61 protein-coding genes and 2 pseudogenes are annotated in these 57,671 nt (G+C 45.1%); 23 read left to right on the plus strand and 40 right to left on the minus strand.

Annotated features, from left to right (window positions below):
• Both tnpA and FN782_RS09675 read right to left on the minus strand, forming a co-directional pair.
• Window positions 1-242 (minus strand): annotated as a pseudogene (gene tnpA, locus FN782_RS09670) (IS200/IS605 family transposase); the annotation flags it as partial.
• A 249-nt stretch (window positions 243-491) separates the two neighbouring features.
• Entirely contained in the window at window positions 492-1,373 is an 882-nt protein-coding gene (locus FN782_RS09675; RefSeq protein ID WP_142505600.1) for a glycine betaine ABC transporter substrate-binding protein, read from the minus strand.
• A gap of 270 nt (window positions 1,374-1,643) precedes the next feature.
• Between FN782_RS09675 and dapD the strand changes: the two genes are divergently transcribed.
• Complete coding sequence (gene dapD, locus FN782_RS09680; RefSeq protein WP_142505601.1) at window positions 1,644-2,354, plus strand: 2,3,4,5-tetrahydropyridine-2,6-dicarboxylate N-acetyltransferase; 711 nt, start codon at window positions 1,644-1,646, stop codon at window positions 2,352-2,354.
• Here dapD and FN782_RS09685 read toward each other — a convergent pair.
• A complete protein-coding gene (locus FN782_RS09685; RefSeq protein WP_142505602.1) occupies window positions 2,351-2,584 on the minus strand; it encodes a hypothetical protein in 234 nt (77 codons plus the stop codon). The two genes, dapD and FN782_RS09685, sit on opposite strands and share 4 nt — an antisense overlap.
• A 100-nt stretch (window positions 2,585-2,684) precedes the next feature.
• On the opposite strand from FN782_RS09685, the gene FN782_RS09690 reads away from it, so the two are divergent.
• Complete coding sequence (locus FN782_RS09690; RefSeq protein ID WP_142505603.1) at window positions 2,685-3,884, plus strand: aspartate aminotransferase family protein; 1,200 nt, start codon at window positions 2,685-2,687, stop codon at window positions 3,882-3,884.
• Between the two features lie 17 nt (window positions 3,885-3,901).
• Entirely contained in the window at window positions 3,902-5,041 is a 1,140-nt protein-coding gene (locus tag FN782_RS09695; protein ID WP_142505604.1) for an N-acetyldiaminopimelate deacetylase, read from the plus strand.
• 33 nt (window positions 5,042-5,074) lie between these two features.
• Here FN782_RS09695 and FN782_RS09700 read toward each other — a convergent pair whose 3' ends face one another.
• The 7 genes and pseudogenes from FN782_RS09700 to FN782_RS09730 form a co-directional block, all read right to left on the minus strand.
• Complete coding sequence (locus tag FN782_RS09700) at window positions 5,075-5,833, minus strand: sporulation protein (protein ID WP_142505605.1); 759 nt, start codon at window positions 5,831-5,833, stop codon at window positions 5,075-5,077.
• A gap of 554 nt (window positions 5,834-6,387) precedes the next feature.
• The gene (locus FN782_RS17290; RefSeq protein WP_281285937.1) at window positions 6,388-6,522 is read right to left on the minus strand and encodes a hypothetical protein; all 135 of its coding nucleotides are present in this window, start codon (window positions 6,520-6,522) and stop codon (window positions 6,388-6,390) included.
• Entirely contained in the window at window positions 6,509-7,834 is a 1,326-nt protein-coding gene (locus FN782_RS09705; protein WP_142505606.1) for a helix-turn-helix domain-containing protein, read from the minus strand. The genes FN782_RS17290 and FN782_RS09705 overlap by 14 nt, the downstream gene beginning before the upstream one ends.
• Window positions 7,835-8,551: 717 nt before the next feature.
• Window positions 8,552-9,264, minus strand: a pseudogene (locus tag FN782_RS17505) (YhfC family intramembrane metalloprotease).
• A 51-nt stretch (window positions 9,265-9,315) separates the two neighbouring features.
• Entirely contained in the window at window positions 9,316-9,600 is a 285-nt protein-coding gene (locus FN782_RS09720; RefSeq protein ID WP_142505608.1) for a DUF3784 domain-containing protein, read from the minus strand.
• Window positions 9,600-10,190 (minus strand): HAAS signaling domain-containing protein, encoded by a 591-nt coding sequence (locus FN782_RS09725; protein WP_142505609.1) that lies wholly within the window; start codon window positions 10,188-10,190, stop codon window positions 9,600-9,602. Before FN782_RS09725 ends, FN782_RS09720 begins: the two co-directional genes overlap by 1 nt.
• Window positions 10,165-10,542, minus strand: a complete 378-nt coding sequence (locus tag FN782_RS09730) for a PadR family transcriptional regulator (protein ID WP_142505798.1) — start codon at window positions 10,540-10,542, stop codon at window positions 10,165-10,167. Before FN782_RS09730 ends, FN782_RS09725 begins: the two co-directional genes overlap by 26 nt.
• Window positions 10,543-10,760: 218 nt before the next feature.
• Here FN782_RS09730 and FN782_RS09735 point away from each other — a divergent pair, with 218 nt between their 5' ends.
• The 5 genes from FN782_RS09735 (at window position 10,761) to FN782_RS09755 (ending at window position 13,721) form a co-directional block, all read left to right on the plus strand.
• Complete coding sequence (locus FN782_RS09735; protein WP_246064912.1) at window positions 10,761-11,303, plus strand: SdpA family antimicrobial peptide system protein; 543 nt, start codon at window positions 10,761-10,763, stop codon at window positions 11,301-11,303.
• Window positions 11,288-12,235, plus strand: coding sequence for a sporulation-delaying protein SdpB family protein (locus tag FN782_RS09740; RefSeq protein ID WP_142505610.1), 948 nt, complete (start codon window positions 11,288-11,290; stop codon window positions 12,233-12,235). Before FN782_RS09735 ends, FN782_RS09740 begins: the two co-directional genes overlap by 16 nt.
• Complete coding sequence (locus tag FN782_RS09745) at window positions 12,235-12,417, plus strand: sporulation delaying protein family toxin (protein WP_142505611.1); 183 nt, start codon at window positions 12,235-12,237, stop codon at window positions 12,415-12,417. The genes FN782_RS09740 and FN782_RS09745 overlap by 1 nt, the downstream gene beginning before the upstream one ends.
• A 44-nt stretch (window positions 12,418-12,461) precedes the next feature.
• Window positions 12,462-12,803: a sporulation delaying protein family toxin gene (locus tag FN782_RS17600; RefSeq protein WP_484177359.1), complete on the plus strand. Its 342-nt coding sequence runs from the start codon at window positions 12,462-12,464 to the stop codon at window positions 12,801-12,803.
• Window positions 12,804-13,130: 327 nt separating this feature from the next.
• Entirely contained in the window at window positions 13,131-13,721 is a 591-nt protein-coding gene (locus tag FN782_RS09755) for a lysoplasmalogenase (protein ID WP_185956190.1), read from the plus strand.
• A 53-nt stretch (window positions 13,722-13,774) separates the two neighbouring features.
• Here the strand turns inward: FN782_RS09755 and FN782_RS09760 are convergent, their stop codons facing one another.
• Window positions 13,775-16,519 carry a penicillin acylase family protein gene (locus FN782_RS09760; protein ID WP_142505614.1) on the minus strand — a complete coding sequence of 915 codons (2,745 nt, stop codon included), beginning with the start codon at window positions 16,517-16,519 and terminating at the stop codon, window positions 13,775-13,777.
• A 294-nt stretch (window positions 16,520-16,813) separates the two neighbouring features.
• Between FN782_RS09760 and FN782_RS09765 the strand changes: the two genes are divergently transcribed.
• Window positions 16,814-17,287: a hypothetical protein gene (locus FN782_RS09765; RefSeq protein WP_246064913.1), complete on the plus strand. Its 474-nt coding sequence runs from the start codon at window positions 16,814-16,816 to the stop codon at window positions 17,285-17,287.
• 55 nt (window positions 17,288-17,342) lie between these two features.
• Here FN782_RS09765 and sufB read toward each other — a convergent pair whose 3' ends face one another.
• Genes sufB through sufC form a run of 5 tightly spaced genes read right to left on the minus strand, consistent with a single transcriptional unit; the run spans window position 17,343 to window position 22,550 of the window.
• The gene (gene sufB / locus FN782_RS09770; RefSeq protein WP_142505616.1) at window positions 17,343-18,770 is read right to left on the minus strand and encodes a Fe-S cluster assembly protein SufB; all 1,428 of its coding nucleotides are present in this window, start codon (window positions 18,768-18,770) and stop codon (window positions 17,343-17,345) included.
• A 29-nt stretch (window positions 18,771-18,799) separates the two neighbouring features.
• Complete coding sequence (gene sufU, locus FN782_RS09775; RefSeq protein WP_142505617.1) at window positions 18,800-19,246, minus strand: Fe-S cluster assembly sulfur transfer protein SufU; 447 nt, start codon at window positions 19,244-19,246, stop codon at window positions 18,800-18,802.
• Entirely contained in the window at window positions 19,224-20,444 is a 1,221-nt protein-coding gene (locus tag FN782_RS09780) for a cysteine desulfurase (RefSeq protein ID WP_142505618.1), read from the minus strand. The genes sufU and FN782_RS09780 overlap by 23 nt, the downstream gene beginning before the upstream one ends.
• A gap of 1 nt (window position 20,445) precedes the next feature.
• Window positions 20,446-21,747, minus strand: coding sequence for a Fe-S cluster assembly protein SufD (gene sufD, locus FN782_RS09785; protein ID WP_142505619.1), 1,302 nt, complete (start codon window positions 21,745-21,747; stop codon window positions 20,446-20,448).
• A gap of 17 nt (window positions 21,748-21,764) precedes the next feature.
• Entirely contained in the window at window positions 21,765-22,550 is a 786-nt protein-coding gene (gene sufC / locus FN782_RS09790; RefSeq protein WP_142505620.1) for a Fe-S cluster assembly ATPase SufC, read from the minus strand.
• Window positions 22,551-22,790: 240 nt separating this feature from the next.
• Between sufC and FN782_RS09795 the strand changes: the two genes are divergently transcribed.
• On the plus strand, window positions 22,791-23,315 hold the full coding sequence (locus FN782_RS09795; protein WP_142505621.1) for a type 1 glutamine amidotransferase domain-containing protein: 525 nt from the start codon (window positions 22,791-22,793) through the stop codon (window positions 23,313-23,315).
• A gap of 301 nt (window positions 23,316-23,616) precedes the next feature.
• Window positions 23,617-23,853, plus strand: coding sequence for a hypothetical protein (locus FN782_RS09800; RefSeq protein WP_185956191.1), 237 nt, complete (start codon window positions 23,617-23,619; stop codon window positions 23,851-23,853).
• Between the two features lie 34 nt (window positions 23,854-23,887).
• Here FN782_RS09800 and FN782_RS09805 read toward each other — a convergent pair whose 3' ends face one another.
• From FN782_RS09805 to FN782_RS09815, 3 genes are read right to left on the minus strand one after another with little or no spacing between them, the layout of a single operon-like run.
• A complete protein-coding gene (locus FN782_RS09805; RefSeq protein ID WP_185956192.1) occupies window positions 23,888-24,760 on the minus strand; it encodes a diacylglycerol/lipid kinase family protein in 873 nt (290 codons plus the stop codon).
• Window positions 24,760-25,542, minus strand: coding sequence for an SDR family NAD(P)-dependent oxidoreductase (locus tag FN782_RS09810; RefSeq protein WP_142505624.1), 783 nt, complete (start codon window positions 25,540-25,542; stop codon window positions 24,760-24,762). The genes FN782_RS09805 and FN782_RS09810 overlap by 1 nt, the downstream gene beginning before the upstream one ends.
• A gap of 18 nt (window positions 25,543-25,560) precedes the next feature.
• Window positions 25,561-26,643 carry a class II aldolase/adducin family protein gene (locus FN782_RS09815; RefSeq protein ID WP_142505625.1) on the minus strand — a complete coding sequence of 361 codons (1,083 nt, stop codon included), beginning with the start codon at window positions 26,641-26,643 and terminating at the stop codon, window positions 25,561-25,563.
• A gap of 164 nt (window positions 26,644-26,807) precedes the next feature.
• Here FN782_RS09815 and FN782_RS09820 point away from each other — a divergent pair, with 164 nt between their 5' ends.
• From FN782_RS09820 to FN782_RS09830, 3 genes are all read left to right on the plus strand, one after another.
• Window positions 26,808-28,355 carry a spore germination protein gene (locus FN782_RS09820; RefSeq protein ID WP_246064914.1) on the plus strand — a complete coding sequence of 516 codons (1,548 nt, stop codon included), beginning with the start codon at window positions 26,808-26,810 and terminating at the stop codon, window positions 28,353-28,355.
• Window positions 28,356-28,418: 63 nt separating this feature from the next.
• Window positions 28,419-28,748, plus strand: a complete 330-nt coding sequence (locus FN782_RS09825; protein ID WP_142505626.1) for a GerAB/ArcD/ProY family transporter — start codon at window positions 28,419-28,421, stop codon at window positions 28,746-28,748.
• A 169-nt stretch (window positions 28,749-28,917) separates the two neighbouring features.
• Window positions 28,918-30,069 (plus strand): Ger(x)C family spore germination protein, encoded by a 1,152-nt coding sequence (locus tag FN782_RS09830; protein WP_185956193.1) that lies wholly within the window; start codon window positions 28,918-28,920, stop codon window positions 30,067-30,069.
• Window positions 30,070-30,117: 48 nt separating this feature from the next.
• Here the strand turns inward: FN782_RS09830 and FN782_RS09835 are convergent, their stop codons facing one another.
• The 7 genes from FN782_RS09835 to FN782_RS09860 form a co-directional block, all read right to left on the minus strand.
• Window positions 30,118-30,585, minus strand: a complete 468-nt coding sequence (locus FN782_RS09835; RefSeq protein ID WP_246064916.1) for a GNAT family N-acetyltransferase — start codon at window positions 30,583-30,585, stop codon at window positions 30,118-30,120.
• Between the two features lie 287 nt (window positions 30,586-30,872).
• Window positions 30,873-31,058: a hypothetical protein gene (locus FN782_RS09840; protein ID WP_142505628.1), complete on the minus strand. Its 186-nt coding sequence runs from the start codon at window positions 31,056-31,058 to the stop codon at window positions 30,873-30,875.
• A gap of 54 nt (window positions 31,059-31,112) precedes the next feature.
• Entirely contained in the window at window positions 31,113-32,903 is a 1,791-nt protein-coding gene (locus FN782_RS09845; RefSeq protein WP_142505629.1) for a M3 family oligoendopeptidase, read from the minus strand.
• A 117-nt stretch (window positions 32,904-33,020) separates the two neighbouring features.
• Complete coding sequence (locus FN782_RS17295; protein WP_281285938.1) at window positions 33,021-33,149, minus strand: YuzK family famiily protein; 129 nt, start codon at window positions 33,147-33,149, stop codon at window positions 33,021-33,023.
• A gap of 413 nt (window positions 33,150-33,562) precedes the next feature.
• A complete protein-coding gene (locus tag FN782_RS09850) occupies window positions 33,563-33,928 on the minus strand; it encodes a carboxymuconolactone decarboxylase family protein (RefSeq protein WP_142505630.1) in 366 nt (121 codons plus the stop codon).
• Window positions 33,929-34,110: 182 nt separating this feature from the next.
• Window positions 34,111-34,803 carry a hypothetical protein gene (locus FN782_RS09855; RefSeq protein WP_142505631.1) on the minus strand — a complete coding sequence of 231 codons (693 nt, stop codon included), beginning with the start codon at window positions 34,801-34,803 and terminating at the stop codon, window positions 34,111-34,113.
• Window positions 34,804-34,909: 106 nt separating this feature from the next.
• Entirely contained in the window at window positions 34,910-35,089 is a 180-nt protein-coding gene (locus FN782_RS09860) for a hypothetical protein (protein WP_142505632.1), read from the minus strand.
• A gap of 252 nt (window positions 35,090-35,341) precedes the next feature.
• On the opposite strand from FN782_RS09860, the gene FN782_RS09865 reads away from it, so the two are divergent.
• Window positions 35,342-35,770 (plus strand): TlpA disulfide reductase family protein, encoded by a 429-nt coding sequence (locus tag FN782_RS09865; RefSeq protein WP_142505633.1) that lies wholly within the window; start codon window positions 35,342-35,344, stop codon window positions 35,768-35,770.
• A 126-nt stretch (window positions 35,771-35,896) separates the two neighbouring features.
• A complete protein-coding gene (locus FN782_RS09870) occupies window positions 35,897-36,679 on the plus strand; it encodes an undecaprenyl-diphosphate phosphatase (RefSeq protein WP_142505634.1) in 783 nt (260 codons plus the stop codon).
• A gap of 51 nt (window positions 36,680-36,730) precedes the next feature.
• On the opposite strand, the gene FN782_RS09875 is transcribed toward FN782_RS09870, so the two are convergent.
• Together FN782_RS09875 and FN782_RS09880 are read right to left on the minus strand one after the other, a co-directional pair.
• Window positions 36,731-37,048 (minus strand): cytochrome C oxidase subunit IV family protein, encoded by a 318-nt coding sequence (locus FN782_RS09875; RefSeq protein WP_142505635.1) that lies wholly within the window; start codon window positions 37,046-37,048, stop codon window positions 36,731-36,733.
• Between the two features lie 201 nt (window positions 37,049-37,249).
• Window positions 37,250-38,065 carry an MBL fold metallo-hydrolase gene (locus tag FN782_RS09880; RefSeq protein WP_185956194.1) on the minus strand — a complete coding sequence of 272 codons (816 nt, stop codon included), beginning with the start codon at window positions 38,063-38,065 and terminating at the stop codon, window positions 37,250-37,252.
• A 161-nt stretch (window positions 38,066-38,226) separates the two neighbouring features.
• Between FN782_RS09880 and FN782_RS09885 the strand changes: the two genes are divergently transcribed.
• Window positions 38,227-39,135 (plus strand): sporulation protein, encoded by a 909-nt coding sequence (locus tag FN782_RS09885; protein WP_142505637.1) that lies wholly within the window; start codon window positions 38,227-38,229, stop codon window positions 39,133-39,135.
• A gap of 530 nt (window positions 39,136-39,665) precedes the next feature.
• On the opposite strand, the gene proS is transcribed toward FN782_RS09885, so the two are convergent.
• The 9 genes from proS to FN782_RS09935 all read right to left on the minus strand — a co-directional run bounded on the left by proS (window position 39,666) and on the right by FN782_RS09935 (window position 49,911).
• On the minus strand, window positions 39,666-41,132 hold the full coding sequence (gene proS, locus FN782_RS09890; protein WP_142505638.1) for a proline--tRNA ligase: 1,467 nt from the start codon (window positions 41,130-41,132) through the stop codon (window positions 39,666-39,668).
• Between the two features lie 334 nt (window positions 41,133-41,466).
• Window positions 41,467-42,798 (minus strand): dihydrolipoamide acetyltransferase family protein, encoded by a 1,332-nt coding sequence (locus FN782_RS09900; protein WP_185956195.1) that lies wholly within the window; start codon window positions 42,796-42,798, stop codon window positions 41,467-41,469.
• Window positions 42,799-42,815: 17 nt separating this feature from the next.
• Window positions 42,816-43,793, minus strand: coding sequence for an alpha-ketoacid dehydrogenase subunit beta (locus FN782_RS09905; protein ID WP_142505641.1), 978 nt, complete (start codon window positions 43,791-43,793; stop codon window positions 42,816-42,818).
• Window positions 43,786-44,865, minus strand: a complete 1,080-nt coding sequence (gene pdhA / locus FN782_RS09910; protein WP_246064917.1) for a pyruvate dehydrogenase (acetyl-transferring) E1 component subunit alpha — start codon at window positions 44,863-44,865, stop codon at window positions 43,786-43,788. Before pdhA ends, FN782_RS09905 begins: the two co-directional genes overlap by 8 nt.
• A 12-nt stretch (window positions 44,866-44,877) precedes the next feature.
• A complete protein-coding gene (locus tag FN782_RS09915; protein ID WP_142505643.1) occupies window positions 44,878-46,011 on the minus strand; it encodes a Leu/Phe/Val dehydrogenase in 1,134 nt (377 codons plus the stop codon).
• Window positions 46,012-46,144: 133 nt separating this feature from the next.
• Entirely contained in the window at window positions 46,145-46,930 is a 786-nt protein-coding gene (locus FN782_RS09920; RefSeq protein WP_142505644.1) for an enoyl-CoA hydratase-related protein, read from the minus strand.
• Window positions 46,931-46,948: 18 nt separating this feature from the next.
• Window positions 46,949-47,722 (minus strand): enoyl-CoA hydratase-related protein, encoded by a 774-nt coding sequence (locus FN782_RS09925; RefSeq protein WP_142505645.1) that lies wholly within the window; start codon window positions 47,720-47,722, stop codon window positions 46,949-46,951.
• Window positions 47,723-47,936: 214 nt separating this feature from the next.
• Entirely contained in the window at window positions 47,937-49,142 is a 1,206-nt protein-coding gene (locus tag FN782_RS09930) for an anti-sigma-I factor RsgI family protein (protein WP_142505646.1), read from the minus strand.
• A complete protein-coding gene (locus tag FN782_RS09935) occupies window positions 49,135-49,911 on the minus strand; it encodes a sigma factor (RefSeq protein WP_142505647.1) in 777 nt (258 codons plus the stop codon). Before FN782_RS09935 ends, FN782_RS09930 begins: the two co-directional genes overlap by 8 nt.
• 205 nt (window positions 49,912-50,116) lie before the next feature.
• On the opposite strand from FN782_RS09935, the gene FN782_RS16835 reads away from it, so the two are divergent.
• Window positions 50,117-50,275 carry a hypothetical protein gene (locus tag FN782_RS16835; RefSeq protein ID WP_185956196.1) on the plus strand — a complete coding sequence of 53 codons (159 nt, stop codon included), beginning with the start codon at window positions 50,117-50,119 and terminating at the stop codon, window positions 50,273-50,275.
• A gap of 67 nt (window positions 50,276-50,342) precedes the next feature.
• On the opposite strand, the gene FN782_RS09940 is transcribed toward FN782_RS16835, so the two are convergent.
• On the minus strand, window positions 50,343-52,286 hold the full coding sequence (locus tag FN782_RS09940; protein ID WP_142505648.1) for an acetate--CoA ligase: 1,944 nt from the start codon (window positions 52,284-52,286) through the stop codon (window positions 50,343-50,345).
• A gap of 147 nt (window positions 52,287-52,433) precedes the next feature.
• On the opposite strand from FN782_RS09940, the gene FN782_RS09945 reads away from it, so the two are divergent.
• Window positions 52,434-53,162 carry an alpha/beta hydrolase gene (locus FN782_RS09945; protein WP_142505649.1) on the plus strand — a complete coding sequence of 243 codons (729 nt, stop codon included), beginning with the start codon at window positions 52,434-52,436 and terminating at the stop codon, window positions 53,160-53,162.
• 17 nt (window positions 53,163-53,179) lie between these two features.
• On the opposite strand, the gene FN782_RS16840 is transcribed toward FN782_RS09945, so the two are convergent.
• Complete coding sequence (locus FN782_RS16840) at window positions 53,180-53,326, minus strand: hypothetical protein (protein WP_185956197.1); 147 nt, start codon at window positions 53,324-53,326, stop codon at window positions 53,180-53,182.
• A gap of 146 nt (window positions 53,327-53,472) precedes the next feature.
• On the minus strand, window positions 53,473-53,889 hold the full coding sequence (locus FN782_RS09950) for a BrxA/BrxB family bacilliredoxin (RefSeq protein ID WP_142505801.1): 417 nt from the start codon (window positions 53,887-53,889) through the stop codon (window positions 53,473-53,475).
• Between the two features lie 149 nt (window positions 53,890-54,038).
• On the opposite strand from FN782_RS09950, the gene FN782_RS09955 reads away from it, so the two are divergent.
• The 4 genes from FN782_RS09955 (at window position 54,039) to FN782_RS09970 (ending at window position 57,464) form a co-directional block, all read left to right on the plus strand.
• The gene (locus FN782_RS09955) at window positions 54,039-54,914 is read left to right on the plus strand and encodes an arylamine N-acetyltransferase family protein (RefSeq protein ID WP_142505650.1); all 876 of its coding nucleotides are present in this window, start codon (window positions 54,039-54,041) and stop codon (window positions 54,912-54,914) included.
• Complete coding sequence (locus FN782_RS09960) at window positions 54,895-55,194, plus strand: cytochrome C oxidase subunit IV family protein (RefSeq protein ID WP_185956198.1); 300 nt, start codon at window positions 54,895-54,897, stop codon at window positions 55,192-55,194. The genes FN782_RS09955 and FN782_RS09960 overlap by 20 nt, the downstream gene beginning before the upstream one ends.
• Before the next feature lie 203 nt (window positions 55,195-55,397).
• Window positions 55,398-55,919 (plus strand): winged helix-turn-helix domain-containing protein, encoded by a 522-nt coding sequence (locus FN782_RS09965; protein ID WP_185956199.1) that lies wholly within the window; start codon window positions 55,398-55,400, stop codon window positions 55,917-55,919.
• A gap of 216 nt (window positions 55,920-56,135) precedes the next feature.
• The gene (locus tag FN782_RS09970; protein WP_142505653.1) at window positions 56,136-57,464 is read left to right on the plus strand and encodes a tetratricopeptide repeat protein; all 1,329 of its coding nucleotides are present in this window, start codon (window positions 56,136-56,138) and stop codon (window positions 57,462-57,464) included.
• Window positions 57,465-57,671 lie beyond the last annotated feature (207 nt).

Consider the following 57,671-nt stretch of genomic DNA (forward strand, 5'->3'; position numbering starts at 1 on the left):
CTTTGAGATGTTTAACTGCCCTGTGTATCCCAAACTGCGGATCACATTGTATGAGTAAATGCACATGATCGGGCATGATTTCCATACTGGAAATCGTAACTTCCAGCTCTCTTGCTTTTTCTGCGAACAGCTCTTTCAGCCGATCATTTACAGGCGAAACCAGCACTTTTCGTCGATACTTGGGACAAAAACTTGCAGTCGTACACGACATTTCGATTACTTTGAACCGTTCTCAAATTCATCACCTATTGCTAATTTTACAACGAATATTATATAGATTCAATATATCTAATTAAACAGGTGCAAAAAAAGAGAGAAAAGAGGGTCAGGCTTGCGAGAGGGGTAAAAAACACCCCTCCCTCGCCTGACGCTCGCTCTCATCCCCATAGCTAAAGCTAGGGGTTTTCTCGCTCGCAAAGATATTATAAACGATTTCATTAGAGAAAATTACCATCAAAGGAGGCAGGACGTAGCCTGCCTCCTTGATCCCATCATTTCAACCACTGATCCACCAGATCCCGGTTGTCTTTCACCCATTTCTTGGCTCCTTTTTCCGGATCATCTGCCTTTCTGATCTCATCCATCAGGGTACCCAGGGATTGATCATCCATTTCCCAGTTGTTCAGCCATTTTTTCATCTCCGGAAAATCTTTTTCAAATCCTTTGCGGTGCATATATTGGATATTTTCCTTGTCCCCGTAGATATTCTTGGGGTCTTTCAGGTATTTCAGATCATATTCCGCAAAAGCCCAGTGAGGATTCCACAAGGTGACAACGATCGGTTTTTTATCCTTGATCGCCTTGTCCAATTCACTGGTCATCGCCGGACCGGAACTTACAATCAAATCAAAATCCAATCCGTACTTTTCAATCACGTCTTCAGTCATCTTCATGGTACTCGTTCCGGCATCAATCCCGACAATGGAAGGTTTGCCACCCCGCTCAAATTGTTCTTTGTTGGCATTCAAGTCCTCAATACTGTCCACATCCACATACTCTGGAACAACCAAGCCCAGATTGGTTCCTTCGTACCACGTATCACCCAGCACGACATCATCCTTATATTTTTCATAGAATGGCTTGTCCGTATGGGGCAGCCAAATCTCCGGTGAAAAATCCAGATCTCCTGTCGCTACTCCGGTCCACACAGGAGCTTTCTCCAAGGACATCAGTTTTACTTCATATCCTTTTTCCTCCAGTAATACTTTCCACATATTGGATACCGCAATGTTTTCAGCCCAGTTATTCAAGCCAATTGTCACTTCTCCCTTATCCTTTGTCTCTTCCTTCGTCATTCCACTGCTGTACCAAATCAGTCCTCCAACGAGTAAAATAGCAACAAAAATGATGACTTGCCGAGCTTTCCCTGTCATGATAGCGCAATCACTCCTGTATTGTATAATCACTTTATTACCCTAACGAAGTTCTGCCCTTCTGTCAAAAATTTAAACCCAAAAACCTATTCACAGTTATACCTTTAGAATGGTATAATTTTTTGTTTTGCATTTATAAATTACCCTCTTTTTGCAATCCCCATCAAACCATTTCCAAGAGATGATTTCCGTTTCAGGAGATGGTTCGGTTGTGCTATACTCGGTTCAGAACAATCGTCCAGCAATGATATATAGAAAGGGTGCAGGCAGATGGAAATGATGAATGCCAATCAGATCATTGAATTCATTCAGAAAAGCGAAAAGAAAACCCCTGTCAAAGTACATATTAAAGGGGATATAGAAAATATTGACTTCGGAAGCGACATTCATTCATTTATCACCGGAAAGGTTGGAGTCCTGTTTGGAGACTGGAAAACACTTCAGCCCATACTGGAAGCGCACAAAGAACAGATTGAGGATATCGTCGTTGAAAATGACCGTCGCAATTCCGCCATCCCACTTCTCGATCTGAAAAACATTCAGGCACGGATTGAACCAGGTGCCATCATCCGGGATCAAGTGGAAATCGGAAAAAATGCCGTGATTATGATGGGAGCCATGATTAACATTGGCGCCGTGATCGGTGAGGGGACCATGATTGATATGAATGTATCTGTCGGAGGTCGTGGAACCATCGGCAAAAACTGCCATATCGGAGCCGGAGCGGTCATTGCCGGAGTGATTGAACCTCCGTCCGCCCAACCGGTTGTAGTGGAGGATGAGGTTGTGGTTGGAGCCAACGCTGTCATCCTGGAAGGCGTACGCGTTGGTAAAGGTTCTGTAGTGGCCGCTGGAGCCGTCGTGGTGGAAGATGTACCGGAAAACAGTGTCGTCGCTGGCATCCCGGCACGGGTAATTAAAAAGATTGATGAACAGACTCGCTCCAAAACCGAAATCAAACAGGAATTGCGTCAGCTTTAAGCCAAAAATCTTTCAGACTCAAGGGGCCGTGCCAACGGCCCACGAAGTTCAAGGCAAACTGGTGAAGGGGCGATTTCCGTTTCCGCATCTCTTTCCTCCAGCAAAGAAGTGGAGTGAGTCCGCTTCACCCCCTCCGGTCCCAACCAGCGGACAAAAAGAAAAGCAGGTTGTCCGCTAAACGGTTGGTACCTCCAGGGGCTCCGCTGAGTCGTCGGAAAAGGATGCTCCACCGGAAATCCCCCTCTTATTTATCTTTGTCAGCAGTCTCATGGGCCGTGCCAACGGCCCACCTTTTCTATCTGTGCACAAAAGCTTCAGGAGGAGCGCATTATGACCGATTGGAACGCAATGGATGAACAATATCTGATGTCCACCTATACCCGATTGCCGATCGCCATTGCAAAAGCCAAGGGAAATGTTCTTTATGATACAGAAGGGAAAACTTATCTTGACCTGTTTACAGGCTTGGCCGTCAATGTGTTGGGACACTCCCACCCAGCCGTATTGGAAGCTCTTCACCGCCAGGGAGATGCTTTTCTTCATATCTCCAACAAGTTCTTGAATCCCCCTGCGATCCGCTTGGCTGAGAGACTGGTAAAACACAGCATCGACGGAAAGGTCTTTTTTGGAAACTCCGGTGCAGAGGCCACGGAAGCGACGGTAAAGCTGGTTCATAAATGGATAAAAGAACAGGATAACGGAAAAAGCGGGTTTGTAGTGATGAAAAAAAGCTTTCATGGACGAACCCTAGGCGCCATCTCGCTCACCCGACAACCCGGTGTGTTTCAGGATTTTCCTCAGCCGGACATCCCGGTGTATGAGGTGGAACCCAACAACGTGGAAGCATTGCGACAGATCTGTCATGAGAAACAACCCGCGGCAATTTTGGCTGAGCCGATTCTGGGCTCCGGTGGTGTGCAACCACTGAGTGAAGCCTTTATGACGGAAATGGCTCATCTGTGTCATCGGCAAGGGATGCTGTTAATTATGGACGAAATTCAGACCGGGATCGGACGGACGGGCAAACTGTTTGCTCATCAACATCATCAACTGGAACCGGACCTTATTCTGTTTGCCAAAGGAGTAGGTGGCGGGCTTCCATTGGGAGGGATCATTGCCGGACGCAAAGTGGCTCATCTGTTCCGTCCGGGAGACCATGGGACCACCTTTGCCCCTTCTCCATTAAGTGCCGCCTTGGGCAATGCCGTTCTGGATGTCCTGTTGGAGCACGGTGGATTGGAAGAAGGACGGGAAAACGCCGACTATCTATGGAGACAACTTATTCAGCTTCAAAAACGCTTTCCTTCCATGGTGAAGGAATGTCGGGGAGAAGGCATGATGATTGGCATTCATACGGCACTCCAACCCAAACAAGCAAATCAACTGCAACAACACCTTCTGGAACAGGGGATTCTGGTGGATATTACGCAAGGAACCGTTATTCGTCTCTTGCCCCCACTTACACTGACTCCCCGTGAAACGGATACGTTTATCGATCACCTGGAAGCGTATTTTGAATCCATCGTTTAAAGGAGGGAAAACCGATCATGGTTGCACTGACTCACCCGTTTATCAACCTTCGGCGTCAATTGCACCGGATTCCGGAATTGGGATTTGAAGAATTCAAGACACAGCAGGTAATCCTGGACACCCTGTCCCGTTTGCCACAACATCGTCTGGAAATCAAAACGTGGCGAACAGGGGTGCTGGCAAAAGTGAAAGGAACGGCTCCCACCCGCATTCTGGGCTATCGGACGGATATGGATGGTCTGCCTATGGAAGAGGAGACAAACTATGCATTCCGTTCCGAACACCCCGGACGAATGCACGCTTGTGGGCACGATTTTCACATGGCGATTGCGCTGGGAATCTTGACCCACTTTGTGGAACATCCAGTGAAAGAGGATCTTCTCTTCCTCTTCCAACCGGCAGAAGAAGGGCCGGGAGGAGCCTTACCCATGTTGCAGAGCGAAGCGTTTCAAGAATGGCGACCCGATGTATTGTTTGCCCTTCACATTGGACCGGATTGGCCTGTCGGTACCATTGCAACCCGTCCCGGAATCCTGTTTGCCAACACATCGGAGCTGTATATTGATCTCATCGGGACGAGTGGTCATGCCTCCCTTCCGCACCGCTCCAACGATATGGTGATTGCCGCCTCCCAGCTCGCGATGCAGTTGCAGACCATTATTTCCCGCAATATCGATCCCCTGGATGCTGCCATTCTGACCCTTGGAAAAGTAACGATCGGCACCCGGCAAAACATCATTCCCGGAAAAGCCCGCTTGGAGGGAACCATCCGCACACTGTCGCTGGAATCGATGGAGCATATCAAACACCGCATCCGCACCCTTGTTCAGGGCATTGAAACCGGGTTTAACTGTAAGGCAGAGATCGACTGGGGAGCCAACTACTGTCAGGTGGAAAATCAAGCAGACCTGACGCAAGCGTTTATGGACTGGGCCCGTACAGAAGGTGACGTTCAAGTGGTGGAGTGCCGGGAAGCAATGGCCGGAGAAGATTTTGGCTATTTCCTTCAGGAAATCCCCGGCTTCATGTTTTGGCTAGGTGTTGAGACGACCTATGGCTTGCACCATCCGCAAATTGAACCCAAGGAAGAAGCGATACCAATTGCCATTGATCTGATGACTCGGTGGTTGAGAAAAAAGGCAAATTCATCATACTAAAAGCGACAGGGATCAACCCTGCCGCTTTTTTGCTTAGAGATAAGCTTCCATTCGGCTTTCAATCCGATATTGTAACATGGAAACGTTCTCGATCTCTTCTTCCGATATTTTAAAATGAAGCAACTTGTCATCCATGCCCAGGGATTCACTGATGGAGCCAACCAACCCTTTCGCTTTTTTATCGATGATCATAGCCACCTCCAGATCCCCGCCTCTACCAATGAAAGCAATCTCTAATTCATCAAAATGGGAACGGTACTTTCCGCTGGGTAAGAATTCATATTCCACCACATAGGAAGCACTCTCTCCATACTTCCAACCTTCTTCCAAATCCTGTTTGACCCGTCGAAATCCCAGGCCCTGTAGTGCTTCCATCATCGCCTTCGCCTTGGGATGGAAATCCACCTCGATCCGATCGGAATCAGTGGGATCAATCGCGTGCTCAATATCCAGTCCGGTGCGAAGATAGATGGCAAACCCGGACCCACTGACCGGAAGATCCATGGGAAGTTTCCATGTAAACGGGATCTGTTGACGCTCCCCTTCTCCAATAGTGAATGCCTGCGCCAAACGTGTTTGATCCCATCTGATCCGCTTGGTCTCTTCTTTGTCAGCGTATTCAACCACTAGATGCAGGGAAATATCTCCGATTTCCTGAGAAGTATTGCCCCCAACAACCTCCACCTCTCCACGAACCATTTCCCCTTGATGGTAATGGTCCTTTTCCAACCGCGTATCCACCTTTGCCGCCCCAATCCCAATCCGGGCGAGGAGATTGGAAAATGCAGACATACAAACCCCTCCATGATGATATATGTATCAACCGCTTTCCCTTTTATGAAAACATAGGATCCTACAAAGAAAAACCCCCAAACCGTTTGGGTGCTCCTTAGTGAGACTGGAATGATTGAATAGAACGCCTCTAGCTCAGGAAGTATCCAATCTTAATGGCAAGAAGGAAAATGAAGATGAGAAACTCAGTTATATGTATCAAGTTGGATTTGTCCCAGCTGAATCAATGAATTTTTTGCTTAACCATGTGAAGTATAGGGTCGTTTCAAACTTCAACCAACTAATGGTTAACAGTGCATTACGATAAAATGCTTTTGCATTCTCGTGCAATACAAACATGTCGTGAAGCCATTCCATTTTGGATTTTTTTATCACGATCTTTGGATGCTCAACCATAGAAATCTCCTTTCATCAATCGTAGGATTTTCTATTCCTTGAGCTACGCCCGCTGTATACAATCTCTCGTATAAAACATCCCACAAAGAAAAAGCCCCCATAAAGACCCCATACTAGGTGCCTCTATTGGGGGAAGTAGGAATGAATGTCTCCATCAATTAACTACCACCTGGTTCGGCTGCGTTCTGTCTCTCACCCGCCATCACTGTCTCGCTTGATTGATCAAATGCGGTCAAGCTACTTAAAAGGGCAGCAGCTACAACAACGACGAGTAACCATTTACTGTTCCTCAAAGAGATCACTCTCCCCGTTTTTCAATTCCAACTGTGTTTCATACATATTCAACAGGGACTGTTCAAATTCCTTTCGGTTCCTTTCTTCATAACATTGGGAAAGTCGATAATAGAGTCTGTTTTCTGCCTTTTTGTAGTGAAATTGTTTAGCCACCTGAAGAGCCCGCTCATAATAGGGAATTGCTTCTTGTTTCTCATCTTGCTCTTTCCAGAAATCCCCCATCACGCGAAGCGCATAAATCAACTTTGGAGCATCATTATGCTTTTCCGCATTGGCAATCCCCTGTTCAAGAAATGATTTGGCTTCCTCCCATTTGTTTTGCTGAACGCTTAAAATTCCCAGCCATACATAGATATCTGTCAGTGCCTTCTCACTATCCAACAAATGACGAGCGGTAAGAGCGGTGTTAAAACATCGTTCCGCTTTACTCCACTGCTTTTTGGATGTGTACAATGTCCCCAAAATCGTCCACAGGTCAAACATACATTTGTAATGTTTGTTGATTCTCGCCAGTCCCAACCCTTCTTTTGCATACTGAATCGCCTCATCATACATGCCGGTTTTTCGCAGGAGATCCGCCCGTGTTGTATAAAATGTCAGAACGGTTTCTATATCCTTGATTTGATCCATCTTACCCCAGACATCCTGAAGCACATTCAGCCCTTCCAGAGCCCTGCCCAGACGTTCCAGATAGACCACTTTGTTTCGCAACAATACAAATTTGACATACTTGCGACCTCCCTCCTCCTGAAACACGGCCAAGCCACTGTTGGTAAACTCCAAGGCCTTCTCCAACTCATTCTGAAAGTAACAACAAACCCCATACTCTGAAAAGGAGGCGGCCTCTATATTCTCCTTGTCATCATTTTGATTGCATAATCGTATGGCAGATGTAAAACAGCGCTCAGCCCGTTTCCAGTTGTTCATAAACTGAAATGCCTTCCCTTTTAAATACTCCACCCGTGCGGCATAGGGATGACTCTCTTCCAAATCGATGTTTTCCAATTCTGCAAGCGCTTCTCTGGACTTTTTCATCGCAATCACGGCTTCAATCGCCGTCAGATTAAATTCCAGTTCTTTGAACGCTTCCTCCTGCTCCATAAGGATCGAGGGGATCTGATCCATACTTAATCCCATTTTTTCCAGTAAATAATACACCTTGGAAGTGTTCACATGCCCAACTCCGCGTTCAATATTGCTGATGGTAGCGGTAGAAATCTGATCATCTGCCACATCTTCCAACCGAAGCCCCCTGGACTTGCGCACACTTCGAATGGCTTCCCCAATCCCCCTGATTTGTAAGGATTCCACAATAACACCTCTTTATTTTCCACATTCCCTGACTTTATTCTACATGAAGGGATACAATATGGAAATATACTATTTTCATAATTTCAATTCTTAGATCATAAATATCCAGTAGATATCACATATCTACCTTTTATGAAAGGGTTGATATCGATAATCCGAATTAAAGAATCAAGTTTACATCTATATTTATAGAAACTGAAGCACATCGATTCCTTTCGTCTAACCGTTTAAACCTTTGAATTCTGTCTTGCATAATCGCAACCATTCATTTACCCTTACATGAACTGGATGGAAAGGGAGGGTGAACATATTGCATACGATCGGCATTCCGGGCATTTTGATCACATTGGCTATGGGGATCTTTATTTTCTTTGCCGTCAGAACATGGGTTAAAGGTCGTAAACGCCGAAAACAACACCAAGATCACTGAACAAAGAAAGCAACGCTTGCCTAGATTACTTACATACAGCTGCCTCAAAAAAAGAAACCTTGCTCCTCTGAATGAGAAGCAAGGTCAAAAACTGTCCGACTGTTCCTTTTGTCCGTCATTTCCCTTCCAATCGCTGAAATAGTAAAATTATCTGTCTACTTCTTCTCCTATTGATAACCCATATCGCAGTAACATCGATTACTACCACGCACTTATCTCCGGTGTAAAAAGCTTTTAATGAAGGTTTTTGTATTCCATTTTACCTCTAAAGTTAGTCTTCATCTGCTTTATAAACCACAACGATCCAATTGCAAAAAGAAGCAATATGATTTGAGAAATAAAATATTTTCATTTAAAGATTTGGACAAAAGAACCAAGAAGTTGGCTGTTGAGTGTATAGTAATAGCGTAAATGAAGAATGAAATTTTTCTACTCCTAACAGCGTATAAAATTAATAAGCTTAAGGCAATCTGAAACAAAAACACAAATATTCGTTCAACTCCAGTTATCAGAAACATGTAAGAAGATGTATTTACGAGTTGTTCTTTTATGGTCAGTAAAGCGGAATTACTTTCATTTCCCGATGAGGTAATTAACTTATCATAGCTGCCAGAATTTATTCGAAGAGAAACCAATATATTTTGAATATTTGCAAAGCAACTAATTAAAATAGGTCAATTCCTCCATGACCGATACCATAACTAAGACCATCTTTCCAACCTCTGTGATTTTTTAACAAGTATCTAAAGCCTAAAAACCTTCCACTCTCTTCAAACAAACCAGCTGCCAATCCCCCATATATTGCATATAAATACGGATTATTAAACCATTCTGTTGTTTGCAAAATATACAAATTTAAAATTCTCTCTATACTTTGGGAAAATATAACAAAAATCGCTGCTCCGATTAAAATCGGTTTCAATGAAACTTGCTTCTTTTTATATAAATAACTCAAAACGATGATAGGAAAAGTCAAGGAAAGCATGAGTGTCAATATCATAAAAAAAACCGACCAAGAACTAACCAATGTGACTTCTCCCTTCTTTAGATATCACTCCACCATCCTTGAGTTTACGTAAGATATAGCGATTACCACGGAGCCAATCATTAAGGTCAGTAATATTTCTGATTTATACGGGTAATGAATAACACTACTTATCAACATCAGAATTGCCAAAGGAAAAAACAAAAAGCTTCCTGTAATCTTAGCCAGTCTTTTTTTATCTTTGACCCGATGTTGATTAAAGCCCGTTAATAGCCAGGTTTGTTTCCGTATGCCGACCAAGTAAGCCAATACAAGAAGGAGAACTCCCAGCAAAGCTAAATGAGTATCCATCAAAAGCCTCCTTTTATTCGTTTTTTGGTTTGTCTGTTATTTACATAGGCAAAAAAGAACACGGTGCTTATAACGATACTGGTGAGAATAAGACCTTTGTTCTGTATTGGGATCAAATCACCAAATAATGTGATCAATCCAATGATAGATAGGTATAAACTGCTCAATTTCGCTACCTTATTCTGATCTTTAATCAATCCAGCATTTTTTCTCACCACAGCAAACCCCCAGAGTGTTTTCTTTTTTGCTACGACATAAGCAAGGATAAAAAACAGGATGGAAATAGGAATTCCATTATAAACTGGTAAGAATATCGCAAATAAAAAAACCGGAACAACTAAGAACCAATACCTCTTTAACTTTGAATTTTTTACACTGTTAGCCAGATCTTTCGAGGAAACAACTTCTTCCTGCAGTCTATACTTAATTTCTTCATCAGATAAACCTTGAGATCGCTTCTCTTTAACAACGGAATGTAAATGTTCCCTCATCTCATCAATTAAATTCTCACGCTGAGTTTTAGAAAGGTGATTCAACTGACTATCAAGCTCTTCAAGATACTGATTAATGAATGGATCCGTTTTGTCCATGATCTGTATCCAGACCTCCTTCCCTAAGAGTTTGAAGAGATGCATACATTTCCTTGTATTTTTCTATACGATATTCCAAAATAACCCTTCCTTCTTCTGTAATTTGATAATATTTCCTTCTCGGACCTTCATTTGATTCCCCCCAAAAAAATTCAATCCATTCTTTTTCAGTCATCCTCCTCAATATAGGATAAATGGCTCCTTCGGATATGGTAAAGACTGTCGAATGCTTTAAAGCCATCGAGATCTCATAGCCATACATCGGTTTATGACTCAACAAAGAGAGGATCGCCAGTTCAAACATCCCTTTTCGTATTTGTATTAACCATTTGTCTTCATTGTTTGATTTCATCATATTTACAGTATATATCAATGATATGTAGATGTCAATAATATATACCATGACTGACAGAAGCGTTAATTCCATAATATGGTTTTTATTGTATTATAAATATTTTTCGAAAAATTCTCACCCGATTAGCAGGATTTTGGTGAAAATTGTCTAATAAAGATTCTGTTGCTATTTTTATTGTTTATTTACAAATAACATAGCTTGAAAGGTGATGGAATTTGGAAAAGAAAACGATCTACCTATTTGTCTTTTTTTCTATTTTTTGGGGTAGTATTTTCTTGATGTCAATCTTTTCATCTATAGGAGCAACTCCTCTTTCATTAAACAAAGATACAAAAACAGTCTTTGCGTCTGTCTTACCCCAAGGCTGGGGCTTCTTCAGCAAAAATCCGCGAGATATTCAAATCGGACTTTATAAAGCGTCCGATACAAGTCTAGATGTTATTTGGCCCAATATGAGATTAGAGAACATATTCGGCCTTTATCGAAAGGGAAGATCCCAAGGAGTAGAAATGGGAGCTATATTTCAATTAATTCCGAAAAAAGAATGGGTTAAGTGTAAAGATAACGCTGATTTGCACTCCTGTTCATCCAAAACACGAGAATTCCATGTTATTAACCCAGCACCAACTCCACTACTATGCGGAGAATATTATTTTACAAAAGAAGAGATATCTCCATGGAGTTATTCTAAATATAGTGATCCCATAGAAAAAATTACAGAAATGGTTAAGGTGGATGTCAAATGCATAAAAAAATAAGTTTCATTATAACAAAATGGAAAAACCACTTTCCATGGACCAATGTCTATGGTTTAGCCAGAAGCATCATTGCCCTTTCTAGTATGCTTACTCTTCTTTTCAATAGCCCTGAAGTGTTGTTCAAACCTTCTTCCCTTACTAATGATTTTCCCAGTTGCACAACTGGATACAGTATTTTTTGTTTAGGGCAAAACAATTATGTTTATTTAGACCTAATTCGTTGGACTTGTGTTATCTTCTTATTTTTTGTAATTATTGGTTGGAGACCCAGAATTACAGGTATCATCCACTGGTATATATCTTACAGCATGCAGATGTCTTTAGTTGTAATTGACGGCGGGGAACAAGCAGCAGCGGTAATAACATTTTTATTAATCCCACTGACGTTGACCGATCCAAGAAAATGGCATTGGGATATTAATTATGAGGGTGAAAAGCACAGTGTTTACTTCAAGATAATTGCTAATATATCTTATTTTTTCATTCGGCTTCAAGTAGCTGTGCTCTATTTTCATTCCACCGTCGCAAAATTAAAGAACAAGGAATGGATAGATGGAACAGCTGTATATTATTACAGTCACGAAAAGACTGTTGGATTCAATCATTTACTAGGTAATTTATCGGAACCCATTGTTACCAGCCCTTTAGTAATATTGCCAACATGGGGAACATTAATCATACAGTTGGTTTTATTTGGTGCATTCTTTACCCCCAAAAAATACTGGAGCCCTCTTTTTGTTATAGCAATCACTATGCATGAAATATTTGCTCTTATGCTGGGGTTAATTAGCTTTTCAATGATTATGTTCGGAATATTAATTTTATATTTAGTGCCAATAGACAAGAAATTGGAACTTGACAATATACTTTTCAGAAAATATAATCTAAATGGTAAATATATCCTTTTAAAGGAAAAAGGAGGAATTGATTGATGAAAAAAGTTCTCTTGTCGATGCTATCACTAATTCTTATTTTCACCGTGATTCTAGGAAACATTGCTAGTGCAGAAAAAAAGTACAGCGGAGAAGAACTTTTCAAGGGTTTTGTTTTTGCTCAGGGTGAGGTTGGAAAAATGCTACCTGAACTTTTCAACCAATCAATGGTTAAAAACTGAATACACCAGAGGCAAAAAACTATGTCGATTCCCTAGTAGAAAAAATCAAAAAAGAAGACCCCACTTATTTTGACAGGTTTGAGAAAGCAACTTATTCAAAAAAACCTACTGAAATCGATAACCTGTTAAAACATGCGGGAAAAATCATCAAAAAGGACTTGAAAAAAATGGAGAATATATTAGGGAAAAATGGAACGCCTGATGTAGGGTCTCTAGGTACTAAAACATCTGTCGAATCCTATTACTATTACTACTATGCAGCAGCAGCTGCTGCTGCTGCTGTGATCGTTCTAGTCATATCCGCCATTGATATCACCCCTGTGGCCCCAGCAGATAATTTTGATCGGGAGATGGCCATTAGAACCTTAATTGAAAAGGTAAACTAATAGTAAGATGGCGTAAATCCTCTACACTTTTGAGACTTAACAAAGTAGATAGGTAAAGAACCAGTCTGAGTTCCCTCTTTACTATATTTTTTGATAATCTCACCCCGTCATAATTGGCGGGTCTCTCTTTTACAAAAGAATTTAGTTGATCAGACAGATATCATAACCCGATTGCTATTAGAAAAAAGAGAGGATCAAAGCAGAAAAAGCCGAAATAGTAAGAAAGCTCATCAAAAGGGAGAGGTGAGAAATCGCTGTGAATCAGAGTTGATTCACAGCAGAACTACCATGGCGCTTTTTTTCCTGACTGCCGCAGGGGTGTCCGCTATGGTTTACCTTTGGCTGGCGCTCGATCAGAAACGCCTCACTTGGAAATACATTTTAAAACCGGGTACGATGCTTTGGGTGCTGGCTTTGGCTGTCACAGGTCTGGCAGAAAATCCCCAACCATTTGGATGGCTGATTTTGGTGGGTCTGATCTTCTCTGTTGTGGGTGATGTCTTTTTGATGCTTCCTTCAGATCGGTTTATCCAAGGATTGATCGCCTTTTTTGTCGCTCATGTCTGTTATGTGGGAGCATTCTCTGTTCATATGATGAACAACCCAAAATGGGACGGGGTTCTTCCTTTGCTGATTGTACTGGCGGCCTTCTTTTTTTATCTGTTGTTGCCAGGCGTGAAAAGAGAAGGGGGACGAACCCTCCCGATTGCGGTTCTGTCGTATATCCTGATTATCTCCTGGATGGTCTGGTTTGCTTGGTCAACAGGATCGCTTGTGATCTTGTGTGGTTCCCTGCTTTTTTACATCTCGGATGCGATTCTGGCGTGGAATCGGTTTATCCATCCCTTGGCATGGGGGGAGTATGGGGTGATGAGCACCTATTTTGTAGCACAAATCCTGTTGGCTTGGAGTGTTTAGCTTCAATATCAGAAAAAGCGGTCTGCACAATTGTGCGGACCGCTTTTCTTTGTTTACTGCTGTGGAATAGGAACCCCCACCTGAACCACCTGTTGAAAGGTGGGCCGATTCATCCAAGGCATCGTGGGAGCCTCTACCGCACCTAACGGCTCTTGTTTGATGCGATCTTTGGATGCATCATAAATCCATTGATCCACATTGGAGGAATCATAGGCCTTACTCAGGTGGTCTGCTGTATTCTGCAACGCTTTCCACAGATCATCGCGACAACGCTTCAGATCCCCTTCCCCACAGTAGGTTTTATGCCAACGATCCTTCACTTTGTTTCCCAACACCTGTCGAAGATCTTTTTGAACATAGGCGTAATAGCCGGCATTATAGGCTGACCCCAACCGCTGATTCGGGTGATCTTCCACTTTGGAGGGCAGTTTGGTTCCTTTAAGATCTGACCCAAATATCGTCTTTACGAGCTGTTGAAAGTAGGCATCACCGATCGCAACGGCCACGGCATAATCATACCTTCCGTCTCCTGCGAGATCCCGACGATGGCCGCCAGCCCTGACCCATGCGGCAAGGCGATCTCTCATTTTTTGCAGAACCGGATCACGATTTGGCGCTTTTTCCCCCAAAACCTTTAATACCCATGGATAAACTTCCTGCCCCTTCAGATCCACCGTAGACGCGTCGGTCATCATATTGACCATATCCGCCCGTGTCAGCCTTTCACCGGAGTCAACAGCCTTTTTTATACGCTTTTCCAGAAGATCGGAACGATGAATCGGTCCGTAACTGTATACCGAATCATTGGCCCGGAAACCCGGAGCCTGTTTGTTGTTCCAATTGACCAAATATCCTTGCGAGGGATTGACAGCCTGCGGTTGATCCTTCCCCTTCAAAAACGAGCCGGTCCAGTCATACTCTCCTGTTCCCCATGTGGGTAAATCGGGGTGGGTTCGCTTGTCCCGGATGGGACACAGACAGGACTGTTTATAGGCGATATCCTCTTGATCCACATAAAACCAGTTAAATGTGTAATTCACATGGTCAAAGGCTTCTAGAAAAGCCGTGGTTCCCTCTTTCATATATTGGGGATCATTGACCCGTTTAAAACCAATGGCGCTGTCCAATTCTTTCATATAGGTGGAACGCTGAGTAACCACAGCTACCGGTTTTCCTTTCACCGTCCCCCTTGCACTCACCGGACCATAAACCGTCCGGTTGACCTTCAGGTCCATTTTCTTTGTTTTCATGTTTGGCTTGCGATCCGCTTTCTTAACCCATGGAGTCACCGTTTGTGTATGTTGCCACGATTCCATGGGACGACATGTTCCTTTGTACTGATATCCCTGCGATTGGATGGTGGGGGAACCTCCATCCGGTTCACACAGTTTCACCACCCACTGATCCACATTATCCGCTCCGGAAGAGGTAGCTGACCAGGCAAAATCCTTTCCCCGCCCCATTTGCACATACATATTGGAGCCGGCAAAGGCCACACCACGCGCTTCTATTCCCGGTGCCTGAACATCCACCTCCATCAATAACTGTGGACTGTAATAGGCCGTTTGCGGACCAAATACCGCAATCGGTCGACCCTCCTTTGTGTGCTTTCCATCGACCAACAGCGCATTGCTCATTCCATCAGCGACCCGAAGGTCAATCGGACCCAGTGGACCGTCAATCTTCATTTCCGGCGGCTGAAGCTCTTTCAATGTTTGATCCACTGTTTTCAGATCTAAAAGAGCCGTGGAACGGGGGTCGACCTGATGTCCTTGATTGTATGGATAACGCTTTGAAATGGTGACAGGAGACTCTGCGTCCTCTGCACTGCGAAAATCTTCCCAAATCCTTTTTCCCTCTTTCGCTCCATGCTTCTTTTTCAATTGGGAAAGAAACTTCCCATTGGCGACTTCTTGTCCACCTCCCTTGCCAAAAATCCCTCCAACCAAACTGGCAATGGCCACACTGTCTTCCGGTTTCCAATCCTTCGGGCTTTTAAACAAAGCAATATATTCTACCGGGAGCTTCCCGATCTCCAATCGGGCCTTTTTGATATACGCATTTACCCCGGCCGTATAATGCTTGACATCCTCACAGATCTGAGCCCCTTCCTTCCCATCGGCACACAGATTGCGGATTTGCCGGGTGAGGTCCTCTTCCTTATACGGCGCCACTTTTAGCTGCGCTTCATCCATTTTGCGGTTCCGTTCACTTTCTCCCAGAAATTGACTCAGTTTCGCCCGACCCAAATGCCGAAGCACATCCATCATAAACAGCCGATCTTCCGCCGTTACATATCCCACAGCATACATGGCGGCTTCCCTCGTTTCCCCTTCAATATGAGGAACCCCAAAGGAATCCCGGCGAATGGTCACCCCTTCCTTGGGCGAATACGTTCGCTCCGGTTTTTCCTGAACACCGAGGGACGCTTTCTTGAAATAGCGGCTCAATTCCCCTTCCGAAATGGTGGGAGCACGTTGGATCAGCGACTTGTACATATTCGTTTGATCATTGAAGTGTTTGGGATACTTTTTGGCAATCCAATAACCGAGTGCCTCCCCAAGATTTACCCCTCCATCCTGTCCCGGAGGAAGAATATTGAGAAACCCTCCTGGATCTGACTCACTTTTGGCGGCAACCGGAGAAAAGTCCCCATGAACCATCGGAAGTACAGCGAGAACCCCCGTCATCCCCAAACAAACAACCCTTCGCAACATTTTCCGCCGCCCAAAGATTCTCAGCCCAACAATCACCGCAACGAACGAGAAAGCGCTTACAATCCACCCCAAGTGAAACAAGACAACTCCTCCTTTACTCTTTCCCCTCACATTTATTCTGTATATTTGTTATTTTTAGTATATAGTACAGGGATAGATAGTTTCAATATAATGCTATATGAAAACCATTGATGTGGTTGGAGCCGATGATGTAAATGGAAGAGTTATCTCTACAGAGCTAATTACGTGTTCCAACAAATAAACTCGGTGCTTTCATACTTAATGATATAATGTGGTTTTAATTAAAATACAAAAATAGAATCCATTTATTAATAATAAGAATAATGTGGAAAATGATGTTGAATGGAGGTAAGTATGAAGAAAAATATTAAAAGGATATTCAAGGAACTGGATGATTATGATTTAGTAAGCGTTTATGGGGAATGGATAAATGAATTGAAAGAAAGAAAAATGATAAGAACAAATAACGTTGTTGGCGAATTGGGTGAGTATTTAGCAATTAAATACTATCAAGATACTCCAGGTTTACCCAAGTTGCAGGAAGTGCCAATCGGTACACAAAACATTGATGCTATAAGTATTAATGGGGATCGGTACAGTATTAAGGCAACATCAGGAAGTATAACAGGTGTTTTTTATGGGTTAAATGACCCTAACAATCCATTTGAAAAAGACTTTACTTTGAAGAGCATTTTAGAAATGGACTGGAAAACATTCTTAAAGCATAAACGATGGCATAAAAGAACAAGAGCTTGGAATTTATCAATAAACAAACAATTATTGGCTGATTGTAAAATTATCTACCAATCAAATACATGTTGCTTCTGAAGAAAATGAAATACGTGTCCGAATTCGGACACGTATTTTTAAAATAGGATAAAGATTATCCAATACTGCCTTCCATCTCAAACTTGATCAGACGGTTCATTTCAACGGCGTATTCCATGGGGAGTTCTTTGGTAAAGGGTTCAATGAAGCCCATCACAATCATTTGGGTGGCTTCTTCTTCACTTAGTCCACGGCTCATCAGGTAGAAGAGTTGTTCTTCGGACACTTTGGAGACGGTGGCTTCGTGTTCCAGGGTAACATCATCCGTTTTAATTTCATTGTATGGGATGGTGTCTGAGGTGGATTGATCGTCCAGGATCAGTGTATCGCACTCCACTTTCGCCTTGGAGCCGTGTGCATTTTTCCCAAAGCTGGACAGACCCCGATAGGTCACTTTTCCACCCTGTTTGCTGATGGACTTGGAGACAATCGTGGACGTACAGTTGGGAGCCAGAGCGGTCACTTTGGCACCTGCATCTTGGTGTTGCCCTTTTCCGGCCACGGCAATGGACAGAACGTCCGCTTTCGCATGTTCCCCTTTCATAATGACAGCGGGGTATTTCATCGTCAGCTTGGAACCGATGTTTCCATCCACCCATTCCATATGGGCACCTTTTTCAGCAACGGCCCGTTTGGTCACCAAGTTGTAGACATTGGGCGCCCAGTTCTGGATGGTGGTGTAACGGCAACGGGCATGATCTTTGACGACGATTTCCACCACGGCACTGTGCAGGGAGTCGGTGCTGTAAATCGGTGCGGTACAACCTTCCACATAGTGAACAAAGGACTCTTCATCGGCAATGATCAGGGTCCGTTCAAACTGACCCATATTCTGCGAATTGATCCGGAAGTATGCCTGCAACGGAACATCGCATTTTACGCCTTTAGGAACGTAGATAAAGCTTCCTCCGCTCCATACTGCACTGTTCAGGGCAGCAAACTTATTGTCCGTGTAGGGTACCACTGTTCCAAAGTATTTCTTCACCAGTTCGGGATATTCTTTTACCGCCGTATCGGTATCGCAGAAAATAACCCCTTGATCTTCCAGTTCCTTTTGCATGTTGTGATAAACCACTTCAGATTCATACTGAGCGGATACCCCGGCCAGAAACTTCTGCTCGGCTTCGGGAATCCCCAGTCGATCAAAGGTATGCTTAATTTCCTCCGGTACTTCGTCCCATGAACGCCCTTGACGTTCGGAAGGCTTCACATAATAGGTGATATCGTCAAAGTTCAAGTCGTCCAGTTTACCCGGTAGAATGGAGAACCACTTGGAATTGGCGGAACTGGGCATCGGCATTTTGTAAAACTGCTCCAATGACTTCAGCCGAAAGTCCAGCATCCACTGCGGTTCATCCTTCATCCGGGAAATTTCCTCCACAATTTCCCGTGTCAGCCCCTGTTTGGACCGGAAAACCGAAACATCTTTATCATGAAACCCATATTTATATTCTGAAGAAATATCAGGCAAATTCTTGGCCATGTTCAATCCCTCCTTGTCAGGGGTGGGAGTCAACGGTTATTCGTTGACTCCTTTGCGCCTTTTTCGAGAGCTTTCCAAGCCAGCGTAGCACATTTTATGCGAGCTGGGAACTTGGTGACTCCTTGTAGCGCTTCAATATCTTCCAATGGAAATTCTTCTGTGTCAATGTCTTCCCCCTGCATCATTTGGGAAAAACGTTCAACCAGAAGCAACGCTTCATCAACTGACAGCCCTTTGACGGCTTCCGTCATCATGGAAGCGGAAGCCAGGCTGATGGAGCATCCCTCACCGAGAAATTTTGCCTCCTCAATCTTGCCATCTTCGATGCGCATCTGAACAGAGATTTTATCTCCACAGGTCGGATTATTCAAATCAACCGTCACCGACCCGTCTTCGATTTTTCCTTTGTTTCTCGGCTTTTGGTAATGATCCATAATCACGCGACGATAAAGATCATCCAAAGACATTGCTGAAATACTCCTTCGTCTTTTGTAATCCCTTCACCAGACGGTCGATGTCGGATTCGTCATTGTATAGATAGAAACTCGCCCTAGCCGTTGCCGAAACATTTAACCAGCGCATCAGCGGTTGACAACAGTGATGACCAGCTCGAACCGCAATTCCTTCCGCATCGAGAACCGTAGCCACATCGTGGGGATGAACATCGTCAATGTTAAATGTGACTAATCCCGTCCGGTCTGAGACTGGACCGTAGACCGTCAGACCTTCCACTTTTTTCATCTCTTCCAGAGCATAACGGGCCAACTGCCGATCATGAGCATCCACATGATCCATGCCGACCGATTCCAGATAATCGATGGCTGCTCCAAGACCAATAGCCCCGGCAATGTTGGGCGTTCCTCCTTCAAACTTCCAGGGGAGCTCTTTCCATGTGGATTCAAACAGATCCACATGATCGATCATCTCCCCACCAAATTCAATGGGTTCCATCGCTTCCAGAAGAGATTCCTTTCCATACAGCGCTCCGATTCCCGTCGGTCCCATCATTTTATGTCCAGACAGAGTAAGAAAATCACAATCCAATTCCTGAACATCTACCTTCATGTGAGGCACGCTCTGCGCACCGTCCACCACCAGTACACCTCCGTGCTGATGCACCATCTGCGCCAATTCCTTGATGGGAAAAATGGTCCCCAACACATTGGAAACATGAGCAATCGCCACCAACTTCGTTCGGTCCGTAATCGTCTCTTCTGCCTTTTTCAGATCGAGGGTACCGTCCGGCTCCAGGGGAAAATATTTCAATACCGCACCCGTTACACGCGCCACCTGCTGCCATGGAATCAGGTTGCTGTGATGTTCTGAAGGGGAAAGAACAATCTCATCCCCTTCTTTCAGATTGGTCCGGGCATAACTGGAGGCAATCAGGTTCAAAGCAGAGGTGGTTCCTCTGGTATAAATAATTTCCTTCACCGATTTCGCATTGATAAAGCGACGTACTTTTTCCCGTGCCCCTTCATACCCATCGGTCGCTTTGGTTCCCAGTGTATGAACGCCTCGGTGAACATTGGAGTTATACTCTTGGTAATACCTTTCCACTGCCTCAATCACTTGAAACGGCTTTTGAGACGTTGCCGAGCTGTCAAGATACACCAGTGGATTCCCGTTCACTTCCTGGTTGAGGATCGGAAAGTCCTTTGCATAACGGTTCATATTATCCCAATTTCCTTTCGATGACATCCGTCATCCGTTTTTTCAGGGACTCAAAGGGAATCGTATCCAATACCGGACCCACAAAGCCGAAAATAATCAGACGTTCCGCTTCTCTTCGGGAAAGACCTCTGGACATCAGATAAAACATCTGAATTGGGTCAATCCGGCCCACACTGGCGGCATGGCCGGCCTGAACATCATTTTCATCAATCAATAGAATCGGATTGGCATCGCCACGGGCCTCTCTGCTCAGCATCAAGACTTTTTCAGCCTGAACACCATTGGCTCTCACGGCACCTTTTTCGATTTTGGTAATTCCGTTCAAAATCGATTGGGCCTGATCCTTCATCACACCCCGTGCAGTAATGTCACTTTCTGTATGGGAGCCCCAGTGACGTACAGTGGAAGTCAGATTGGAGCGCTCGTTTCCAGCCCCCACCGTAATCGATTTAATCCGGGCATTCCCACCGTTTCCTTTCATATGCGTCGTATTGTCGGAAATCGTCCGACCCGAATTCAGATCCCCCACAATCCATTCCAGATCGGCATCCCGACCCACCACGGCGCGGCGATAAACGACTTCCGTCGTCTCCTTTTCCTCCGTATGAAGAGAGGCAATCCGCACTTTGGCATTATCTCCTGCAAACACTTCCACTGCCCCGTTAATCACAGCATCGCTGTCCGGATCGGAGACAAAATTGGCAACAACGTTGAAATGACTTCCGGATTCCCCTACAACCAAAAGATGAGGGAACGTACCCAAGCCCTTACCGGAGGCCCAGAATACAACCTGAACAGGAATATCAATCGTTACATTTTGGGGAACGTACAGAAACAATCCACCACTGACCAAAGCTGCATGAAGAGCAGACAGCTTATGCTCTTCCGGTTGAATCCCATCAGTCATAAAGTATTTCTGAACAAGGTCGGCATGTTCGCGGGAAGCCGTAGCCAAGTCGGAGAAAATCACCCCTTTGGCTTGCAGCTCCTCAGCCAACCGAAGGTAGATTGGGCTGGAGTTTTTTTGCACAAACACGGTGTCTTCTTCTTCACTTGAAATCAATTGTTGAACCTCTTCCGGCAACTCCTCCGATGAGGATACCGGATCGTGAACACTGACAGGGTCAAAAGCAGTAAAATTCCATCGGTCGATTCGAGTTTTCTCCAATCGAGGAAGTGGAAGCTGGTCGACTTGTTCCAGTGCTTTTAAGCGGCGTTTCAGCATCCATTCGGGTTCTTGCTGGGACTGGGAGATTCGGGTGACGGCCTGGCTGTCAAATAACTGTTCCGTATCAATGCTCATCAGGACACGCCTCCTCTTTACGCCTTGCTCTCAACGGTTTCGTCTTCAATTCCCAGCTCTTCTTTCACCCAGTCATACCCTTCCGCTTCCAGCCGTTCAGCCAACTCAGGACCTCCGGATTTCACAATCCGACCCTGCATCACTACATGAACAAAGTCCGGCTTGATATAATTTAGCAGCCGCTGATAGTGGGTGATAATCAGAAACCCGGTTTCAGGATTACGCATGGAGTTTACCCCATCGGCCACCACTTTGAGGGCATCAATGTCCAATCCGGAGTCAATCTCATCCAAGATGGCCACACGTGGCTCTAACATCATCATCTGCAAGATCTCGTTACGCTTTTTCTCCCCGCCAGAAAAACCTTCATTCAAGTAGCGGTTGGCAAAGGATTCATCCATGCCCAGTTGATCCATTTTTTTGTCCAGCTGCTTGATAAACTTCATAATGGAAACTTCATTTCCTTCACCACGCTGGGCATTTACAGCGCTGCGCAGGAAGTCGGAGTTGGTCACACCACTGATTTCACTGGGATATTGCATCGCGAGGAACAATCCCTTGCGGGCGCGTTCATCCACTTCCATTTCCAGGACATCTTCTCCGTCCAAGCGAACATCGCCCTTGGTTACTTCATAACGGGGGTGCCCCATCAGCGCTTGAGCCAAGGTACTTTTTCCCGTTCCGTTGGGACCCATGATGGCGTGAATTTCTCCACCCTTCAGTTCGAGATTCACACCCTTGAGGATTTCTTTCTCCTCAATGGAAACGTGCAGATCTTTTATTTTGAGTTCAGGTGCTGTCATTCTGCATTCCTCCATAATTCTCTGATCACCATCTATCCTGATCAAACCGAACCGAAATGGCTCCGTTTGCAGATGTCGAGGGATATGGTACGATAGGGCGAAAAGAGACGATATTTAGACTGATTATCAACTGATTCTCATTTTATTCTATATTAGTTACTGGAGCGATTCAAGGCTTCCACCCCCCTAGATTTGTGCTGTATACGTTTATGATGAGGAAAAAACAAGGGAGGGACTGCTGTGCGCCTAAAAGACAAATCTGTTGTCTGCTTCGTCGATCACGAGTTTGAAGACCTGGAACTCTGGTATCCGATCATCCGGCTTCAGGAGGAAGGAGCCACCGTTCACCTGGCAGGACCTCAGGCCAAAACCGGTTACAGAGGGAAATACGGTGTTCCCGCCACCTCCGACAAATCCTATGCCGAACTGGACTCAAACGCGTACCATGGTGTCTTGGTTCCCGGTGGCTGGGCCCCAGATAAGATCCGACGTTCCACGGAAGTGTTACAATTTGTCAGGGAGATGGATCAAGCGAAAAAGCCCATTGGACAGATTTGCCATGCCGGATGGGTTTTAATTTCAGCCGGAATCCTTGCAGGACGAAATGTGACATCCACACCGGGAATCAAAGATGATATGACCAACGCTGGAGCAAAATGGGTCGATGAACCGGTTGTTATAGATCACAATCTGGTATCCAGTCGTCGTCCCCCTGATCTCGCTTTGTATGCCAAAGCATTCTGCGATCTGTTGGCAAAACAATGACAGATCAACCCATCCGGTGTATCCAGTGTTTTAAACAGCGTCCTGGCGGACGATGTGAATTCTGTCCGCTTCATAAACAGAACCGTTCCCTCTATCGTCATGTGGGAGACGGATGGTATAGGCGGGTGAGCCCTCTGGAAAACACAACTCCACCTCCTTCAGAATCACCCCATAATCCAGACAAGAAAAGATAAAAGGATTTGTCATCCCAAAAGGGATGACTTTTTTCATGTATAGAAACAGGATTCCCGGTTACGTTATATTTCAGTAGAAAATCCAGAAAACGGAAAGGGAATCAGTCATGGAAAATATTTCGAACGCCTCCATGGTCCAAGAAGAGGTCATTGATGACTTTAACTGGACCGTAAAAGGAAAAGAGATTGGTATTGTCTGGCGTTATACGGTATGGGAAACTTATGATGATGCTGGCAACAAATACTGGATGGAAACCAGTCACGGAATGTTGAATCTGTATTTTTTCTCCATTCCCTTGATCGGGGAAGAGCGGCACCTTCCGAATCTCCCCAGTTCTTTATAAAAATATCCCTGTCGGATCACAGACAGGGATATTTTTATAATAACATCAATGAATCGGGAAACACCGTAATGGACAAGGGAGTCTTTCCAATCACCTCACCGTCGGCGTGAACAATGAGGGGAGGGTCCGTCTGCAAGGTTACTTTCCTTGCCCGGTGCACCCTTACGGAAGGGTCTTGAATATGTTTACCCCGATACACAGAAGGAAACAGTTTAACCAATTGCATGCGGGAAAGATCCGTCACACAACAAATATCCAGGTGACCATCATTCGGTGCTGCTCCGGGACAGATATTCATCCCTCCGCCATAATTGGGGATATTGGCTACTGCAATTAACCAAACCCGTTGATACTCATACGTTTCTCCATCCAATGTCAATGAAAGCTGGGCCGGCTGATAGTTTCGCAAAGCTTGCATAAATCCCAGCAAATAAGCAAACCGTCCCATTCGCCGATTAAACACAGAGTCATTGATTACCTTGGCTACCTGACCATCAAAACCAATCCCTGCAAAGCCGATCAAAAACCGTTTTCCCATCTTGGCTGTATCGATTCGATAAACCTGATGTTTCAGCACCCGTCTCAGCGCTTGTACAGGCGAGGAAGGAATCGCATGGGCCAGGGCAAAGTCATTTCCGGTTCCGGAAGGGATATAGCCCAGGGGACGGTCTGTACCAATCAGGGCATTTCCCACTTCATGCACCGTTCCATCCCCTCCGATTGCGATCACGGATCGAATATGCGGAAGGTGCATAGCCAACCGGGTCAATTCGACAGCATGTCCCGCAAACTTTGTAAAAAACACTTGATGGGCAATCCGATACTGCGAAAGCAACTGCTGAACCTGAAACCAGACCCGTTCTCCCCGTCCATTCCCGGAAGCCGGATTGACAATAAAGATATACATCATCCACCTCCGGCTTTTTCTTTCTCCCATGAACGATAGAGCGATCGGGTTAAACAGAGATACAATCCGGGAAACCAACGACGGAATCGCATTGCCCACCGATAATTGGCAGGGATTACCTTAAATCGGGGACGTTCGATCAGTCCAACGGCATGGCGGGCCACCGTTTTTGCATCCAACATTTGGTTAAGCAATGACGGCGGAAAGCATCGTGACGGGTCTTCTCCGTTAAAAAATGAAGTCTGGACCGGTCCTGGACATAATAACCCTACCTGAATCATTGGAGCAAATTCCAGGTGAAGGGATTCAGTAAATCCTACCAGCGCAAACTTGGAGCCCACATATGGAGCCAGATTGGGAGCTCCGGAAAGACCCGCCACAGAAGCGATATTAATGATCCTTCCTTGCCCTTGCTTCAAGAAATGCGGCAAAAGGGACAATATCATTTGAACCGCTCCCAGATAATTTGTCTCCATCATTGCCCGATATTCATGAACAGAAGATTCCAAAGCTCCACCAAAAGCCCCGAATCCAGCATTATTTACCAGTACATCCACCCTTCCAAACCGGCGTATGACATTGGTTACCAATTCATCCACTTCATCCTGCTGGGTAAGATCACAGGTAAACCATTCACCGGTTCCCAATTCGTTTTTCAATTCTTCCAGTGCTTCCCCGCTTCGAGCCACCATCAGTGGGAAATCCCCCCTTTTCCCCAACTCCCTAACAACCTCTCTACCAATTCCTCTGGAAGCTCCTGTGACCAAAACAATATCTGACAATGCTTACCGCCTCCCGCATTACGACATCGGTACCTGTGGGAGGATCTTCCCGTCAATCCGCTGAAAAATATCATCCAAGTCCCGACCGGTAATCGTTAGGCCATGATTCTTTAGACCCACCACCGCACGGGAGGGGTCCTCTGCCCGGCGAATCTGTTCAGCCACTGCTTCCGCCAATTGCACGGTTCCACATGGATAGTTAATTTCAGTTGAAGGAATCCCTTCCATCCAGGCATGAATGTGTACAATCGCTCCCACTTCAGGATGCTCTGTGTAAATTTTCCAATGTTCAATTGCATCCACAGATGCGCGCTTTGGTTCAAGATTAGAGGGAACACTGATTTCCATTGCAGGTGTCCGTTGATCAAAACCTTTAATCAATAGGATGTCCCGACCGATTTCATGAAGACTTCCTTTATTAACCCCTCTGGCGCTCATCCAAAAACGGTTTCCTTCCTTACGGGCACTTAAATTTCCATAGCTGAGTCCCCCTATTCCATAAAGACGTTGTATATGCCGATAGGCTCTCTCCGGCAACATTTCCTCAATGGGAAACGGTGCTGGCAACAGATTGAGTTCATCCAGCTTTCTCCCAGCCCAGCTAATCTGCTCTGTCACTTCATCTCCATCCCATAGTTCTTCAGGCAAATCAGGATAAAACGTGTTGTCAATCACCAACTGGGATGTTGCCAGCGGACGCAAACGCTCAAAAACCCGTTGAAAAAAGCCTTCCTCCTCCATGCTTCCAATGATGGGGTAACATCCCTGTTCCAAGGTAATAAAGTAGGTTTCGGGTTCTCCATTGGATGCATCCTGATAAATCATAAGATTGCCCAGCGATTGAATCAGAATGGGGTAAGCAGCATGCAGGATGCTGTCGGTTGACTGTTTACTTTCCGTCACAGTGACCACAAACGTCCCTTTCCCCCTTCGTCGAAAATGACGCGGAGAGTCCGAATCGACAAAATGAAACACCAATTGAACATCTGGTTTTATATCCGCATCATACTGATATCCATGTCGTTCCATCTCCTGTTTGATCCCCATGGCAAAGGGTTTCATTGTGTTGCTCCAATCCCCTGCGAAGGAAAAGGTATGCATAGATGCTTCACTCCCATAGTAGGATTTAGCTCTATTATTTCCAAATGGTGGGTATTTATAAATAAAGCGTCTTTATACTTTTTCCCTTGTTTTCCTCCCGAATGAATTTCCTTCCATTCGGACAGATTAAGAAGCAAATTGATTCCAGGAAGGCAGGGGTGGACATGGGTTTTTTCAAAAAAATGCTGAATAACAACCGACGCTCCCTTACCAGTCAGAGAGCAAAGGATTTCATACATGAAGGACAAAAAGTTTCCCCTTCCATTGAAGAAAATGTCGCCTATATTCAAGACGCCATGTTCCATACAGCCGACTTAAAAACGCGGGAGATTTCCTTTAACGGAAAAAGAGGAGTCCTCATCTTCCTTAATACCACTGCTGACTTTACCAAAATCGAACAGTGCATTCTGACCCCTTTATCCCGGACTACAGGGGAAAAACCTCTTGAGGAGGTCATTACCTCTCCATCGGTTGAGAAAAACGATGATTTAAACAAAGTGATCAAAGAAATGATTCACGGCCGGGTAATCATATTCTTTGAAGGAATGAAAGCGTATTATGTCGTAAAAGCTTATGCCATTTATAAACGGGAAGTGAGTGAGCCCTACAATGAAAAAGTGATTCGGGGCTCCCACGAAGGATTTGTGGAAAACCTAATCGTCAATATCCACTTGATTCGCAAACGGATCGAAAGTCGCCACTTGTCGGTGAAATATCATACTGTGGGAAAAGATACGAAAACCAAGATGGCCATTATCTATATGCAAAACCTGGCCAATCCCGATGTGGTTCAGGAAGTTGAGCGCAGAATTCTGTCCATTGATGCCGACAGTATTCTCTCACCCGGTTTTGTAGAAGAGTACCTTGAAGGCAGAACCTATTCTCCCTTTCCACAAATGTTAAACACCGAACGCCCAGATCGGGTCATGGGCAACCTGATGGAGGGAAGGGTTGCTATTATCATGGAAGGGAGTCCATCAGCTCTGATCGTACCCGTTACCTTTTCAGCCTTTTATCAATCCCCCGATGATTACAATTCCAGACCGCTCGTCTCCTCTTTTTTTCGACTGATTCGTTTTTCCAGCTTTCTTGCAGCCCTGCTGCTGCCTTCTTTTTATATCGCTGTTATCTCATTTCATTATGAAGTGGTTCCTTCCGCCCTTCTTTTCCCAATGAAAAGCAGTGTGGAATATGTCCCTTTTCCTCCCTTAATGGAAGCATTTCTGTTGGAAGTCATTATCGAGCTGATTCGGGAGGGAGGGATTCGATTGCCTTCCCCTGTTGGGCAAACCATTGGAATCGTGGGCGGTCTGGTTATTGGACAATCAGCCGTACAAGCGGCACTGGTCTCCAACATCATGATTATCGTGGTCGCCGTCACCGCCATCTCCTCCTTTGTCGTCCCCTCCAATGAGATGGGCGGATCAGTGCGAATCCTTCGTTTCCCGATGATGGTGTTGGCCGGACTGTTCGGATTTTTGGGGATTATGACAGGTTTGTTGTTAATCCTGATCCACCTGACTCGACTGGAATCCTTTGGAACCCCTTATTTTTCACCTGCCATCCCGTTTCGGCTGAAGGATATGAAAGACACTATCGTCCGGCTGGCCGTCTGGCAGCTAAATGAACGCCCAGTAGACGCTCAACCGCAACGCTTAAATCAGGAACGCTATTCAAGGGGCTGGAAACGAAATGCCAAACGTAAAAAATAGCATCACACCCGGCGTGACCCATGTTTTTTATTATCAAACCCAGATCGGACTAACGAAGTACCTATGATCCTGTATCCCTTCACAGAGAAAGGGAGTATGGGAAAGCTAAAAGCTACATCCATAGGAAGTCTGATCACTACATTGATCTATACGTTTTTAACACTTACCACCCTGTTTGTCTTTAGCCCGGTAGAATTTTCTCCGGTTCCTGCTGTGGTCATTTACATGTTAAAGGCGTTCAAATTTCAGTTGGTGGAACGACCAAATTTATATTTTCTCAGCCTCTGGATTCCTTCGGTATTCACCTCTGTCGTCAGCAGTTATCTTTATTTGGGAAGTGTGGGCTTCAGCCGGCTGTCTCGCCAAAAATCCCATCAAAAGTGGGTCTGGTAGAACGCCTTGATCAGCTATGCGATCTCATTCCTTCCCAAGGATTGGTTGGATATTGAACAATATACTGAGAGAAGCAATTACCATCTTATATTTTTGTTGCTGGACTCCCAGTAATACTGCTGATGATTTCCTATCTGTTGAAGAAACAAGAAGCAGGAGGCACTTCACGATGAAGCGGATCATTCAACTCATCCTTTCCCTATTTCTTTTCCTGACATTGACGGGTTGCTGGGATCTCAATCTGCTCAGAGATGCCCGAATGGCAGTCATTGTTGGACTGGACCGTACCCCGGAAGGAAAGCTGTTAAGCACCTCTGTCATTCGGGAAGTCAAGATCACAGAAGGTGGGGAAGAAGCGACAAATCTCATTCTGAAATCAACTGGTCACACTCCCCGTGAAACCCAGGATAATGGGGATCGCCGGTTAAACAATCGGTACGATATCTCCAAAAACCGGGTGATACTGTTGGGAGAAAAGCTGGCCCGGGAAGATATCTATCCAGTATTGGATATTTTATATCGAGACCCAAAAAGTGCTCTGAACGCACATATCGCTGTTACCAAAGGACGAGCAGAACATCTTTTGGACTTGGATACCGCAGGGGATACACTAATCGGAGAGTATGTGGATGAGCTGATTAACAGTGCAGAAGAAAAGACCCTTGTTCCCATAGAAAATGTTCAAAGCATCTGTCCAGTGTTGTTTGATCCGGGTCAAGACTTTGCGATTCCCTATATAACCATCGAAAAAGGGGACCTTCAGGCAGCAGGAATAGACAACGAAAAAGATGTCTCCGTTGAGGGCATTGCGATGTTCCACGGACATCATATGACTGGAACCCTGAACCGAGAGGAATCCCGCCTGTTTCTGATGATGGCTGACAAACTGAATAAAACGTCACGGCTAACCATACAGGTGGACCCAGGCAAGTCGGATGACATTGACTCTTATATCACGATTGATATGGGAACTTTAAAACGTAAACTTGATATTCGATTTAACCCAAAGGGGGAAATTCACGTCGATCTCAATCTGGACATGAATGTGGAGGTTGTGGAATATCCTGATGATAAATTGGCTGAATCAACCGTTCTTCACCGATTGGATAAAAAGTTGTCTGAAAGTATCACCCATCAGTCAGAACAAGTGATCAAAAAAATGAAACGATCCCGTTTCGACGGATTTGGTATCGGGCGGGAGATTATGGCCCATTCACCAGAAGAGTGGCATGGAGCCAAGTGGTGGACCAAAACTTATCCCAAAGTGAAATTTCATCCCAAGGTGAATGTTCATATTGTGGGTCATGGGATTATTAGTTAACTAAAAAACTCCCAATATGGGAGTTTTTTATATTAAAACCGATTCACTTCATTTATCCCTGGAGAGCCCCAAAACAAGAACGTGGGCTCTCTTTCCGCTTTTCCATTCTTCTTTTAATATCCCCATCTTCACAGAATCATAGTAAGCTCCTTCAACAATCTGGGCCTTTCGGATTCGTCCCTCCTCCACCATGCCACAACGAGCTGCCAACCGAATCATTCGTTCGTTTCCCGACCACGTGGAAGTTCCCAGCCGTACCGTATCCACATTTTGGAACAAATAATCAATCCACATCTGAAAGGCTTCCGTTCCATAACCTCCGGACCAGTATCGGGAGTCAAAGATCACCAAGCCGATTTCCATCCAGTTGGTTTCTTTATCTACCCAATATCTCCCTACCGTTCCCCAGTTCCCCATCAATCTCAACCACCATCTGCCACCGGGCTGATCGGTTTCCACCCACTTCAGCTCTTCACCCCACTGATGGTCAAACGCTTTTCGATCGGGGACTTTCACTGGGGTATAAGGTCCGTTCCAACGATGGTGTTCCCGATCTTCGGCTTCATATTTCCAATACCAGATTTGATCCAGAATCCTGTGGTTCCAAATCTCTCAATACAACCTTAGAACTCTGCATACGGATCGTCATTCTTTTCTCTCTCCTCACTCTGTTCAACCATTCACCATCATGAAACATAAGCTATAAGACATCCCCAGAAAGGAGGTTTCCATCATTTTTTACAACTATTCTCGCTATCCTTGTTGGTACTGGGTTCCTGTTCCCTATGCTCCCTTTAGGACAGTCAATAATCCTCCCGTTGAACATGGTCCTGTCGGTCCCGGTGAGCGCGGTCCCGTTGGACCCGGTGAACGTGGACCCGTCGGTCCCGGCGAACGTGGACCCGTGGGTCCCGGTGAACGTGGTCCTGTCGGTCCCATTGGGCCGGTTGAACCAATCCCTGGCGGCTCTTTTTACCCCATGTTTCCATTTCCCATTTATTAGACTGCTGGTTAAAAAGCTACCCCTGGATGAGGGTAGCTTTTTACTGCTCCGTCAATTCCAAAAACGTTTCAATATCTGCCTTTACGAGACTACAAGCTCCTTGCCAAAAATCCGGCTGAGTCAAGTCAACATCCAAATGTTTCTGTGCCAGGTCCTCAACCGTCATACGTCCTGTGTCCCGAAGCAGATTTACATATTTATTTGCAAAAGAGGGACCTTCCTGAAGAGCGCGACTATAAAGGCCTGTACTAAACAAATAACCAAACGTGTAGGGAAAATTATAGAAGGGAACGCCGGTAATGTAAAAATGAAGCTTGGATGCCCAAAAATAGGGATGGTATTCCTCCAATGCTTCACAAAACGCTTCTTTCTCCGCAGTTAAAATCAATTCTTTCAGCCTTGCCGTAGGAACCGGTCCTTTTTTTCGCTCTTCATAGAATCGCGTCTCAAACAGAAACCGGGCGTGAATATCCATAAAAAATGCAACAGCGCGCTGGATTTTATCCTCCAGAAGTGCAATCTGGCGTTCTTTTGTGGAAGCTGAGCGAATGGACGCATCGGCCACAATCGACTCAGCGAATGTGGAAGCCGTTTCAGCAACATTCATGGCATATTGTTGAACCATCTGGGGCAAGTCATTCATCACATGCTGATGGTAGGCATGCCCCAGCTCATGGGCCAATGTATTCACATTACTGGCAGAACCGGAATAGGTCATAAAGATACGGGTTTGGTTGCTTTGGTCAAAACTGGTACAAAAACCACCAGGCCGCTTACCTGGACGATCTTCCGCTTCGATCCACCGATTGACAAAAGCTTTGTTGGCGAAATCAGCCATTTCCGGATGAAAACTGCGAAATTGCTCCATGATGAAGTCTGCAGCCTCGTCATAAGGGATATGGGTTTCCCCCTGAGAGATCGGGGCATAGAGATCGTACCAACTTAACTTATGTAGTCCCAGCAAAGAAGCTTTTCTCTGGAAAAAGCGGAGGATTTCTCCTTTATGTTCTGTGATCACCTTCCACATCGTTTGCAAGGTTTCTTCAGACATCCGGTTGAGATCCAAAGGCTCTTTTAGAACAGAATCCCAACCGCGTTGGTGATATAGGTTCAGGCGAAAGCCGGATAAATGGTTCAGTGAAGAAGCCAATAACTCTTCTTCCCGTGACCATGCTTCATTCATTCGATGAAACACCTTCCGACGAATTTCCCGATCGCTGCTGGAGAGTTTATTGGCTGCCTGACCCACGGAAAGATCCTTGACTTCTCCATCTTCTTCAAAAGGAATGGTCATTCGACCGACAATCGTATTGTACAATTCTTCCCAAGCATGATAACCATCAACAGCAAGGTCCCCAGCCAGACTTTCCATTTCGGATGGCAATTTTTCAGACGCTCGTTGACGTTGTTCTTTCAAGGGAAAGGCAATCGGCTGAATATCAGGGTCTTGCAACAACGACTTCCATGTGGAATCATTCATTTCAAGAAACAAACGATCCAATCGGGTTACCGTACGGTTAAAGGTGGCGTGAATCTGAGAAAGGCGACCACGGTGGATTTTTGCCTTTTCATCATGAACATTTTGCGAAAGCAGACAATGAACAAAAGATATGGCCTCTCCCAACCGGGCATTTAAATCCTGTACATCTTTCAATACTTGACGCCAAAACTTTAAGTCCTCCGATTCCCGTTGACCCATCTGTTGTATTCTCTTGTCAAAATCGTTCACATCTTGTTCCAATTTCTCTACATAGGTGCGAAACTCCGAAGAATCGCTTCCTCCCGGAAAAATAACATCTAAATCCCAAGTCATACTGTACTTTTCAGACATAGAACCCACCCTTTTCTTTAATTCTCTATTATTATATCACTACTCAGAAATTTTTCGATATCAACAGGACCGATGGCTTCTGCCATCGGTCCTGTTGGATTCATTTTATTCAGCGGTTTATACAATCAATTTTTTGGCCCGTTTATATTCTTTTTCCCGTTTCTTTTCCACTTCCACCATAGAATCCAAATTAGAACTGTATTCAGCGTAGCTAATGTTATGGGCAAAATACATGGCCCGTTTCACGGTTTCGGATACTTTATGATCCTGAATAAAAAACCTCTCCCTTCCTGTTTACAAACCTTATGATATCATCCATCCTGAATTTCCCAAAACGGAATGTAAGAAGATCTCAGGCCATCTGTTGTCTCTCAGACTTCAAAGAAATGATCAGTTCCTTTTTCTTTACAATCCGATGGAAAATGCTTTCTTATTCCCCGCAATTCATCCTCCAAGTACAAAAAAGCTGTAGGACAATCCCAACAGTATAATAAAACCAACATTCTGTCTATTTTTAGCTGGGGATCTGATTTCCGCCTTTGCACCGCTTTTTTCCGATCGGTGGAGTTTTTGCCGTTGTCAGAAAAGGATGCCCCATCGGAAATCGTTCCCCTTTTTTCCTGCCAAGGACGTGCGATGTCCGTAACTGCAAAACGATATCAGTGTTTCAATGATTCTCCCGGAAGAAATTGCTGCAATGCATCCTGAAGCAATGTGACTGCCTGAGACATCGCCAATCCTCCACCAAAAGCCCCGGATACAGCTGCAGCTTCCAGTACCTCCTGTTGACTGGCTCCTTGGTCCACTGCCCCTTTCGTATGGTAGATAATACAATACTCATCATTAGACATCACGCCAAGAGCTAGTGCGATCAGATGCTTCTCTTTGACAGACAGCTCCCCTTCTTGAAAGCAGGCCTCTGTAAATTGCCTGTATTTTCGGGCGACATGAGGCAGGTGTTTTTCAAACGTCCCCACACCCTCTTTATAATCCTGCAATGCTTGTTCCACAATGGACTCCTCCATAAAGGAACCTCCTCTATTCAAATAATCATTTGTATCCTTTGCCAATCCAGTTGTAAACATGCATTGCTGATGCCAGAAGATATGTAAAAAAAACCGGCCAACGGCCAGCAGATACAGCAAAAAAAAGCAGCAATCTTTCCGATCTCCCTGTGCCACCGGTCAACAAACGAGCTAAAATTGTTTTATCCAGCCTGGTAACTTACCGACTCCTCCATTTGCCGAAATGCTTCTTCATACAGTCCTTCCTTTTCCAACTGAAGAGCCTTCTCCCACCCTTTTTCGTCAATAGAAGAGGCATATTTCTTTAAAAGGCGAAAGTTCTCCACTGCTTTTTTCCAACCTTCTTTTTCCGCATAAAAAAGAGCTAACTGATGAAGTGCATAGCACAGGCCAGGACCCACCAAGTTCCGTCCGTCTTCATCTGTCTGACTGCGAAATTTCGCTTCTTCCCGATCAACAATCTCTTTCAGCTCACATATTGCCCTTTCTTTATGTCCCAATTGAAATCGGTAATAGGTAAGATAGACCTCCAAATGAACCCGACTCATCATATAACCCATTGACTCCGGAAAATAGTGCAAGGCTGTTTCCATCTTCTTTTCAGCTTGATCAAATGCTTCCCTCTCCGCATCCATTTCAGCCATTTCTGTCAAACTGCGGACATAGGCAAAAAGACGGTTTTCATTTTCATCTGGACCGTTCTCGGCAATGGTTTCAAACAGGCGATAGGCCAGATTTTTTTCTCCTCGTTGCATCAACGTGACTGCGATCAACATACGGGAGTTCAACTGATCAAATTCATTAAAAATATGGTTGGGCAACATATGGGCTACTCTCTCATAGGCCGCTTCCTTTAACTGATCCAGATCTGTCATCTATGATTCCCTCCATCAACCATCAAACTGTATTATTGTTCGTTCATTGTATCAGAAAAAATCCGCCAAGAGAGTTTCCGGCGGATGATGTCGCTTTTTTGTGAAATTATAACCGTTTAAACTGTTCACTGTAGGACCGACGGGGATCTTCCCGTTCACTCTCTTTCTGATCAACAGGTTGCCTATTTCCCTGATCCTTCACCTCCGGACCTTCAGGTAACGACTCTGTCATCTGTTCCAAAGGGTCCATATGGAATCCCTCTTTTTTCCCATCTTTACGTTTCATTTGATTGCCACCTTTCTCCGGAGTCAAAGCAGGTTCTCATTATAGGGTGAAGATTGATCATCATCTTTATTCAGAAGGCATGTTTTACCCTTCTCCAAACTATATATAAATCATAGGGTGTACTTGCTGGGATATATCCTCCGGATTGTATGGACTGAAGGATTCGCTTGTGTTACGGTGAATTTGTTTCAAACAGCTTGTTCTTCCATTCGTTCCAGTTGCATCAGAAACGGCATCCAAGGAGGTGGGAACATGCAACGGGAAAAAGCACCTGATTTCTGCCTGCCCACGTTAGACTCAGAAGAAACCATCTGTCTGAAAGACCTCTATGGAAAGGCGATCCTGCTCACTTTTTGGGTGACTTGGTGTCCTGCTTGTCAATCAGAGTTACCCAAAAAGGACATTTTTTCACGTTCGTTGGACATCCATCACTTTGCATTTTATTCCATCAATGTCACGGGGCGTGAAATGGACCCCAAACAGGTAAAACCTTATATGGAACAACACGGCTATCAATTTCCTGTACTCTTGGACCAGGGACGGGCAACATATGATGCCTATCAAATCACCTCAGTTCCCACATCAGTTCTGATCGATCCAAAAGGTACCATTGTTAACCGCTATCCGGAAACTACACCTTTTGCAGAAGTAATAAAGGATATCGGTCGGGTTCTGAGCTAGGCATATCTGGATTATTTGAACGGCAGAGAACCCATTCCTTTAGCGCTTGCCTGATGGCGCCGCTCCCAGCTGCGTTTGTTGATAACCGATTCAATCCGTCCAAAACAGTGGAGAAAGGAGTTTCCTATGGACTGGTTGGAAGCAGCTGTTTTAGGAATTATCCAAGGGCTGACTGAATTCTTCCCCATCAGCAGTACCGGTCATCTGTACATTGGAAGGCATCTGTTCGGGCTGGACGATGCAGGCCTGTTTCTTGATACCATGCTTCATATGGGGACACTGATCGCCGTTTTAATCATTTATCGCAAAGAAGTTGCTACTGTTTTAAGATGGCCGTTTGGCCGTTTAAGCCGATTGTTAATGGTGGGGACCCTACCTACAGCGATTATTGGGTTGGCGTTTGAAGATTTTTTTGAAGAAATATCTGAAACCGGAATCACCATTGGTTGGGAATTCCTTTTGACAGGATGGGTCTTATGGCTCGCTGATAAATGGAAGGATCATGGCAACAAAGCGCTGGAACAGATTTCTTACACGGATGCCGTTTTTATTGGAACCTTTCAGGGTGCAGCCATTCTCCCCGCCGTTTCCCGATCAGGGATGACCATTGCTGCCGCTCTTTTTCGCAGGGTGGATAAATCAACAGCGGCTTACTTTTCATTTTTTCTCTCGATTCCCGCCATCGCCGGAGCGTTGATATTGCAGCTTGTCAAACTGGGATCAGGCAGTCCCCAAGCTCTCTCACTTTCCTCATTGATGATGGCAACAACCATGTCGGCTCTGTTCGGTTATCTCGCTGTGCGTGGAATGATCCGTCTGTTAAAACAAGGAACCCTGAAACACTTTGCAATCTACGTGTGGACGCTGGGGATTCTTGTCCTCTCTCTTCAATGGACAGGACATTGGTAACCAACGGTTCTAGTCACACAAAAAGACCGCTGACCGGCTATGCCAGCAGTCTCATACCCAAAACACCATGGCTACAATTGCGGTCGCAGCCACAATACAGGCACCACCCATAAATACAGCAGCAGACAGATACCATTTCAAATCAAGATGCATAAATGTAAAAAGTTGCAAAATGACTTGCAGAGCCGCCAGAAACAGAATAGCCGGAATCATCAAGGATGGGGGCAAGGCGTTCATCCCCACCAGAGTGAAAGCAATCGCGGTCAACAAAATCATCCAAAAAAAGGACATCAGGTATTTTCCGGTTGTTTCACCGTGAACGGTCGGTGACGCCTGACTTTTCCCCGCTCTCTCTTCCAACTTTACCACGGCGCGTCACTCTCCTTTTCCGGGGGGATATCACAGAACTGAGGTGAATGACAACATATAAACGGGAAATTTCAGAAATCTATCCCTTTCTCAACGAATGCTTTTGCCAATACTATCAGAATTGTAATATAATTATGACCAATAATCCCCTTGGTTGTCAACCCGGAAAAAGGAAAAATAATGTAAATATATGAAAACATTTCAGCATTCTCTTTGATTTTCTTTGATAATGATCCGGATTAAATGAATTGGTGCCAATTCACCATTCGAAATCAAAACCAGACCTGGTCTCTTTTTTAACAGACGTCGTACAATTTCCTGGGTAGGAGCCCCTTGATCATGAAGGTGAAGAGTTTCCTCACAAAGCCATTCCAAAAAATCCTGCTTCTGCTTCAATGCTTTTGGACCTTCAGAAATGATACCGGCATGAGAGCAAAATACTGTTTTAATCGGGTATCGCTGCAACTTACGAATGGAATCGATCAGCTTGGAAATCGATTCATCACGAAATCCGTACGTTAAACGCGTTCCCAAATACAGATCCCCCGTAAAAGCCCATCCTTGCTCTTCTTCCACCCAAGTGATATGATCCTCGGTATGGCCTGGAGTAGGTACCGCCTGAAAACAAAAATGTTTTGTCTCAATCTTCTTTCGCGGCTCTCCAAGAACCGGTTCCAACGAACCCAGAACAACTCTTCGATAGAAAGGAATTTGGGGAGGGGAGGTCATAACCTTCGCTGTCTTCTCACCCATATATACAGGGAGATGATATCTCTTGGCAAGGTACGCTGCATTACCAGCATGATCCTCATGGAAATGTGTCACTGCCGCACCCTTGAGCTCCCATTCCTTCACAAATGTTTCTACTTGCTTTCGAATTCGTGCAGGACCGGTTTCGATCAGAAACTCGTCAATATAATATACGAAGACACGAAACCGATTTCCCAGGAAATCAATCTGACATCTTAATGCCGTTACTTCTTTCTCTTGCAATTGATTGAGCTTTATTTTTATCATGAAACATCGCCCATTCATCGGTTAAATTTCAACTCACTATTCTATCATCATCCATGGTGCCACACTACTAAAACTATAAAAATGTATTTTACCCATCGTTTTCTCAACCAAAATCCGGTATATTTAGACTACAAAGATATTTTTTTCAGGGAGGATAAACCGTGTTTAGAAAGTTGCTTGCAAAACTAGGTAAAGGCGGAGCAAAGGTGGATTTGCTCCTTGAGCGTGAGGAATACCGACCAGGGGATTCCGTAAATGGCGAACTGATGATATTGGGTGGTACAATCGACCAAAAAATTAACGGAATTGAAGTGGATCTTCAGTTAACGGTGCGGGTGAAGGAAAAGACGTTCCGTCATACCATTCAGACCTTTCCCTTTCCCGAAATCTTTTCAATCCGCCCCGGAGAACAACGATCATTTCCATTCAGCTGTACTTTACCAAAAGATCTGCCCGTATCTGGAAACCTCGTTTCCTATAGCTTTTCCACTCGCTTGGAGATCTCGGAAGCAAATGACCATCTGGATCACGATTTCATTCGGGTCTTGCCTCCCAGGGATATGCAACAGGTACTCAAAGCTTTCTCCAACCTAGGATTCCGCGAAAAGTACGATTCCCGATCATTTAATGGTCATGCACAGAAGTTTGATCTGTTTCCCACGAACCTTCTTCAGGGGAAATTAAAAAGGATTGAATTCGCCGCTGCCATCAATGATGCCGGAGTACGTCTTCCAATGGAAGTGGAAATCCGGTCAGAGGGCGGTGCATATAAGATTCGGACTGAACTTTTCCTGGAACATGATGTGCTGGAAAATGAAGAACGACTGACTCAAACGCTAAAACAAGTGTTATTGGATATGGCGGAAAGCCCCCCTGGCTGGTATTTGCCAAATCAGGAACTGAAACAGGAATCGCTCAGCTGGGGAAATATGATTGGTGGTTTCGCAGCCGGAGCCCTTGGCAGCATCGTCCTTGCCGAGCTGGCCGATGAAGCGCTGGATCACCAGGAAGATGGTCAATCCACCTCAGAAAGCGGAGAGGAATTTGTAGTTGAGGTTCTTGATGACTGAACTTATTTTCACTTTTCAGTGTAAGTGAGCAAGACAGAAACATCGCTCAGCATCCCAAAATAAGGGATGTTGAGCGACGATATGATATTCACATAGGTAAAAAATCATGAACCGACAAACCATTGGACCTGGCTTTCTGTCATTCCATTTATCTGCTTGGAATGTACGCCTTGTCTTTAACGATCTTATTTTCAGAACAGACACTTTCACATGGGTTGGCGTTTCTTTCAGTTGAGTTTGTTAACCTACAGGGGATGCAATGGGTTAATTTCCTATATTTTATATTGTTAATCCGAAAAGGAACATATCATCCACAACCCGTATCGGATTTTGGAATCTGCTTCGACTGCTTTATGAAGAGGGCTGGATATACGTTCTGTTTGAATGGACGATGAATCTTCTCTTCTGGATTGCATCCTGTTATCTCTCGTCTCTTGGATCAGAATGGTGAGAAAAAAAATTTCAGCAGGGTATCAATAAACGGGACGGCTCCTGATAAAAGCCGTCCCGTTATTTCATGCTATTCTCTTTTAATAGGACCGAGCAAACCACACCGTATCTTGTGCTTCTCCGCCACATGCCAAGCAAGTGGATTTGGTAGCTGGAGGCGCAAAGGGAATGTTTCGGGTGGTGAACTTGGTCTCCTCCTTCACTTTTAGCTCACAGGAGTCCTCCCCACACCAACCGGCCAACACCCATCCCGGAATTCCTTGTTCATTTTCCTTATTGGCGATATGCTCCTTTAAGTCTTCCAAAGTCTCAATACCGAGATGGGAATGTTGCTCTCGGAACGCCAACGCTTTTTGGAACATATTTTGTTGAATTTCATCCAACAGATCCTTAACTGACTGAACCGCACCGTCCAAAACGACTGCAACTTTTTCTCCCGTATCCCGGCGAGCCAGAATGGCTTGATTTTTATCCACATCGCGCGGACCGATCTCCAATCGAATGGGGACACCACGCATTTCCCATTCATTAAACTTCCAGCCCGGTGTCTCCTCTCTCAAGTCTGCCCGCACCCGAATCCCTGCGGCTTTGAGCGCGTCAAAAAGCGGATCAAACTGTTCCATGACTTTTTCCCGCAACTTCGCTGGACCCACCGGAATCATCACAACCTGAGTCGGAGCAACACGTGGGGGAAGTACCAATCCACGGTCATCACCATGAACCATGATCATAGAGCCGATCAGTCGGGTGGAAGTTCCCCATGAAGTGGTATGTACATATTTCAGCTGGTTGTCTCTGTCTAAAAACTTGATATCAAAACCCTTGGCAAAATTCTCACCCAAGTAATGAGATGTTCCGGCCTGAACCGCTTTCCCATCCTTCATCATCGCTTCAATCGAATACGTATCAACCGCACCGGCAAACCGTTCCCTCGGCGTCTTTTTCCCTTTCCAAACAGGGATTGCCAGTTCCTGTTCCACAACTTCCCTGTAAATCTCCAGCATCTGCATGGTTTCCTGGCGAGCCTCTTCTTCTGTGGCATGAGCGGTATGTCCTTCCTGCCAGAGAAATTCGGAAGTGCGCAGAAAAGGCATCGTCCGTTTCTCCCAGCGGAAAACATTGGCCCATTGATTGATGAGAACCGGAAGGTCGCGATAACTCTGAATCCACTGGCTATACATCTGACCAATCGTTGTTTCAGACGTTGGGCGTAAGGCCAATCGCTCTTCCAGTTTTTCACCACCCGCTTCCGTCACCCAGGGCAATTCCGGGTTAAAGCCTTCCACATGCTCCTTTTCTTTTTGAAAAAAGGATTCTGGAATCAGCATCGGAAAATAGGCGTTTCGATGTCCTGTATCTTTAAACCGTTGATCCATTGCAGCCTGAATCCGTTCCCAGAGTTCATATCCGTCCGGTTTAAAAACAATACAACCACGAACCGAAGTATAATCCATCAGATCCGCTTTTTTTATCGCATCGATATACCAACGGGAAAAGTCTTTTGACTGTGGGGTAATCTCCTTGACAAACGCTTTCTCTTGTTTCAACAGACGTACACTCCTTTTCTACTGTCGCTTAATCAGCTAAAAAAATCCCCCATCCCATGAGGGACGGGAGATTACCCGCGGTACCACCCTGCTTTGACCGTAGCAACTGCCACGGACCGCTTCAACCCCGGTAACGGCAGGGGACCGGCATAGCTTCTCACCAGCGGTTCCAGGATGGGAAGCAGATACGCTTTGTATCGACCTTCCAGCCTTGGGGCCGACTCTCTGGGAACACAGCAGTACCTGCGGGTCCTTTCATCACCTTTCATCAGAAAATATGATATCAGGCGTAGAAATCATTGTCAATTTAAGGGTAAATTTCTCGTTGACATCCTTATGTCAATTCCAACAATAATCTTCCCGGCTCCGAGGTAAAAGAACCCAATCTCTGGGTAAACCGGATGGCATCCGCTCCGTCTAAAGCCTGATGGTCAAAGGAGAGTGAAACATTCATCCGCCATCCGGGAACCAATTGTCCGTCTTCCACCACAGGTCGCTGTTCAACCGGGTGCAGGGCAAGAATGGCCACTTCCGGGGGATTGATGATGGGTGTAGCAAAAACCCCTCCAAGAGAGCCGGCATTGCTGACAGTAAATGTGCTTCCAGTCATCTGTTCCCGCGATAGAAGCCCCTCTCGTGCAGCTGTAATCCGTTCCTGTAGTTCGGAATGGATCTGAAGGATGCTTTTTCGTTCCACCTCCCGGATCACCGGCACCAAAAGACCTTGAGGGGTGTCGGTAGCCACCCCCAAATGAACGGAAGAAAAGCGGCGAATGCTCTTTTCCTCCCCATTGAAGTGGGCGTTCAACAATGGATGGTGTCTCAGCGCAACCGCCACGATTTTCAACAGAATTGGCAGAAACCCGATTCTGTCTTGCTTCTGCTTCGCTTCTTTATTGATCCGGTTGCGCCAAGCCACCAATCCTTCTACATTCAACTCATCAAAATGAGTGGCATGAGGCTTTTGCGTAACCGAGAATAAAAGCCGCTCAGCAATGACACGCCGGGTTCGGGAGAGAGGCTCTTCCACACCCGCATCCTCTTTTTCAATTATCATCGGTGCTTGTGGCAACTCAGACGGTTCAGATCCCGTTTTCTTCCCATTTAAATCTTTTGTTGCTGACCGGGTCACCTGGGACGCCAAAGCCATCACCCCGTAGGAATCAGCCAATTCCGCCGCCTTCCGCCGAACATCTTCCTTCATCACCCGACCCGCCGGTCCCGTCCCCAGAATCTCATGAATATTTACACCGAGATTCCGGGCCAATCGTCGAGTGGATGGTGTCGCCAAGGCACGCCGACGCCTTTTTCCATCCGATAATGTTGCTGAGTCTTCCCATCCATCCTGTGGTTCTCTCCGGTTTCCTTTGCTGATCATCTCCGGCTCAGACCCGGAAGCAGGCTCTTGCGTTTTGTGTAAATGTTCGCTTGTTCCTTTCTCTTGAATCGCCAGCAAAGCTTCACCCACCGGCACAGTATCTCCCTCACTCCAATAGATGGACTCCACTGTTCCTGCTACAGGAGTGGGAAGCTCCACCACCGCCTTATCCGTTTGAACGGTCACAATGGGTTGGTCCGCCTCCATTTCATCCCCCTCTTTTACCAGCCAGCGAACCACATCGGCTTCCGTTACACCTTCACCAACATCCGGCAACCTGAATTTCACAAGGATCACTCCCTTCTCTAAAACGTCATCACTCTGTGTATAGCTCTGTCGATCCGTTGCAAACTCGGCCGAAAATCATCTTCCAAAGCAAACATGGGTACGGGAACATCGTATCCGGTTACCCGTTCCACAGGTGATTCCATCCACAGAAATGCCAGCTCATGGATTCGGGCAGCCAGTTCCGCCCCTAATCCAGCAGTTTTTGGGGCTTCATGGATAATGACAGCACGTCCTGTTTTTTTGACAGAAGTAATGATCATTTCCTCATCGAGCGGGTAAAGGCTTCTAAGGTCCAACACTTCACAGGATATTCCCTGATCTAGAGCGGTTTGAGCCGCTTTTTCCGCCATGGAAACCATGGAACCCCAAGTAATTAATGTAACATCCTCTCCTGTCTGCACTTTTCTTGCTTTTCCAATAGGAACTTCAAACCAGCCTTTCGGAACATCCTGACGAAAAGAACGGTAGATTTTCATCGGTTCCAGGTAAATGACCGGATCGGGGTCCTGAATTGCTGCCAACAACAACCCTTTGGCATCATACGGGGTAGAGGGAACCACCACTTTTAATCCCGGAGTATGGACAAAGAGAGATTCAGTCGAATCAGAATGAAGTTCCGGTGCCCGGATTCCTCCTCCATACGGCGCACGAATCACAAGGGAAGCAGGGTATTGCCCCTGGGTACGGGTCCGCAGACGGGCCGCATGAGTGACGATCTGTTCAAAAGCGGGGTATATAAAACCCATAAACTGAATTTCAGCGACCGGTCGCAAACCATTGATCGCCATACCGATCGCCGCTCCTACAATGCCTGCTTCTGCCAATGGAGTATCGATCACCCGATGATCTCCAAACATTTCCCACAACCCTTCGGTTGCGCGAAAAACACCCCCGTTCTTCCCTACATCCTCTCCCAGAACCAATGTGGAAGGATCTTCTGTCAAAGCCGTTCGCAACCCATCATTAATTCCTTGGATCAGCGTTTTCTCAGGCATGCTTCTTCCCCTTTCCCGACAGCTCCTCCCTTTGACGACGAAGGTCTGATGGAAGTTCTTCATATACATGATCAAACATATGTTCTGGAGGCAACCCAGCAGCCGATTCCGCTTCCTTTACTGCCTGTTCCACCACATCCCGGCAATGCTCCTCCCAATCCTGAATCTCGGCTTCTGTAAGCAAACCCTCGGACTTCAACAACATTTCCAGGCGAACAACGGGATCACGGTATGAAATCCATTCCTTCTCCTCTAATTGATCCCGATAACGGGTGGCATCATCGGCCGTAGTATGATTCCCCAACCGATAGGTTACTGCCTCAATCAGTGTGGCTCCACCACCTTGCCGGGCCTGAACAACGGCTTCTTCCATCGCTGAATAGACCGCAAGCACATCATTTCCATCGACGCGAATCCCTCGAATCTGATAGGAGGATGCCCGCTCTGCAACCGTTGGGACAGCTGACTGGCGTGTAAAGGGAACACTGATCGCATAATGGTTATTTTGGCAGAAAAAGATCACCGGCAACTGAAATACACCAGCGAAATTTAAGGATTCATGAAAGTCACCTTCCGATGTAGCCCCATCGCCAAAACAGGCGACCGAAACCGAACGCTCCCCTTTCAGCTTGGCTGCCCATGCTGCTCCCATCGCTTGGGGCATCTGTGTCGCTATGGGAACATAGGGAGGAAGCACACGCACTCCATCAGGAGCAACATTTCCCTCCACCCGTCCCATCCAGTACAGGATGATTTGCTTCAAGGGCATTCCCGCAACCATAAAAATTCCCAGTTCGCGATAGCTTGGAAAAATCCAATCCTCCTTTGAAAGAGCTAACGCACATCCAACCTGAGCCGCCTCCTGTCCCTCCATCGGCGCATATGTACCGCTTCTTCCCTGGCGCTGTAGAGTAACCAAGCGACGATCAAAGGAACGGACCTGTACCATCCAGCGATAGAATGCCTGTTTTTTCTCTTTTGAAAATTCATTCCAAATGTTCCGCCCTGCGTCCGTCAATTCTCCTTCAGGCAGAATATACTGCCGGTCTACTCGATCCATCCGTTGAAGCAACTGAATCCCCTCCTATTTACCCCGGTGGCCTAATCCTAGAAAAATACGTCTCAGATCTGATACCTGACGGAGACGTTCCAGAACCAATTGGTCCGCCGCTCGGCATGTCGGTATATTTTCCTTCTGGGATACTTCGTAAATACGAAGCAGCATATCATGGATTTCCTTTGTCTTTGCCATGACGCGCTCATGATGAAATCCTTCCAGTTCATCTGCCACCTGAATCAATCCTCCGGCATTCACCAAATAATCGGGGGCGTAGAGAATGCCCTTTTGATGAAGCGCGTCTCCGTGCTCGTCCTTTTCCAATTGGTTATTTGCTGATCCGACCACTGCCTGACAGGAGAGTTCATCCAGTGTTTCATCATTAATTACTCCGCCGACAGCACAGGGAGCAAAAATATCACAATCAACCCGATGAATCTCACTTACATCCATCAGCCGGATATCGGGATAACGGGACTGTATTCGTTCCATCCGGGACAACGATATATCAGCCACGATGCAGTGGGCTCCTTCTTCCATTAACTGCTCCACCAGTCGAGCTCCCACTTTCCCTACTCCCTGAATGGCAATCACACGTCCCTTTAAACTGTCCGTTCCCCAAAGATGTCGAGCGGTTGCACGGAATCCCTGCATCACGCCGAAGGCTGTAGGGACAGAAGTATCTCCGCTTCCACCATGACTTTCCGGTAAACCGACAAACGATTCGGACTCACGAGCCGCATGGACAAAATCCTCCGGCATCGTTCCCATATCGGTCCCTGTATAGAAGCGTCCGCGCAATCCACCGATCAATCGCCCAAATGCCCTGAATAACTCCGGGGTTTTATCCGTCTCCGGGTTTCCAATCAACACAGCCTTTCCACCACCAAAATCTACATCAGCCAAGCCACACTTATAGGTCATCCCTTTGGAGAGGCGAAGGGCATCTTTTAAGGCATCATCCGTGCTTGAATAGGGAACCATACGACATCCTCCCAATGCCGGGCCCATCGTTGTATCATGAATAGCGACAATGGCCTTCAGTCCAGAACCAGGATGTCGGAAGAAGACCACTTGTTCATGTCCATCTTCTTCCATCAACTCAAAAATGTCATCCATATGTGAACGAGATAAATGTTTCTTTTCTCCAAGAACTTTCATCCATCATCATCCCTGCTCTTTGGATTTTATTTTACTTCCTAACGAGCGACCGCTCGGCGTACAAGCCAATAAAAACAGTCTGTTTCCAACGCTACCTCATGATATGCACCCGTTGGGAAAGGAATGCGAATGGTTATCGCCCTTGAAATCGGGGAGTGCGCTTCTCTATAAATGCGTGAACCCCCTCCTGGAAGTCTTCTGTTTTACCGGCAATTTCCTGCATATACGCCTCATATTCAAGCGCTTCATCCAATCCCACATCCATGGATTTGTACAGAGCTCGTTTGGTCAGACCGAGTGCTTTAGTAGGAGCCTGAGCCAGTTTCTCTGCAAACTGGACGCTTTCTTCCTCCAGCTGATCGTGGGGAACCAACCGATTGGCCAGTCCAATCTGAACCGCTTCTTCCGCTTGAATGTCCCGTCCGGTCATTAACAGTTCCATCGCTCGCCCAAACCCTACTAATCTTGGGAGAAAATAGCTTGAACCGCTGTCGGGAACCAATCCAATCCGAATAAAAGCTTCAACAAATTTAGCCTTATCAGAGATGATGCGCATATCACATGCCAGGGCCAAACTGCAACCTGCTCCGGCTGCCACCCCACCGACAGCCGCAATCACCGGTTTTTCCATCGAAGTGATCGCTTGGATCATGGGGTTATAACGTTTGCGAACACTTTCACCCAAGGAGATGTTTTCCATATCGGAATCGCTTCGATCGTTCAGATCCTGTCCCGAACAAAAGGCCTTTCCCTCTCCAAAGATCAGTACCGCTCGGACCTCAGAATCTTTGGACACTTCATTTAGTATAGATGTAAGCTCTTGATTCATTTTCACATTAAAGGCATTAAACACTTTTGGTCGATTCAAAGTAATTTTGCCGACACCGTTATCCTTTTGATAGATCAAGGTTTCAAGCATATTGATCCTCCCGGTCGTTTATTTTCCCTTAAAATCGGGACGACGCTTCTCCATAAAGGAGTTCATTCCTTCCTTCTGATCTTCCGTGGAAAACAGAAAATAAAAGAGCTTCTGTTCATAATCCAGATCCTCTTCCAATCCCTTGTCGGCTGCTTTTTGAACCGCCTGTTTAGCCAGACGAAGAGCAATTGGAGCTTTGGAAGCGAGCTCCTTTGCCAGCTTCAACGCTTCTTGCTCCAATAATTCAACAGGAACCACCCGATTGACCAACCCAGCTCGAAACGCCTCATCGGCAGAGATTGTTTTTCCGGTTAAGACCATTTCCATCGCCCGTTTCTTTCCGACTGTTCTAGTCAATCGCTGCGTTCCACCCGCTCCGGGAATAACACCCAGATGAATTTCCGGTTGACCAAACTTTGCCGACTCCGAAGCGAGAATTAAGTCACAGGCCATCGCCAGCTCACATCCTCCTCCCAGAGCATAACCACTTACAGCAGCCACGATGGGCTTGGACACACGTCGAATACGATCCCAATCCGCAAATTGATCCATCAACAGCATCTCAGCCGAAGTTGCCTTCGCCATCTCTCCAATATCGGCTCCGGCTGCAAAGGCTTTCTCTCCTCCAGTCAACAGAATCGCTCCCACATTTTCATCCCGGTCAAACCGTTCCAGCTCAACCACCAACTCAGCGATCATCTGCCGATTTAATGCATTTAGAGATTTGGGACGATGCAACCGAATACACCCAACCCTTTTTTCAATTGACACTTTGAGAAAATCAGGTTCCATTCGCCACTCCCCCCATCGATTAAAGCGCTTACATTTCTGCATTATAAAAAAACTCATCCAATTTTGATTTCGATTTATATTTTATCAAACGATTGGATTCATTGTCAGCATTCTGCTTTACAGTGTTAAAGCAAAGGTGAACCTTGGATTACATGAAGGTTCACCGGCCCAATCGTGATTCTCTCTCTTTTCTTATGATCCTAACGATCCAATGTTATTCAATACCACCCGTCTGATCTCCAGAAGAGGATTCCGATTCGTTCGGGTCTGTATGCTCTCCTGTACTCGATGGATTATTTGTTTGGGAGTCCTGTGTGTTTGATGAGTGATCCCCTTCTGTTTCATCGGTAGAAGATTTGCTCTCCGAATCTTCTGGGTTTGACCCCTCCTTGGCATCGCCTTCATCCAATGTGTCACCGTTCTCACTTCCGTCCATTTCTTCTTCAGACCCCTGACCGGATGGTTTTTGACCCTCTTTGGATTCCGTTTTCTTCTGTTGATCCTCTGTAACTGTATTTAAACCGGAATCAAACTCATTCATCCACCGTACCCATTCATTTTCTTCCGGTGGATTTTGGGGAGTGTGAGAGCCACTCAGCAAATTCATCATTTCATGAGTGGACTTTCCGGGAATTTGTGAGATATCTACTTGATGTCCTTTGGATTGGGAAAGGAGCCACAAAGCATACTTGGTCGGAGACACCTTATGTTGTTTCGCTCGATCCTGCACAGAATCGGGAATGGGAAGCGTTACGGTATCCAGTTGAGTATCTTTCAGGTTTGGTTCCTCTTTTACCTTCTCCTTGATGGATTTCAATGTACCCTCCAACTCTTCTTCATGATTTAGAATCATCCTATCGCTGACCTTTGGAACCTGGGATACAATAATACCATCCTGAGGATTCAACAGCTTCGCTTTTTTGGCTTCAATCAAAACATCCGTCACAAACTCATCAATGTGAGATCCCTCAAAATCAAGATTTCTGTCAACCCGTTGGACCAATGCTTTACCGGATTGATTGATGCCTTTGACTGAAATCACTCTTCCTTCTTTATTTACTCCAACTTCCAGACTGGAGCTGCGATCCTTTCGGTGATTGGCACTCACTTTGACTGAAGATCCAGTTAATGAGTGATATGTGTTGATATCGATATACAGGTAGGTTTGTGCATTCACATCCACTGGTTTAAGCAACGGAGCGATCAAACCAATCAACAGTATGACCACAGCAAAGCTTACAGCCATCCGGGGATGGCGTGAAAACCTCGCAAAAAATTCCTGCCCCCTATCCACAGTAAAGGTAATCTCTTCTCCCAAACGGCCATCTGTTCCTTGGGAAGGGATTTTCAGGAATTCTCCGTCGGATGTCATCACAATCCAATGCCGTTTACCAACCTTCATTAAAATCCCTTTATTCACACTCCTCACCCCCTTTCCTTTCGGCTGGTAAACCGAGATAACTGCGAATTGTCGGCAGATTTTCCACTAAAACCACCACCAACGCAATTAAATATATCCGGTGACGTTTTAAGGTTCTGCGGTGACAGCCCACTTGCTCGGCAAACTCTTTTTTTATTCGCTGTTGTTTACAGAATTGTTCAAGCAATTCTTCAGAGGAAACAATACGTTGGGCTATTTTCAAAAGGTTTTCCCGCGTGTCCTTATGTTTGGGAGAAACTTTGACCAGCTTATCCATCGAGATATTAAACTTTAATAAATGATCCCGAAATTCTTCGACATCTGACTGGCGCTTCTCTTTCAGTTCAATGTCCTGGTGTTCTTCAAACGATTTTTTCACGACTTCCGGATAATTAGACTCCTGACTCTTGGCGTCCGCAGGTACTAGAGAAACCTGGTATAAATGTCTTTTTTCACTCCGAAAATAATCCGTCAATCTTCTCTTGATTACAGTATAGGCAAAAGAGAGGAATGCCGTTGACTGGTTTTCCTTATAATTGTTAATCGCTTCATTAAATCCCATTAAAGCAATGGAATATTCATCATCCTGTATCCTGATATGTTTTTTGCATATTTTGGAAGCCACCTTTCTCACATACTGCCGATTTTCAATAATCAGCTCATCCCGGATTGGAGAGGATGGATCTTCCTGAGCTTCTTTGACACGAGTTTCTATATCCATTTCCAACAGATTGCGATCACCATCCCCCGGACCATGCAATGCCGACACCTCTCCTCACTCTATATATTCGGAGGTCCACTCGGTTTTTTGTCCGTTTCCATCCCTCTTAACACCTTTTCCTTTATCCACCATTCACAAGAATGGATATGGAATACTGAATTCAGGAAAATTGATAACAGGTCCGAACGAATCCATTATCCCCAAAGCATCCATCCAAAGTGTTTTTACTTATTATCGATAAGGAGGTTCCAGTATGGAAAAGAAACAACGAGAACAAAAACAAACAACGAACCCTCAGGTTGCTCCCGGATTAACGGAAAATCCACTCCGGGATCAAGCTTCTCCTAAGGAAATTCGCCGTGGAGAGTATACTCAGGTTATACAATTGGAAGAAGAGCCTCCCGATAGATAAATGATTATTATTACAAATAAAAGCTCGTTTACAGAAAACGAGCTTTTATTTGTGAATGTTTCAATTTTCAATCAGGTGAACATTGTTGTATGGCTTTCACCGCCATTGGATTTTCCAAAGAGGAAAGATCTCCGGGCGCCTTTCCGGTGTATGCCGACTTCATAACCCTTCTCAAAATTTTTCCATTCCGTGTTTTAGGGAGTTCCTTAACAAAATGAATTGCTTTTGGTTTCAAGGCTTTTCCCAGTCTTTCAGCAACCGACTTCATCAGCTCTTCTTTTAAGGATTCACTTTCCTCATGATCCGGTTTTAAAACAGCAAAGCAGATAGCCGCTTCCCCCTTATCGGAATCAGGTACCCCGATCGTCGCAGATTCCAAAACAGCAGGATGATCCACCAGGATCGACTCCACCTCGGCAGGTCCCAGACGTTTTCCGGCAATTTTCAGGGTATCATCGGATCGGCCAGTAATATACCAGTATCCATCTGCATCTACCTGCACCCAATCCCCATGAACCCAGAGGTCAGGCCAGCGATTCCAATACGTTTGTTCGTATCGATCAGGGTCTTTCCAAAATCCGTTGGCCATCCCAACCCAAGGCTGGCGAATCACCAACTCCCCCACTTCACCCCGAACGGGGTTTGCTTTTTCATCAACGACCTCTGCATCCATGCCTGGCATCGGTCCGTTAAAGGAACAAGGGGAAATCGGCTTCATCAGATTGGATGATAAAATGCCGCCCGAAATCTCTGTCCCTCCGGAATAGTTCCAAATGGGTACCTCTTTTTTACCCACCTTTTCAAACAACCAACTCCAAGGTTCTGGATTCCAGGGTTCTCCGGTAGAACCAAACACCCGTAGCGTATCAAGAGAATATGAAGCCAACCACTTATCTCCAAATTTCATCAATGCACGGATCACCGTCGGGGAAATTCCCAAATGGGTGACTCGGTGGTTATCCACGATTTTCCACAAACGATCCGGTTTCGGATAATCCGGTGTTCCTTCAAACAAAAGCATCGTTGATCCATTCAAAAGCGATCCAAAAACCATCCAGGGTCCCATCATCCAACCCATATCCGTCATCCAGAATAGCGTATCCCCAGCACCGAGATCCATACTGTAACCCGCATCAAATGCCGCTTTGACAGGGAATCCGGAATGGCTATGAATCGTTCCTTTCGGTCGTCCAGTCGTTCCGGAGGTATAAATGATCATAAATGGTTCATTCGCATCCGTTTTCGTTGAAGAAAGCGCTTTCTTGTCTTTCGTCAAGACATCCCAATCTACATCCCTTGCATCCTGTCGGGGGCAGTCTTCCCGATTGAGACGGGAAACCACGACTACTTTTTCCACACTTGGAGATTGATCCGCGGCCTGATCCGCCTCCTCTTTCATTCGAATGACCTTCCCTCGTCTAAAAAAACCGTCCGCCGTCACCAACACTTTGGCTTCGCAATCCTGCAATCTCGTTGCCACTGCTTCTGCCCCGTAGCCAGAAAAACAAGGGATAAAAATGGCACCGATTCGGGCCACTGCCAACATCGCAATCACGTTTTCCACAATCATAGGCAGATAAATGGCAATTCGGTCCCCTCGATTCACTCCCAACATTTGAAGCCCTCTGGCAAAGGCTTGAACCTCTTCACACAATTCCTGATAAGTCAGTTTTCGGACATCACCATTGTCTCCTTCCCAAATAATCGCTGTCCGATTTTTGGCCACAGGGTCCTTTACAAATCGGTCCAAACAATTGTGGGCAACATTGATCTTACCTTCTGCAAACCACTGAGACCAGGGAATCCCTTTTGATGTATCCAATACTTGTTGATAAGGTTGGAACCACTCCAAATCCAAATCCTTGATCACAGTCTCCCAGAACCAAGATGGTTTCTGGACCGAATGCTGATAAAACTGGTCATAATCCGTCATACCATTTTTTTTCATCAATTGATACATTTTCAGCCTTTTTATTCGATCTTCTTTAGGAAACCAAACTGCTTCCTTCATAAAATTCCCACCCCATTTTCATACAATTCCATTTTATTTTAAACAGTCTTAAGGTTCTGGTCAAAGCATCCACTTGATTTTGGAGACAACACTCGGTAAAGTTGGAGTACAGTATTCGGACAAGGATAGAAAAGAGTGATATAAATCATGGACAGACGATATCTGAAACGGACCATCCGCAAATTGGAAATCTCCAGCAAAGAATTAAATGAAACTCGTACAATTCAGGTATACCTTCCACCCAACCATGATGAAAATGAGCGTTATCCCGTGATCTATCTGCAAGATGGAAACGACTATTTTAACTTAGGCCGATTGGCCACCCAGGCAAACCAAATGATCCTTGACGAAGAGACGATTCCCTTTGCAGCAGTTGCAATCCCGGTATCCAAGGAGAAGCGAAGTTCCGAATACGGTCCCAATGGAGAGCGTCACCCCGCCTATCTTCGCTTTTTTGTCAATGAACTGGTCCCAGCTGTGGAAAAAAATTTTCCTATTACCAATACCATCCATGAACAGGTATTGGGTGGTTCTTCGCTTGGTGGAACGGTATCCCTCCATTTGTCACTGGAGCATCCTGACCGCTTTCGTCGTGTGCTCTCCCAATCTGGAGCTTTTTTGAAACCCACACTGGAAGCGATCAGTCGGACAGACTCTCTGTCCCATCTGGAGATTTATCAAACGGTTGGGAAATCAGAAACTGCTGTTCCCACCCATATGGGAAATCTTGATCTCTTGGCAAGAAACCGGGAAGTACACCGAGCCCTTCAAGAAAAAGGAGCCAACGTCCATTACTCGGAGCAGGAAGGGGATCACACTTGGGGATTTTGGCAAAAAGATCTGCCCCAAGCACTCAGAACGTTTTTCAAAAGGTAAGCGCGTGCAGTTAATCACTACACGTGAGGTTCATGACAAAGTGGTGAAGGGGCGATTTCCGTCTCCGCATCTCTTTCCTCCAGCAACGAAGGGGAATGAGTCCGCTTCACCCCCTCCGGTCCCAACCAGGGGTTCCGCTGGGTCGTCGGGAAAGGATGCTCCACCGGATATCCCCCTCTTATTCTCTTTGTCAGCAGTCTCGCGTGCTGTTTTTCTTAATTCTAAAGTGACCTCTATCTCAAAAGAACCACAATAACAAAAGACCACCCCAATTAGCCCTTATCCAGCTAGCCAGGGTGGCAGCAAACACTCATCCACAATACTTGTCATAAGCACTGGTCAAGTTTGCTGAAATCTCTTCCAGAGTCCGATCTTCAATCTCATGGCGTTGCACCATGTGAACAATTTTTCCATCTTTCATCAAAGCGAAGGAAGGAGAAGACGGCGGATATCCTTCAAAATATTCCCGTGCCTTGGCAGTCGCCTCCTTCTCTTGACCCGCAAAGACTGTAAACAAATGATCCGGCTTCTTCTCATTCTGCAAAGAATGAGCCACAGCAGGTCGAGCCAATCCAGCAGCACATCCACAAACCGAATTGACGACAACCAAAGCGGTTCCCTTACTTCCTTTCCCTTCCAAAGCTTGCACAACATCTTCGGGCGTCAGTAATTCCTCAAAACCGAGACGAGTCAATTCATCGCGCATCGGTTGAACCATCATTTGCATCTGTTGGATATAAAAATTCTGCGCCACTCCAATTCCTCCTTCAACACCTATTATATGTATTGTATCCCATCTCGCCCTTATGAGTCCACAAACAAGGGTGGAGAAGCCCCCGTAACCTCCTGTATGATGAGAGAGAAGGAGGTGATCCCGTGGACGTGAAGGCGTATTTAAAGAGAATCCAAGTGGATTCTGTTGGAAAACCCAACTTGGAAACCCTTCAATATTTAATGAACCAACATTTGTTTCATATTCCGTTTGAGAATCTGGATATTTTATGCAACCGTTGGATTCGCCTTCAACACGGGGCTGTTTTTAAAAAAATTGTTTATCAAAAACGTGGAGGATTTTGTTATGAACTAAACAGCGCCTTCAGTGCTTTGCTTCAGGAGTTGGGGTTTCAGGTATCAATCGTCTCCGGTCGCGTTCGTACCGCAGATGGTGGGTTCGGTCCTGAATATGATCATATGGCTCTAATCGTCCACTTAAACGAACCGTGGCTGGTAGATGTGGGTTTCGGTGATTCAGCCCGACAGCCTCTTCCCCTTTCCGGGAAAAAACAGTCAGACCTTAGTGGATGTTATCGAATCAAGAAGATACCAAACGAGAAAGAGGCCTATGTGCTGGAGAAAAAGCAACAATCGCGCTGGGTATCCTCCTATCGTTTTTCTACCACCGCCCGCCGTCTTCGGGATTTTGCTGTCATGTGTGCATACCATCAAACATCCCCCACCTCCATCTTTCGTCAACAACTGATCCTTACACGAGCCACCCTTCAAGGACGCATCAGCTTGTCCGATGACTCCTTTATCCATACGATTCATGGACAAAAACGGAAAATTCCTGTCCAAAACATCGATGTTAAGCGTTATCTAATGTATAAACACTTTGGAATCGATCCTGATTCGATTCCGTTGCACCACATATCCTGTCAGAAATCGAATAAACCGGGAGATTTCAGCGCATCCTCCTTTAATGAAAGCATTTCATGTAAAGGACGGAATCTCCATGACACAAACAAATCATAAAGAAAACAGACGACCTCGTGAAACCGCTTCCCGACACCTTTTCTCTTTTGGGTGGATGATTCTTTTGACGGGTATTGCTTTTGCCACAGTCGGTACCGGTTTTTTTTCCGCTTCTATCACTCTTACCGTCATCCTGGTTCTTGCCTTTCTCCAACTCATTCTCCAACTAACCACCTTCATGCACCTGGATCGGCGCAGCCAGCTTCCCACCCTATTTATGGCAAGCGGGATCGGTTTCAGTATTATCATCGTTGTAGCGCTGTGGGCTATGAAAGGATAAAGAAACAGAGCCGTTTTCTGGTTCTGTTTCTTTACTTTTATGCATAATTTTAGTATATTTATTTTATATTTCGAAAAAAGTGAAGAGTATGTTTTTATTCCCATTCAAAATTTATATGTATCTGCAATGAAAGTGTAACTTTTGAAAGGATGATTCTATTTATATGTTCATTATTTTTAGGGAATAAGAAGGGAGTTGTTAAAATGAAAGACAAAAATATTACAAAGTCACTGTTCAATTACAAGCGAACTCTAATTTTACAGGCAACAAAAGATAAAGAGAAAACCGTCAAAGAAATAGCAGAATCGATCAACGAGCAACCTTCCCGTCTTTACTATCACATTAATCAACTTGAAAAATTGGGTTTGCTGAAGGTAGCATATGAAAAATTGATTAATAATATCTCTCAAAAATACTATATAGCAGCTAATGAAAATTTATTACCTCATCAATTTATATTAAAAGATTATATGAAGAACACAAATTATATTATACCTCAACTTTACGCATTAGCAGATAAAGCCATTTCAACGATCCAATCTGACCTGCAAAGTAACAAGGATATTACTTCAGAGGCCAGTATTGTACGAGTAAAATTAACAAAAGAAGAATGGAAGGAAGTCAATAAAAAAATAATGGAGTTGATTTCTTCAAGGGATCAGAGAGAAAGGAACAGTGACTTGTCAAATGTTAACTATATTATAATGAGTTACTTTGATCATTAAGTCGATTTCAGTTCATACTAATCTAAATATTCAGAATATAAGTTTTGATATGGTTATCATTACCGCACTTCCTTTGATCTTAATATACACAATATTCAGTTAACTGGATAATATTTCATAGGAAGATTCTTTTATATATCGATATATTTTATTTTATAATAGACTGTAAATAAGTAAGCCAATAATTCCATGAAATTTTAAATGAGGTGAGTCTCTGTGTCATTGGAAATTCACGAAATCGGAGAAGTAATTCGTAAAGTAAGAAAAGAACGCGGATTTCGGTTGGAAGATCTGGCAGATGACAATATTTCGCCGGCTACAATCAGCAATATTGAGCGCGGTGTCCCCCATGTTAATATGGATAAAACAAAATATCTTTTGAAAAAATTGGATTTGGACTTGGATAATCTACCAAATTTAATGGTTAATGAACAGCAAGAATTAGAAGAGACCAAATTTGAGCTGTTTAAGATTGAAACCCTCTTAGGCATTAACGACAGAGACAGTGCATACAAAAAACTGAAAGAATTGAATTTGGAAGACAGCCATCCCTATGCAGCAATTGCTTATTACTTAAAAGGCAAGCTGCTAATCTCCAAGAAAAACTGGAAACGTGCAGAACGTGCACTGTTTAATGCCATTCGCCTCGCAAGCCAAAGCAGTCACTGCCAAGATCACAATGTGGAAGCAGATGCGTTTAATCAGCTGGGAATCGCCAGTTTCAGACAAAATAACATTGTACAAGCATTAAAGTACACAGAAAATGGTTTGGATGCCTTTTTGGAAGGAGAAAATACAACCCTCCAGTATCTTTTGAAACGCAATCAAGCCCTGTACCTTGAAAAGCTGGGACGTTTGGGAGAAGCCATGCAGGTCGTTCAGGAAGTATGGGAACACCTTCATCAAATTGAAGAAATCGATATCATTCTAAGTTTTTATTGGTTGCGAGCAGATTTGCTTCGCAGGTCCGGCATGCTTCAGGAGTCCATTCAATACGCGAAAGATGGACTCGAATTGGCCCGGTTGAATCAAAAGTACCATTCCATGTTTGATCTGTGGACGGTTCTGGGAAGCGTTTATATGCAACAGAAGCAATGGAATAAAGCGGAATCCTGTTTTGATATGGCATTGAAACTTACAGGCCAGTTTTCTGATCAGGATAAATTCTCCACAACTTATGCTCGTCTAGGCATTCTGTATATGCACCAATCCAAGTGGGATGAAGCTCATCAGGTGATTCAAAAAGCGATTTCCATCAGTGAGAAATTAAATATCGCCCCACGGCTCACGTATGCATTACAAGTCATGGGAGACTATTACCGAAAACAAAAGAAATATACCAACGCAACCGAATATTATCAGAAGGCGTTGGATCTATCCAAAAAATATGACTACAAGGAAACGGAATATCAGACCTTGTTCAGACTATCTCAATGTTATGAGAAAACAGACGAAGCGAAATTTCACGAAAGCCTGAGAGAAATGTACAAAGTACAACAAGATTTGCAACGTGAAGAGGGAACCACTTTTGAAGAACTTGAATAAGCGTTGTGATCATGAATAAGAGTTGTCAAAAGGACACAGAATAAAGCCCTCTTCTCTTCAATGCGGAGAGGGTTTTGTTGTTATGGATTATATTGTGAATGAAGTATTACCTTATACAAAAAATGTACTATATATTTCCCTTATATATAGGGAAAGATTTTGGTAAGATTAAGCTTGATAAGCAATATTCATACCAATGACTTATCA

It is taken from the genome of Melghirimyces algeriensis (genome assembly GCF_900182565.1).
Taxonomy (GTDB): Bacteria; Bacillota; Bacilli; order Thermoactinomycetales; family DSM-45169; genus Melghirimyces; species Melghirimyces algeriensis.

What these genes read in the sequence shown, in the direction of transcription:
- FN782_RS09855 (WP_142505631.1), bottom strand. Translation starts at nt 34,803, where the DNA reads ATGACAGATCTGGATCAGTTAAAGGAAGCGGCCTATGAGAGAGTAGCC.
- FN782_RS09950 (WP_142505801.1), bottom strand. Translation starts at nt 53,889, where the DNA reads ATGCAAATGATGGTTCAACCGATGCGCGATGAATTGACTCGTCTCGGT.
- FN782_RS09860 (WP_142505632.1), bottom strand. Translation starts at nt 35,089, where the DNA reads ATGAAACGTAAAGATGGGAAAAAAGAGGGATTCCATATGGACCCTTTG.
- FN782_RS09765 (WP_246064913.1), top strand. Translation starts at nt 16,814, where the DNA reads ATGAAGAAAAATATTAAAAGGATATTCAAGGAACTGGATGATTATGAT.
- FN782_RS09920 (WP_142505644.1), bottom strand. Translation starts at nt 46,930, where the DNA reads ATGCTTGAAACCTTGATCTATCAAAAGGATAACGGTGTCGGCAAAATT.
- FN782_RS09690 (WP_142505603.1), top strand. Translation starts at nt 2,685, where the DNA reads ATGACCGATTGGAACGCAATGGATGAACAATATCTGATGTCCACCTAT.
- dapD (WP_142505601.1), top strand. Translation starts at nt 1,644, where the DNA reads ATGGAAATGATGAATGCCAATCAGATCATTGAATTCATTCAGAAAAGC.
- FN782_RS09945 (WP_142505649.1), top strand. Translation starts at nt 52,434, where the DNA reads ATGGACAGACGATATCTGAAACGGACCATCCGCAAATTGGAAATCTCC.
- FN782_RS09845 (WP_142505629.1), bottom strand. Translation starts at nt 32,903, where the DNA reads ATGTCTGAAAAGTACAGTATGACTTGGGATTTAGATGTTATTTTTCCG.
- FN782_RS09800 (WP_185956191.1), top strand. Translation starts at nt 23,617, where the DNA reads ATGGAAAATATTTCGAACGCCTCCATGGTCCAAGAAGAGGTCATTGAT.
- FN782_RS09745 (WP_142505611.1), top strand. Translation starts at nt 12,235, where the DNA reads ATGAAAAAAGTTCTCTTGTCGATGCTATCACTAATTCTTATTTTCACC.
- FN782_RS09730 (WP_142505798.1), bottom strand. Translation starts at nt 10,542, where the DNA reads ATGAAATCAAACAATGAAGACAAATGGTTAATACAAATACGAAAAGGG.
- FN782_RS09700 (WP_142505605.1), bottom strand. Translation starts at nt 5,833, where the DNA reads ATGTCTGCATTTTCCAATCTCCTCGCCCGGATTGGGATTGGGGCGGCA.
- FN782_RS09925 (WP_142505645.1), bottom strand. Translation starts at nt 47,722, where the DNA reads ATGGAACCTGATTTTCTCAAAGTGTCAATTGAAAAAAGGGTTGGGTGT.
- FN782_RS09780 (WP_142505618.1), bottom strand. Translation starts at nt 20,444, where the DNA reads ATGAACCGTTATGCAAAGGACTTTCCGATCCTCAACCAGGAAGTGAAC.
- FN782_RS09960 (WP_185956198.1), top strand. Translation starts at nt 54,895, where the DNA reads ATGACACAAACAAATCATAAAGAAAACAGACGACCTCGTGAAACCGCT.
- sufC (WP_142505620.1), bottom strand. Translation starts at nt 22,550, where the DNA reads ATGACAGCACCTGAACTCAAAATAAAAGATCTGCACGTTTCCATTGAG.
- FN782_RS09850 (WP_142505630.1), bottom strand. Translation starts at nt 33,928, where the DNA reads ATGGAGGAGTCCATTGTGGAACAAGCATTGCAGGATTATAAAGAGGGT.
- FN782_RS09830 (WP_185956193.1), top strand. Translation starts at nt 28,918, where the DNA reads ATGAAGCGGATCATTCAACTCATCCTTTCCCTATTTCTTTTCCTGACA.
- FN782_RS09725 (WP_142505609.1), bottom strand. Translation starts at nt 10,190, where the DNA reads ATGGACAAAACGGATCCATTCATTAATCAGTATCTTGAAGAGCTTGAT.
- FN782_RS09720 (WP_142505608.1), bottom strand. Translation starts at nt 9,600, where the DNA reads ATGGATACTCATTTAGCTTTGCTGGGAGTTCTCCTTCTTGTATTGGCT.
- FN782_RS16835 (WP_185956196.1), top strand. Translation starts at nt 50,117, where the DNA reads ATGGAAAAGAAACAACGAGAACAAAAACAAACAACGAACCCTCAGGTT.
- FN782_RS09965 (WP_185956199.1), top strand. Translation starts at nt 55,398, where the DNA reads ATGAAAGACAAAAATATTACAAAGTCACTGTTCAATTACAAGCGAACT.
- FN782_RS09820 (WP_246064914.1), top strand. Translation starts at nt 26,808, where the DNA reads ATGGGTTTTTTCAAAAAAATGCTGAATAACAACCGACGCTCCCTTACC.
- FN782_RS09870 (WP_142505634.1), top strand. Translation starts at nt 35,897, where the DNA reads ATGGACTGGTTGGAAGCAGCTGTTTTAGGAATTATCCAAGGGCTGACT.
- FN782_RS09825 (WP_142505626.1), top strand. Translation starts at nt 28,419, where the DNA reads ATGATCCTGTATCCCTTCACAGAGAAAGGGAGTATGGGAAAGCTAAAA.
- FN782_RS09805 (WP_185956192.1), bottom strand. Translation starts at nt 24,760, where the DNA reads ATGTATATCTTTATTGTCAATCCGGCTTCCGGGAATGGACGGGGAGAA.
- FN782_RS09675 (WP_142505600.1), bottom strand. Translation starts at nt 1,373, where the DNA reads ATGACAGGGAAAGCTCGGCAAGTCATCATTTTTGTTGCTATTTTACTC.
- FN782_RS09840 (WP_142505628.1), bottom strand. Translation starts at nt 31,058, where the DNA reads ATGGAAACATGGGGTAAAAAGAGCCGCCAGGGATTGGTTCAACCGGCC.
- FN782_RS09755 (WP_185956190.1), top strand. Translation starts at nt 13,131, where the DNA reads ATGGTTTACCTTTGGCTGGCGCTCGATCAGAAACGCCTCACTTGGAAA.
- sufD (WP_142505619.1), bottom strand. Translation starts at nt 21,747, where the DNA reads ATGAGCATTGATACGGAACAGTTATTTGACAGCCAGGCCGTCACCCGA.
- FN782_RS09940 (WP_142505648.1), bottom strand. Translation starts at nt 52,286, where the DNA reads ATGAAGGAAGCAGTTTGGTTTCCTAAAGAAGATCGAATAAAAAGGCTG.
- FN782_RS09695 (WP_142505604.1), top strand. Translation starts at nt 3,902, where the DNA reads ATGGTTGCACTGACTCACCCGTTTATCAACCTTCGGCGTCAATTGCAC.
- sufB (WP_142505616.1), bottom strand. Translation starts at nt 18,770, where the DNA reads ATGGCCAAGAATTTGCCTGATATTTCTTCAGAATATAAATATGGGTTT.
- FN782_RS09815 (WP_142505625.1), bottom strand. Translation starts at nt 26,643, where the DNA reads ATGCATACCTTTTCCTTCGCAGGGGATTGGAGCAACACAATGAAACCC.
- FN782_RS09905 (WP_142505641.1), bottom strand. Translation starts at nt 43,793, where the DNA reads ATGCCTGAGAAAACGCTGATCCAAGGAATTAATGATGGGTTGCGAACG.
- FN782_RS09915 (WP_142505643.1), bottom strand. Translation starts at nt 46,011, where the DNA reads ATGAAAGTTCTTGGAGAAAAGAAACATTTATCTCGTTCACATATGGAT.
- FN782_RS09865 (WP_142505633.1), top strand. Translation starts at nt 35,342, where the DNA reads ATGCAACGGGAAAAAGCACCTGATTTCTGCCTGCCCACGTTAGACTCA.
- FN782_RS09880 (WP_185956194.1), bottom strand. Translation starts at nt 38,065, where the DNA reads ATGATAAAAATAAAGCTCAATCAATTGCAAGAGAAAGAAGTAACGGCA.
- FN782_RS09740 (WP_142505610.1), top strand. Translation starts at nt 11,288, where the DNA reads ATGCATAAAAAAATAAGTTTCATTATAACAAAATGGAAAAACCACTTT.